A 43,411-nucleotide genomic window follows, 5' to 3' on the forward strand; every position below is an offset into this window, starting at 1 on the left:
CGCGACTCCCCCGCGCGCCGGTACGTGGGGTGAACCGGGCGTCAGCCGACACGCCGCTGGTGCATCGCGTCGCCTCGGTCCTCCTGCGCTACCCCGACGAGGCGATGCTCGCCTGCCTCGACGACGTCGCCGCGGCACTGCCCGCCATCGCCGACCCGGCGGACCGCGACCGGTTCGCCTCCGCCTGCAACCACCTGCAGAGCCTGAGCCCCACCGAGGGGTCAGGACGCCTCACGACCGGGCCCGCAGCCCCGCCGCGACCGTGGTCCGCACCGCCCGTCAGAGGGCGTCGACGCCGCAGCGCCGACATCCGCTCGGGGGCGACGAGGAGTCAGCGTCCGGCGGGTTGAGACGCGGACGCCTGGCTCGCCCGGCCCGACCAGGTCCGTTCTTCGTGGGCCGCCCTGCAGGTCCTCCGACGATCACGCGGATACGGTGTGGCGAGGCCACTACCTCGCAGAGGTCGCCGCCGATGCGCGCCGAGCCGTCGGCGCGGCCCGCGTCGACGAGCCATCCGGGTCATACCACTAGGCAACGGTGTCGGACGGAATGGCCTGCTCCGTCCAGATGATCTTGCCGGTCGTCGTGTAGCGGGTGCCCCACCGGCCGGCGAGCTGGGCCACGATCAGGAGGCCCCGCCCTCCTTCGTCGGTGGTCCGGGCATGGCGCATGCGCGGCGAGGTGCTGCTGGCGTCGGAGACCTCGCAGATCAGGCCACGGTCCCGGATCAGGCGGAGACAGATCGGTCCGTTCGCATGGCGAATGGCGTTGGTGACCAGTTCGCTGACGATGAGCTCTGTGGTGAACGTCAGATCGGACAGGCCCCACTCCGTCAGCTGCTGAGCGGCGAGGGTACGGGCGTGCGCGACGGCGGCCGGATCGCTGGGCAGGTCCCAGGAGACGACCTGGTCCTGGGCCAGGGCGCGGGTCCGGGCGAGGAGCAGGGCCGCATCGTCGGACGGCGGATTGGCCAGCAGGTCATCGATCACCGTGCGGCCGGTCTCCTCCAGTGTCGGCCGGGGCGCCGCGAGGACCTCGCCCAGTCGGGTGAGTCCCACGTCGATGTCCCGGTCGAAGGACTCGATGAGGCCGTCGGTGTAGAGCGCGATGAGGCTGCCCTGGGCCAGCTCCAGTTCGACGGCCTCGAAGGGAAGGTACCCGAGGCCGAGTGGTGGTCCGGCGGGCAGGTCCACGATGTCGGCGTCGCCGGCGGGACCGACGATCACCGGCGGGAGGTGACCGGCCCGGGCCAGCGTGCACCGTCTGCTGACCGGGTCGTAGACGGCGTACAGGCAGGTGGCGCCCATGAACGCGATGCCCGCGGCCTCGCCCTCGGCCGCCTTCGACGCGTCGCCGTCGTGCGCCCCCATGAGACCGATGACCAGGTCGTCGAGATGGGCCAGCAATTCGTCCGGGGGGAGATCGAGGTTGGCGAGCGTGCGTACGGCGATGCGCAGGCGCCCCATGGTCGCCGCCGCGTTCATGCCATGCCCTGCCACGTCTCCGACGACCAGTGCGACCCGTGCTCCGGAGAGCGGAATCACGTCGAACCAGTCACCGCCGACGCCGGTGGGGACATCCGCCGGCAGATACCACGACGCCACTTCCAGAGCGGACCCTCCCGTCAGCTCCTGCGGCAGCAGGTAACGCTGCATGGAGCGAGCTGCGGTGCGCTCGCGGGTGAAACGGCGCGCATTGTCGATACACACCGCAGCGCGGGAGACGAGTTCCTCGGCGAGCCGTACATCATCCTCCTCGAAGGGGCCGAGCCGCCGGGACCGGGCGAACGTCGCCGCGCCCAGGGTGACACCGCGCGCCCGCACCGGGACCACCATCACCGAACGGAAGTCGAAGCCGAGGAAGGAGGCACCCAGCGACTCGTCCTCCGTCAGCCACGGGCTGTTGGCGTAATCCAGTACCCGCTCCACGAGGGTCCTGCTCTCCAGCAGGCAGCGGGTCACGGGCGACGAAGAGGCCCGCCGGACCGTCTCCCCCACGGCCAGCGACGCCTCGGGACAGCCCGCACGGACCGACTGCTGCCCCGCGCGTCGGATGACGGGTGCCATGCCGACCGGCCCGGGCGCCGGCTCCTCGCCCCTCATCACCGAGTCCAGCAGGTCGACGGCGACGAAGTCGGCCACGGCCGGCACGGCGTCGTCGGCCAGTTCCTGAGCGGTCCGCGTCACGTCCAGTGTGCTGCCGATGTGCGCGGCGGCGTCGTTGAGCAGCGCCAGGCGCTCCTGGGCCTGCCAGCGCTCGGTGACATCGATGAGCATGTACCAGACCCCTACGTTACGGCCGCGGCGGTCCTTCATGGCGAAGAAGGAGGCGGAGATCGCGCGGCTGGGATCGGGGTCAGGGTGACCGTAACCGTGGAACTCGAAGTCCATCACCGGAGTGCCGGTCTTCAGGACCTCGCGCATCTTCTCCTCGAAGGCATCGGCCTCTGGTCTCGGCAGCAGTTCCGACATCCGCCGCCCCAGCCGCTGTTCCAGGGGGATCAAGTGGTCCAGTGGTTCGTTCACCCACACGTACCGCAGGTCCGTGTCGAGGACGGCGATGCCGACCGGTGCGTGGGCGAGGAAGGGCGTGAGCATCAGCTGGCTCACCCCGCCGCCCGGCATCCGCCAGAAGGCCCGTTTCGGGGGCCGGCCGACGAACCTGCCGAAGACCAGCGCGGCGACCGTGGCGACCAGGACTCCCGGGACCATCTCGTAGATGCCCGATTCCAAGGGGCCGAGCAGCGGATTGATCTTCTTCCACAGCAGCACCGTGACCGCGCCCAACACGATCCCGGCCATGGCCCCCGCCCAGGTCATGCGCGGCCAGTACAGCGAGAGCAGGACGACCGGCCCGAACGCGGCGCCGAAGCCCGCCCAGGCGTAGGCGACGATGCCCAGCAGCCCGCCGCCCCTCAACGCGATCACGAAGGCCACCAGGGTCACGACGACGACGGCGACGCGGCCGACCCACACCAGTGCCCTGTCCGAAGCACGCCGGTTGAGGAAAGCGCGGTAGAAGTCCTCCGTGAGCGCGACGGACGAGACGAGGAGCTGGCTGTCCGCGGTGGAGATGATCGCGGCCAGGACGGCGATCAGCATCACCCCGGCACCCCACGGACCGAGCAGAGTCCGGCTCAGACTGATGTACACCGTCTGCGGGTCGTGGAGCGGAGCGCCGGTCCGCGCGATCCCCACCAGGCCGACGACCGTCGCGCCGGCGAGCACGACGACGACCCACCCGGTTTCGATACGGCGGGCCGTGGGGATGGCGCCGGTGCTGCGGATGCTCATGAAGCGGGCCAGGATGTGCGGCTGACCGAAGTAGCCCAGCCCCCAGGCGAGCAGCGAGACGATCGCGACAGTGCCGAGCGACCCGCCCGCCGACCAGCGCCCGTCCGTGATGCCGACCTTGGCACCCATGTCCAGCAGGCGCGGTGTCTTGCTGTCGAGGGTGTCGCGCAGTGCCCCGAAGCCGCCCAGCGCACCGATTCCGGCGGCAGGGAGCACGAGCAGGGCGAGGAACATCAGGGTGCCCTGCAGCACGTGCGTCAGGCTCACGGCGAGGAAGCCGCCCAGGCACGAGTAGACGACGATCACCAGTGCGGTCAGGGCTACCCCGAGCCCGAACCCGAACCCGAAGATCTGTCCGAACAGAAGTCCGCCGGCCACCAGCCCACTGGCCACGTAGACGGTGAAGAACACGAGAGTGACCGCCGCCGAGACCATCCGAAGCATCCGGGTGCGGTCCTCGAACCGCTCCTCCAGATAGGCCGAGAGACTCACGGCGTTCCCGGCGCGCTCGGTGTAGGTACGCAGCCGCGGCGCGACGAACAACCAGTTGCCGTAAGTACCGAGCACCAGACCGACCGCGATCCAGCTGGCGCCGACACCGGCCGCGTACACCGCTCCGGGGAACGCCAGGAACAGCCAACCGGACATGTCGCTGGCGCCCGCGGAGAGGGCGGCGACGAACGCACTGAGGCGACGGCCCCCCAGGGCGAAGTCGGCGAAGCTGTGAGTGCGGCTGTAGGCCCAGACCCCAGTCCCGATCATGATGGCCACATACACGAGGAATGTGGCCACGATCGGCGCACTCAAGTCGAACATACGGCCCTCACCTGCGAGGTTTCTGGGCATCGGGACGACCGTCGCACGTTTGACGGCCTCGACCTCTACGGCTAAATGTACAGATTTCCGTCATTATGAGCTGAAAGTACCGCTCGCGCCGGGCCGTACACGCTTGCCGCGGGAGCCTGTCCCGTCGGACGCGGGCAGCCCGATCAGGAGCAGTGTCACGTCGTCGTCATGCGTGGCCGTGTCCGGGATGAGGGTCCCGAGCAGCCGGTCCGCGGCCTGGTCAAGGCTGTCAGGATCTGCGGGAGCACCCCTCAGCGCGCTGTGGAGCGTGCGGGCGAGGACGTCGATCTGCTCCTCGATGTCGGTACCGGGCCTTTCGACCAGTCCGTCGGTGTAGAGCGCGAGCGTGCTGCCTGGCGGCAGTGGCTGGGTCGTCTGCTGGAACGGCACGCCTGGGCCGCACGGATCGTTGACGCCGAGCGGCACTGCGACCGGCGCCCACAGTCGGCGGGCGGGCCCGTCGGGGGGCAGGACAATAACCGGAAGGTGCCCCGCCGAACACAGGGTGACGTCGTGGGCACTCTGGTCGATCACCAGGTAGACGCAGGTCACGAGCTGGTCCGCCAGGTCGCCGACGAAGGCGTCGAGCCCGGCCATGAGCCGGCTCGGCGGTATGCCCGTGCGGGCCAGGGCATGGGAGGCTGCGCGGAGCTGGCCCATGACCGCCGCCGCCTCCAGACCTCGGCCCATCACGTCGCCGACCACGATGCCGGTACGGTCCCGGTCCAGCAGAATGACATCGAACCAGTCGCCGCCGACTCCCGGGTCCTGGACGGACGCCAGGTACCGGTGGGCGGTGGGCAGGTGGGGAAGACGGGCCGGCTCACCCATGAGGCTGTGCTGCAGGGTGTGGGCGATGCGCCGGTGCTCCTCGTAGCGCTCGGCGCGTTCGGCCTCGACCTGTCTGCGTTCGGTGATGTCCCGCACGGTCAGGAAGACCAGCGTCTCCTGTTCGGCCTGCAGGCTGCTGACGCTCACCTCGACGGGGAACTCACCGCCGTCGCTGTGCAGTCCGTACAGCTCCGTGTCCAGGACGATCGGCTTCGGATCCGCCTGGCGCAGGTAGGCACGGAGGAGCCTGCCGTACCGTCGGCGCCGCGGGACGGGCACCAGATCGGTGACCTGAGTGCCGCCGAGGGTGGCAGGCGCGCGGCCGAACAATCGTTGCACCTGGGCGTTGGCCATGACGATGGCGCCGCAGGCGTCCGTGATCAGGATGGCGTCAGGCGCGGATTCCAGCAGCGCCAGAAAGCGCTGGTCGGCCCGCCGGACCTCGCGCTGGGCCGCGACCCGCTCGGTGACGTCGATGACCACGCCACAAATGGCGTAGTGCCTGCCGGACGGCAAGGTGAGCGGGAACAGACTGGTGAGGACGTCCCGCGGGCCTCGCGGCAGGACGAGACGCTCCTCCCGCTGGACGGGCGTGCCCCGTGCCAGCATGGCGAGGTCGGCGGCCCGCGCCTGACGCGCGAGGCCGGACGGCATGACATCCCGGTCCCGGCGGCCCAGTACCCGTTCGCGGGTGAGGCCGAGACTCCTCTCGAACATCGTGTTGACCGCCAGGAAGCGCCCCTCCAGGTCCTTGATGAACACTATCGCCGGCGTGTGGTCCATGAACGCCTGCAGGAGTTCGTTCTGCCGCACCTGCCATTCGGCACGGGCGTGCGCCACCTCGATACGGCGGCCGACGCCCAACGCCGCGAAGACGACCGTGGCGAACACGACCACGTTTCCGCACACCAGCAGCGCGGTACCCAGACGCGTTCCGAACAGTCCCGCGTCCTCGCCGGCCAGCACGAGCCCGCCCAGCAGCGGCGGTATCACAAGGGCGGTGACGAACAGCCGGCGTCCCAACGCGCCCGTGGTGCCCGCGTTCGTCAGCAGTCCGGCCAGACCCCGGTCCGGCCGGGCGAGGAAGGCGGCGATGCCCAGCAGCACCAGAGCCAGCCCGGTGTACAGGGCCATGCCCTTGTAGGCGCCGAACCGTTCCAGTTCGGGCACGGCGTACGCGAACCCGTACAGCCGCAGCATGCCCAGTACGATGACCGCCAGGCCCGGGAGCTGACTCGTCCAGGCGGGAAGCCGGGACGTGCTCGCGCACAGAACAGCAACGCCGCCGAGCACCAGTGCCACGGCCGTGTTCGGTGCCATCCGTCCTGGCACCGTGGTCGCCATCCGGGCCATGTTGTCCTTGAAGAGCAGTTCGTCGATGCCCAGGCCCGCGCCGGTCGCGTACTCCACGATGGTGAGCCCGCCGATCAAGGCGGCCAGGGTTGCAGCCGCACGAGCCGCGGTGGCAGCCCACGGGCCGACGCGGCTGCGGGCCACCACGAACAGGGAGACACCGAGTGCCAGCAGAGCCACGGCGGCGTTCGCGTTCATGGCCGTGTCGGCACTGCCCACGCGTCTGAGGACGTCGATGCCGAAGATCCAGCCGCACAGACCCGCCGCGCCCAGCACGGCGGCCACCAGTGCGGCACCCCGCGCCACGGCGCGAGCAGCGTCCAGGGCGGACTGCTGGTACGGCAGATCCGCTGCCTGCTTCGCTCCAGGCGCGCCGGGCAACTCGGGTGTCTGCTGCTCTTCCGTCACGGAACACTCGTGCATGTCGAGAAAAGAACAAATCGCCACTGACACCCTATGCACGTTGACGACCCTGTGCCCTGGTCAGAACCCACTGCCCCGGCGCCTCGTCAGTCGCGCCCCTTCGGCGTGCAACCTCGAAGAGCTTGTTGCCGGCCGCCCAAGCGAGGAAGTGCCAGAACCGGCCCGCCTGCGACTCCTCGAAGGTGCGGACGGTCTCGTCGAGTGCCCCGTGGCCCCTTGCGAACCACCGTTCGACGCAGCTCGGGTGCCGACGGATGTAGCCGGGCTGCGGGTCGATGACGGCGTCGACGGCGTCACGCAGCGTGCAGAGTCCGGGCTTGTTCAGCGCAGCGCCGATGAGCACGTCCCTCTCGCCCGCATGGTGCCGCATGAGTTCGGCGTCGACCTCATGCCGGTCGGAGAAGTAGTGGTAGACGGAGCGGTCGGGATGCCCGCTCGTTCGCCGATCGCCTTGAGCGTGGCAGCTTCGTACCCCTGCTCACGGAGCAATGCCTCGGCGGCATCGAGGATGGCACCTCTTCGCTCCCTCCCACGGCGCTGTACCGCAGGAGCGCGACGCGGCGCAGAAGCTGTCGGACTCTTCCCGAACACGATTCGAGACCGTAGAGGGCCGGCAGTTCGCACTGATCGCTGCCGTCCCTGTCGAGGTGGGGCCATGACCACGATGCGCGGAGCAGACCGCGATCATCACCGGAGTCGGTCTTCCGGTCGGCGAGGGCCCGCAGGATTCAGCGAAGGGGCAGCATGAGCCCCGCTGAACATGGCTAGAGATGACCACGGGCACACCGGAGCCCAGATCCGTGTTCCCTGCGCCGACCTGGGGAAACACCAGCCCAGCGGGGTGGTGACGTGAGGAGCGAGCCTTGTTCTACTACCTGCTCAAGTACGTGCTGCTGGGTCCCCTGCTCCGGCTGGTCTTCCGGCCGCGGATCGAAGGGCTGGAGAACGTACCGCAGTCGGGAGCGGCGATCGTCGCGGGCAACCATCTGTCGTTCTCCGACCACTTCCTGATGCCGGCGATCCTCAAGCGCCGCATCACCTTCCTCGCCAAGATGGAGTACTTCACCGGTCCGGGCGTCAAGGGGCGGCTCACCGCGTTCTTCTTCCGCAGCGCCGGGCAGATCCCGGTGGACCGCTCCGGCAAGGATGCGGGCCAGGCGGCGATCCGCGAGGGGCTGGGCGTGCTGGGCAGGGGCGAGTTGCTGGGCATCTACCCGGAGGGCACGCGCTCCCACGACGGCCGGTTGTACAAGGGCAAGGTCGGTGTGGCCGTGATGGCGCTGAAGGCCGGGGTTCCGGTGGTGCCCTGCGCCATGATCGGCACGTTCGAGGCACAGCCGCCCGGAAGGATCATCCCGCACGCCCTCCCCGTCACCATCCGCTTCGGCGAGCCGCTCGACTTCTCCCGCTTCGCGGGCCTGGAGCACGAAAGGGCCGTCCTGCGGGCCGTCACCGACGAGATCATGTACGCGATCCTGTCACTGTCGGGGCAGGAGTACGTCGACGAGTACGCGGCCGTCGTCAAGGCGGAAGAGGCCGAGCAGCACGGCGAGGGGCGGCCGGAGGATCCGGCCGCCCCTCGTCACCGCATGGCAGCGGTTACGGCTTGGGCGTCGCGTGCGGCGCGCAGGTCACGTCGGAGGTGTCCAGCTTCCCGTCGATCAGGTAGGCGTCCACCCGGGTGTTGATGCACGGGTTGACCAGGCCGGTCACCCCGTGGGAGCCCGCGTCCCTCTCGGTGATCAGGCGGGAGCCCTGGAACCGGTGGTGCAGTTCGACGGCGCCCTGGTACGGGGTCGCCGCGTCCCGTGTGGACTGCACGATCAGCACCGGCGGCAGGCCCCGGTGGGTCCGGACGTCCGTCGGGGTCAGCTGCTTGGTCGGCCAGGTGGCACAAGGAAGGTTCATCCAGGCGTTGGCCCAGGTCATGAACGGGTAGTCCTGGTTGAGCCGGGTGTTGTCACGGTCCCACTTGCGCCAGTCGGTGGGCCACTTGGCGTCGGCACACTCGACGGCGGTGTAGACGGCGTTGCCGTTCTCCGCGCTGATGTTGCCGGCCGTGTCCGCCATGTTGGGGGCGGCGGCGTCGACGAGCGCCTGGGTGTTCCCGGCGACGTACTTGCTGAAGACCGTCGCCACCGGCACCCACGCGGAGTCGTAGTACGGGGCGCTCTGGAAGAAGGAGATCAGCTCGGCCGGGCCGACGACCCCGCCGATGGGGTTCTTCTTCGCGGTGGCGCGCAGGTCGAGCCACTTGGCCTGGACCGCGTCACGCGTGGTGCCGAGGTGGAAGGCGGCGTCGTTCGCGGCGACCCAGTCCTCCCAGTCCTTCCAGCGGCCCTCGAAGGCGATGTCCTGCCCCAGGTTGGCCTGGTACCAGATGTTCTTCCGGGACGGGTCGACGACGCTGTCCACGACCATGCGGCGCAGGTGGCCCGGGAAGAGGGTGCCGTAGACGGCGCCGAGGTAGGTGCCGTAGGAGACGCCGAGGTAGTTGAGCTTCTGCTCGCCCAGCGCGGCGCGGATGACGTCCAGGTCGCGGGCCGTGTTCGGCGTGGTCATGTGCGGCAGCATCTCGCCACTGCGCTCGGCGCAGCCCTCGGCGTACTCGCGGGCGAGCTTACGCTGGGCGGTCTTGTCGGCCTCGGTGTCCGGCACCGGGTCGGCCTTGGGCGCCTTGACGAACTCCTGCGGGTCGACGCAGGAGATGGGCGCGGAGTGGCCGACGCCGCGCGGGTCGAAGCCCACGAAGTCGTAGGCCTTGGCGATGTTCACCCAGACCGGGGCGGAGTTGACGACCCGGCGCGGGAAGCGCAGGCCGGAGCCGCCGGGACCGCCCGGGTTGTAGACGAGGGCGCCCTGGTGCTCCTGCTCCGTCCCCGTGCTGAGGATGTGGTCGACGGCGAGCTTGATCTGCTTGCCGTACGGATGCGCGTAGTCGAGCGGCACGGTGACCCAGCCGCACTTGATCTGCGTCTCCAGCCCCCAGTCCGCGGGGCAGTCCTGCCAGTCGATGCCGGCCTTCGCGGCCCTGGCGGCGGCGATCTCGGCGCCCACGGCCTCACGGTCGCGCGCCGGGCGGCTGTCGGCGCTGGCCGCGGGCGCGGACACCGCGCCGGCTATCAGAGTCGCGGTGACGAGCGCTCCGGCGGAACCGAGCGCCAGCAGACGGCCCTTGGGCCTGTTGTCCCTCAAGTGTGGCCCTTCCCCTGTTTCTTCGAGTGGTCAGGCGGGGATCCTCGCTGTTGCGGACCGCCCGGGAACAGGGGGAGCAGACCTTCTTTACCAATCCGATAAACGGTTGTTCACGTCTCGCTGAGCGGAACAGTCGCCTCCTGCGTCAGCAGGTTCAGCGCCTCGTCCAGCAGCCGCCGCAGCCTGAGCGCATCGGGGGCCAGGGCGCTGACAAGTGCGGCGGGCCCGGCGAGCGGCACCAGCGCGGCGCCCTCCCCCAGCATCCGCGGGGCCACCGGCCGCTTTGCGAACTCGGGTCGTACGACGACCAGTTGTCCGACCGACCGGTGTCCGGCGAGCACCGCGGGGCCGTCCCAGCCACCCGGTGCCCCGGGCCCGCAGGACAGCTCCTGGTCCAGTACGGTGCGGCCCGCGACCCGCACCGTGAGCCGGCTGGTGAGCCGTCCGGGCTCCTCACCGAACCGCCCGAGCACCTGCTCCTCGCGCAGCACGAGCCGTGCGCCCGCGCCGAGTTCGGCCCGGGTGGTGACGCACAGGTCGCTGCCGCCGGCCGCGATCAGCTGCTCGGGCAGCCAGTGCAGTCCGGCGCCGTCGGCCACGTGGAGCCGGACGTCGTAGCGCGCTTCGCCCCCCGCCTGACCCGGCAGCGCGAGGGTGGCGGCGGCCGACCCCATGTGCAGCCGGGCGCCCTCCTCCACCCGCGCCTGGACGACGAAGCGGTCGCCGCCGAGCGGGCCGCTCATCGCACCGACGACCATGACGCGCGCCTCGCCGCCGCTCGCCCGGGTGCGGCGCAGCGCCAGCGGGCCCTCGCCCTCCAGTACGGGCAGGGCCGTACCGCCGCGGCCGTCGGCACGGGCGACGACACGCGCGTGCGCCCGTACTCCGCCGACCGTGGTCACGACGTCCACGCGGCGAGCCGCTCCCGCACCCAGGCCGCCACCTCCGCGACGCCGTTCTCGCCGCGCAAGGACTGGAAGACGACGGGGAGTTCGGCCCGCTGCCTGCCGGCGTCGGCGGCCATCCGGTCGAGGTCGGAGCCGACGTACGGCGCGAGGTCGGTCTTGTTGACCACGAGCAGGTCGGCGGTGGTGACGCCGGGCCCGCCCTTGCGCGGGATGTCGTCGCCGCCGGCCACGTCGATGACGAAGATCTGCGCGTCCACGAGACCCTTGGAGAAGGTCGCGGTGAGGTTGTCCCCGCCCGACTCCACGAGGATCAGGTCCAGCGGCCCGACGGCGTCCTCGAGGTCCTCGACCGCTTCCAGGTTGGCGGAGATGTCGTCGCGGATCGCGGTGTGCGGGCAGGCCCCGGTCTCCACGGCCGTGATCCGCTCGGGCGGCAGCACGGCCTCCCGCAGCAGGAACTCGGCGTCCTCGCGGGTGTAGATGTCGTTGGTGACGACGGCCACCGACAGCTCGTCGCGCAGCGCCCGGCACAGCGCGGCGACGGTGGCGGTCTTCCCGGACCCCACCGGGCCGCCGAGCCCGATCCGCAGGGCGCGGCGAGAGCCGTCGGGGCGATGCGCGTCCGCACTGACGGCGAAGGGGCCGGGGTGGGTGTGGTCGAGGTGCATGTACGGCTCCTGATGGACGAGGCCCGGTAGCGAGGGGCGAAAGCCCCCGGATGACGGGAAGGGGGACGGGGCGGCGCAGGCGCCCCTAGGACGCGAACAACCGCACGGGCCAGGCCGCGTGCCACTGCGCCCCGACCTCCAGCAGCGGACCGGACGCCGCGGGCAGTACGTCGGCGCCCTCGTCGAGCGCCCTGCGTGCCGCCTGCACCGCCAGCTCCACCACACGGTCCGCCTCCGGTGCCAGCCGGGCCAGTACACCGGTCGCGTCGAACGGGTCGAGGCTCAGCAACCGCACCGTCGCCGTCGCCGGCCCGCTCACGCTCTCGTAGGCCGCGCAGTGCGCGGCGTCCTCCGGCCGGAGTCCGGCCGACCGCGCGACGAGGCCCAGCACCACCGGCTGATGGGCACCCTTGGGGAACTCCGCCCCCAGAGCGTCGAGTTCGGGGGACGGCCAGGCCGCCCGAGCGGCCCGCAGCAGCTGCCGGCCGAGCTTGCGCGCGGCGCCCCGCAGCGCCGGGGACGGCGTACGGGCGTCGGCGGCGGCGTCCAGCTCCCTGGGGTCGACCCCGAGGACGGCGGCAGCCGCGAGCGCCCCCGCGACCAGCCCGGCGGTGTGCAACCGCCCGCGGCAGAAGTCCTCCAGGCTCGCGGCGGAGGTGATCCGGCCCGCCTTGACGGCGGCCTCGGCCCCGCCGGAGTGCGCGTGCCCCCCGGCGGGGAAGCGGCCGTCGGCCAGGACGAGAAGGGCTGCTCGTGACATCGCCACGCCGTCAGAAGAGGAAGTAACGCTGGGTCATGGGCAGTTCGGCCGCCGGTGTCGCCTCGACCAGTTCCCCGTCGATGTGCACGGCGAAGCTGTCGGGGTCGATCCGCACATCGGGCCGGGCGTCGTTCTCGCGCATGTCGGCCTTGGTGACCCGACGCGTCGACTCGACCGGCACGAACCGTTTGCCGAGCCGGAGCCGGTCCGGCAGCCCGGCCTCGATCGCGAGGGGCGCCACGAAGTTGACGGAGTTGGCGGCCGGGGCCCGGCCGATCGCCCCGTACATCGGGCGGGGCAGGATCGGCTGCGGTGTGGGGATGGAGGCGTTGGCGTCGCCCATCTGCGCGTACGCGATCTGCCCGCCCTTGATCACGAGCAGCGGCTTGACCCCGAAGAACGCGGGCTCCCACAGCACCAGGTCGGCGAGCTTGCCGGTCTCGACGGAGCCGATCTCGGCGGCGAGGCCCTGGGCGAGCGCCGGGTTGATCGTGTACTTGGCGACATAGCGGCGTACGCGGTGGTTGTCGGCGCGCCCGTCGCCCGGCAGCGCGCCCCGTCGGCCCTTCATCACATGGGCCGTCTGCCAGGTGCGCAGCACGACCTCGCCCACCCGCCCCATGGCCTGGGAGTCGGAGGAGATGATCGAGATGGCCCCGAGGTCGTGGAGGATGTCCTCCGCGCCGATGGTGGACGGCCGGATCCGGGACTCGGCGAACGCGAGGTCCTCGGGGACCGCCGGGTTGAGGTGGTGGCACACCATCAGCATGTCGAGGTGCTCCTCGACGGTGTTGACGGTGAACGGCCGGGTCGGGTTGGTGGAGCTGGGCAGCACGTGCGGCTCGCGGACCACGCTCATGATGTCCGGCGCGTGCCCGCCGCCCGCACCCTCGGTGTGGTAGGCGTGGATGCCCCGGCCGGCGATGGCGGCGAGCGTGTCACCGACGAACCCGGCCTCGTTCAGCGTGTCGGTGTGGATGGCGACCTGGACGCCGGTGCGGTCGGCGACGGTGAGCGCGGCGTCGATGACGGCCGGGGTGGAGCCCCAGTCCTCGTGCAGCTTCAGACCCGCCGCGCCGCCGCGGATCTGGGAGAGCAGCGCCTCGTGCGAGACGGTGTTGCCCTTGCCCAGGAAACCGACGTTGACCGGGTAGGCCTCCATCGCCTCGAACATCCGCGCGAGGTGCCAGGGGCCTGGCGTCACGGTGGTCGCCTTGGAGCCCTCGGCGGGTCCGGTGCCGCCGCCGACCAGCGTGGTCACGCCGGAGGCGAGCGCCTCGTCGGCGATCTGCGGGCAGATGAAGTGCACGTGCGCGTCGATGGCACCGGCGGTGAGGATCCGCCCGTTGCCCGCGATGACCTCGGTCTCCGGACCGATGACCAGGTCGGCGTGTACGCCGTCCATGGTGTCGGGGTTGCCTGCCTTGCCGATTCCGGTGATCCGGCCGTCGCGGATGCCGACGTCGGCCTTGACGACGCCCCAGTGGTCGACGATGACGACGCCGGTGATCACGGTGTCGGGGGTGCCCTCGGCCCGGGTGGCCCGGGACTGGCCCATGGACTCGCGGATGACCTTGCCGCCGCCGAAGACCGCCTCGTCCCCGGCCCGCCCGGGACCGCCGCAGCGGTCCTCCTCGATCTCGATCAGCAGGTCGGTGTCGGCGAGCCGGATGCGGTCGCCCGTGGTGGGCCCGAACAGGTCGGCATAGGCGCCGCGGGAGATCTCAGGCATCGAGGGCTCCCCCGGTCTCCGCGCGCAGCCCCGGCACGATCCGGGCGCCGGCGACGGGCACGAGTTCGACGTCCACGGGGATCCCGGGCTCGAAGCGCACGGCGGTGCCGGCAGCAATGTTCAGCCGCTTGCCGCGGGCCGCGGCGCGGTCGAACTCCAGGCCGGGGTTGGCCTCGGCGAAGTGGTAGTGGGAGCCGACCTGCACCGGGCGGTCGGCGGCGTTGAGGACGGTGAGGCGCGTGACCGCACGGCCCTCGTTGTACACGATCGGGTCGTCCGCGAAGAGGATCTCTCCGGGAATCATCGCTGCCCCCTCAGACGATCGGCTCGTGGACCGTGACGAGCTTGGTGCCGTCCGGGAAGGTGGCCTCGACCTGGACGTCGTGGATCATCTCGGGGACCCCGTCCATGACGTCGTGCCTGGCGAGCAGCTTGCGGCCGGAGGACATCAGCTCGGCGACCGTACGACCGTCACGCGCGCCCTCGAGGATGTGCGACGTGATGAGGGCGACCGCCTCCGGGTGGTTCAGCCTGAGCCCGCGGGCCCTGCGCTTCTCGGCCACGTCGGCCGCCACATGGATCAGCAGCCTCTCTTGCTCGTGCGGGGTCAGATGCACGTCCCACCTCACAGTCCTCGCTCCGGACCGTGCGGGGTCCGGCTGCCGCAGCCACCGCGACGGGGGAAGTGCCCCACACAGGCGGACGACCCGCCGTGCGCGACACAGGCGGAAGACCCCTGGTGGCGTGGAGCGGCAGGTTAGTTCGCCCGAGTTTCGGCGACGTTAACCAGATGTCGTTCCCGGCCCCCGGTGTTCGGCCGCGATACCGAACCGCTGCCGCCCTGTCCGCTGAGCGGACGCCGCCTCGCGCACCGCGGACACGGAACTGATCACCTGCTCCTCGGCCGGGTCGCCGAGGGCGTCGAGCCGCTCCAGGTCGGCGGCGGAGACCAGCGCGACCAGGGGCTTGCCGTGCCGGGTCACGACGACGCGCTCGCCGCCGTAGACCACCCGGTTGATCAGGTCGGCGAGTTCAGCCCTGGCTTGCGTCACCGGAATCTCGTAGGCCATACCCCCATCGTACGTGACGTACATCCTGTACATTTTTTACGGATACCAGCCGGACGGCGGGCCGCCAAGCCCTGCCGCGAGGAACGCGAGGAACGCGAGGAACGCGAGGAAGAGGTACGCCCATGACCCGACCGTCGGCACGTCATGTCCTGCCCGAGTTCAGCGAGCGCACAGGGACGGGCCACCGCACGCTCGACCCGTACGCCCGGCTCTTCGAGGACCGGATCGTCTTCCTCGGTACACGACTCGACGACACGACGGCCAACGACGTGACGGCTCAGTTCATGTACCTGGAACACGTGGCCCCGGAGCGGGAGATCGCGCTGTACATCAACTCGCCGGGCGGCTCGTTCGCCGCGATGGCCGCGATCTACGACACGCTGCGGTACGTCAGTTGCGAGGTGGCGACCTACTGCCTCGGGCAGGCCGCCGGGACCGCCGCGGTCCTGCTCGCGGCCGGATCCCCGGGCAGGCGGTTCGCGCTGCCGGGAGCGCGCATGGTGCTCGAGCAGCCGGCCTTCGAAGAGCCGGTGAGGGGGATGCCGAGCGACCTCGCCGTGCAGGCCGCGGAGTTGGAGCGGGTCCGCGCCCGGATGGCGGAGATGCTCGTGCGGCACACCGGCCGCACGGCGGAACAGGTCGACCGGGATCTGGAGCGCGACCTGGTCCTGGACGCCCCGGCGGCGCTGGAGTACGGGCTGGTGGACGCTGTCGTGCCGAGCCGCGGGGACACGCCGAAGGAGGGGTGAGGGCCGATGCTGCCACCGGAGCTGCCGCCACTGCCCGCGCTGACACGCGCGGAGGGCGAACTGATCGACCGTTATCTGGAGACGGTCGACCTTCTGGGCCGGATCAACCCCGCGCACCGCGGTGACACCTACCGCGGCCTGCGGGCGGCCCAGGCCCTGGTGCGCAAGGCGGCCGAACTGCGCGACGCCCTGGCCCTGATGCACCAGCGTGGTGAGACGGAGTTGCACGGGGAGACCCTGACGCGGGCGTTGCGGGTGCTCGACGGCGAACGGCGCACCGCACGGGTCGCGCTGCCGCCTGGTTGAAACGGCCCGAACGACGGACCCACGGCCGGCGTATTCGCGTGTCTTTTTGCGGTCCCGGCCGTGCTCTGCCGACTTGCGCGCGATGTCCCTTCGACGACCCCACGAAGGTGCTCCGCCCCAGGTCGGGGGATGTGCAAGGAAACTGACGACGACTCGAACGCATTACTGCCGACCCGAACGGGTGAGTGGTGAGTAACGCCACAAAGCCCTGGATGCACTGGGATTTTCGGACATCCGTGGGTGAAGATCCCTGTCCGACGACAAGCCCCCGCCACAGCGGCGGGGCGGTCCGGGCGGACGCCGAATCCTGCCGCCGCCCGGACGACCGGTCGACAGGAGTGGATCGGCAGGAGTGGAGGACCCAGGCAAGGCGGGTTGCCGGGACAGATGTTCGTCCGTGGACACGGACGGACGGAGGTCCGGGAGCCCTTGGGGTGAAGCCGCGGCAACGCGGCCGGGCAACTTCGCCAGCCCGAATCCGACAGGTCATCCTTCACAGGCGGCTGACGAAGGGTGGCGCATGTCTGCGTTCAATCGTGTCCCGTCGCTGATGGCCCGGGCCGGCACGGCCTCGGTCCTCACCCTCGCCGCCGTGGGCAGCACGATCACGGTCCCGGGGCTGTCCGCCGACGCCTCGGCCGCGACCATGGCGACCAAGGCACTGCGGATCGCGGCCTCCAAGAAGGGCGCCCCGTACCAGTGGGGCGGCACCGGGCCGCGCAGGTTCGACTGCTCCGGGCTGACGCTCTACTCGTTCAAGAAGGCGGGCAAGCGCCTGCCGCGCACGGCCGCCCAGCAGTACAACAAGACGCGCCACGTCTCGGCCCGCCACCGCAGGGCGGGCGACCTGGTGTTCTTCCACATGGGTTCGAGCATCTACCACGTCGGCATCTACGCCGGCCACGGGAAGATCTGGCACGCCCCCAAGACGGGTGACGTGGTGAAGCTCGAGAGGATCTGGTCCCGGAGCGTCTGGTACGGCCGCGTCAGGTGACCCACCCCCGCCTCGGTGGGCGGGCACCGGCAGGCGCCGGCCGCCCTCCCGCCGAAGCTACGGCTCCTGCTGTCCGGCCGCCGTGGCCGGCTCGGCCGGGACGGCCCACGGGAGTTCGATCGAGACTGTCTTGCCGCCCGCACGGGTGGGGCGGACGCGGAGTTTCCCGCCGCACTCGGCGGTGAGCCAGCGGATGATGACCAGGCCGCGGCCGTTGTCCTGCTGGACCGCGGCGGGCAGTCTCTTCGGAAGGCGCGGATGACTGTCCGTGACGCCGATGCGCAGCCGTTCGTCACGGTCCAGCGCGAGGTCGACCGTGAAGGTGGGCGACTGGCCGAAGGTGTGCTGTACGGCGTTCGTGGCGAGTTCTGAGACGATGAGCCGCACGGTGTGCGCCACGTCGCTGTCCGACGGCAGACCCCACTCGACGAGGGTGTCCACGACGTAGGAGCGGGCCGCACGGACCGAGGCCGGATCGCTCGGCAGAATGACGGATGCTTCCAGATGGTCTGCCATGGCGACGTCGCCCCTTTCCCGCGGGACCGGAGTCCGACATGGAGCGGATGGTTCGAGTACGGTCCCGGACTGGTGCTTCCTTGCCAGACTGCCATTACCAGGCCGGTCAGGGGAGCGATCCACCAAGATATGCATATATCTGTCGCTCAAAGCGGTGAACTCTGCGACGGCAGACCGTATTTGGGCGGCTCGGAAGGAGTAAGGAGGAGCCCATGCAGAACGGTCCCGCGGTGCGCCGCCGAAAACTGGGCGCCGAACTGCGCACGTTGCGCACCGAGGCTGGGCTCACGAGCGGTGAGGCCGCCCGACTGGTGGGCTGGCACCAGTCGAAGGTGAGCCGTATCGAGACCGGCGCCAGCGGCGTGAAACCGGCCGATGTGCGGTTACTCCTCGACGCGTACGCGGTGCATGACGCCCAACTACGCGAGTTACTGCTGTTGTTGGCAGGAGCCGAGGACAACACGGGCGGCGCCCGCGACCGCTGGTGGCACGCCTACCGCGGGGTGCTGCCGCCCGCCTACCGCGATTTCATCAGCCTGGAGTCGCAGGCGAGAACCATGCGCACCCTGGAGACCACGGTGGTCCCCGGCCTCCTCCAGACGCCCGAGTACGCCCGTGCGGTGACCCGGGCGGCCGTGAAGAGCCTGGACGACAAGGCCCTGGACGCGCTCGTGGAAGTGCGTCTGGCCAGGCAGGACGTGCTGCACTCGGATCCGCCGCTGCGCCTGGAGGCCGTACTGGACGAGGCGGTGCTCAGGCGCGAGGTCGGCGGCCCGGAGGTGATGGCCCGGCAACTGGAGCGGCTGTTGCAAGCGGCGCGCCTTCCCCAGGTACGGGTCCAGGTGCTGCCGTTCGGGGCCGGAGCACATGTCGGCCTCACCGGGCCTTTCGTAATCTTCTCATTTCCGAGCACATCTGATCTGGACGTGGTTGTTCTCGACCAGTTGACGAGTAGCCTCTATCTGGAGCGGAAAGAAGACCTCGTGGCTTATTCGGAGGCCTTCAACTCCCTTCGGATCAACGCCCTTTCACCCGAGGAATCGTTGGATTACATCGCCGCGATAGGTGACGGCGCATAAGGAGGCACCATGTCGGAACTGCCTCGGAACGTCCCGATCAGTACCGATCTGCATGTGCAATGGATGCGCAGCAGCTACAGCACGGGAGCGAACAACTGCGTGGAGACGGCCCGGCCGCAGGACTGTCGCCGGGCCGCACTGCTCGCCGTCCGCGACTCCAAGAACCCGGCCGGACCCGCGCTGCTCTTCTCCCCCGCAAGCTGGGCGGTCTTCGTGGCCGCGCTCCGCTGACCGGATCCGCACACCCGCGCGCGAAGCCCGGCCGTGTCACGCCGACTCATGGTCGCGTTTCGCCGATGACCCGTACAGCGCGTTCGATCTCGGACCCGGAGAGGTCCGCGCGGGCGGTCAGCCGCAGCCGCGAGATGCCGTCGGGCACGGAAGGAGGACGGAAGCAGCCCACGGCGAGACCTGCCAGGCGGCAGTCGGCCGCCCAGCGCACGGCGCTCTCCGGGGACGGGGCCCGCACCGAGACCACCGCGGCGTCCGGACGTACCGCCTCCAGACCCGCGGCGGTCAGCCGTCCGTACAGTTCCGCGGCCACCTCACGGGCCCGTGCCGCCCGCTGCGGCTCACGGCGCAGCAGGCGCAGCGCCGCCAGCGCCGCGCCTGCGGCGGCGGGGGCCAGGCCGGTGTCAAAAATGAACGTCCGGGCCGCGTTGACCAGGTGGTCGATCACCCGGGCCGGGCCCAGCACCACCCCGCCCTGGCTGCCCAGCGACTTGGACAGGGTGGCCGTGACGACCACGTCGTCGGCGCCCGCGAGCCCGGCCGCGTACGGGGCTCCCTGGCCGCCGTCCCCCAGTACGCCGAGTCCGTGGGCGTCGTCCACGACCAGCCCGGCGCCGTGCTCCCGGCACGCCTCGGCCAGTTCGGCCAGCGGGGCCGCGTCGCCGTCGACGGAGAACACGGTGTCGGAGACGGCGATCGCCGGTCCCTGGTGCGTGCTCAGTGCCTTGCTCACGGCCTCCGGGTCCGCGTGCCCCACCACCTGCGTGCCGCCCCGGGCGAGCCGGCAGCCGTCGATCAGCGAGGCGTGGTTGCCCGCGTCGGAGACGATCAGCGAGCCGTGCGGGCCCAGCGCGGTCACCGCGGCCAGATTGGCGGCGTAACCGGACGAAAAGACCAAAGCCGCTTCGAAGCCGCAGAACTCCGCCAGTTCGCGCTCCAGCCGGGTGTGGAGTTCGGTGGTGCCGGTGACGAGCCGGGAGCCGGTGGAGCCGCCGCCCCACACCCGGGCGGCCTCGGCGGCGCCCTCGGTGACCTCGGGGTGGTGGGCGAGGCCCAGGTAGTCGTTGCTCGCCAGGTCCAGCAGCGGCGAGTCGGCCGGGCGCGGGCGCAGCGTACGTACGAGTCCGGCGCGGCGGCGCGCCTCGGCCTGCTCGTCGATCCAGCCGAACGCCATGAGTCCTCCGGGGCCTTTGTAGGTATTGAACAGACCCTAACCGGGACGCCCGGCCGCCCAGGGTGTGGCAATACCCACACGCCGATCCGCCTTCGTTGTGCAAACTCACATTGGCCCGGGGCGCTCCCGTAAGACAGGATCGGACCTCATGGACCTGCTGAACACGCTGGTGGACAAGGGGCTTCGGCGCGAACTGCCGACCCGCGAGGAAGCACTCGCCGTACTGGCCACCTCCGACGACGACCTGCTCGATGTGGTGGCCGCGGCCGGCAAGGTGCGCCGGCACTGGTTCGGCCGGCGCGTGAAACTCAACTACCTGGTCAACCTCAAGTCCGGCCTGTGCCCCGAGGACTGCTCCTACTGCTCCCAGCGCCTCGGCTCCGAGGCCGGGATCCTGAAGTACACCTGGCTCAAGCCCGACGAGGCCTCGAAGGCCGCCGCCGCGGGTCTGGCCGGCGGTGCCAAGCGCGTGTGCCTGGTGGCGAGCGGACGCGGCCCGACGGACCGGGACGTGGACCGGGTCTCCGCGACGATCAAGGCGATCAAGGACCAGAACGAGAGCGTCGAGGTGTGCGCCTGCCTCGGCCTGCTCTCCGACGGTCAGGCCGAGCGGCTGCGCGAGGCCGGCGCCGACGCCTACAACCACAACCTCAACACCTCCGAGGCCACGTACGGGGACATCACCACGACCCACACGTACGCCGATCGGGTGGACACCGTCCAGAAGGCGCACGCGGCCGGCCTGTCCGCCTGCTCCGGTCTGATCGCGGGCATGGGCGAGAGCGACGAGGACCTGGTGGACGTGGTCTTCTCGCTGCGCGAGCTGGACCCGGACTCGGTGCCGGTGAACTTCCTGATCCCGTTCGAGGGCACCCCGCTGGCCAAGGAGTGGAACCTCACCCCGCAGCGCTGCCTGCGCATCCTGGCGATGGTCCGCTTCGTCTGCCCCGACGTGGAGGTGCGCATCGCGGGCGGCCGTGAGGTCCACCTGCGCACGATGCAGCCCCTCGCGCTGAACCTGGCCAACTCCATCTTCCTCGGCGACTACCTGACGAGCGAGGGCCAGGCCGGCAAGGCCGACCTGGAGATGATCGCGGACGCCGGTTTCGAGGTGGAGGGCGCCGGCGAGGTCACGCTGCCGGAGCACCGGGCGGACGTCCGGCGCGGCGGGTGCGGCTCGCACGCCGAGGCCGGATGCGGCTCGCACGAGAGCGCCGGATGCGGGTCCGTGTGCGGCTCGCACGAGGGCCAGGACGTGTCCGGTACGGCGTCCGTGCCGGCGGCGAACGAGCCGCGCACCGACCTCGTCGCCGTCCGCCGCCGGGGCGCCGGAACGGACCTCGCGCCCAATGCCTGAGCTGGGCGTGCCCGAGCTGCTGGAGCTGGACCGGCGGCACGTGTGGCATCCGTACGGCCCGATGCCCGGACGTGCCGAGCCGCTCGTCGTGGAATCGGCGAGCGGGGTCCGGCTCAGGCTCGCCGACGGCTCGGGTGAACTCGTCGACGGCATGTCGTCGTGGTGGTCGGCGATCCACGGCTACAACCACCCGGTCCTCAACGAGGCCGTGCGGCGGCAGCTGGACCGGATGAGCCATGTCATGTTCGGCGGGCTCACACACGAGCCCGCCGTGCGGCTCGCGAAGCTCCTTGTCGACATGTCGCCTGACGGTCTGGAGCATGTCTTCCTGGCCGACTCCGGCTCCGTGTCGGTGGAGGTCGCGGTGAAGATGTGCCTGCAGTACTGGCGCTCGCTCGGCCGCCCGGAGAAGCAGCGGCTGCTGACCTGGCGGGGCGGCTACCACGGCGACACCTGGCAGCCGATGTCGGTGTGCGACCCCAGGGGCGGGATGCACGAGCTGTGGGCCGGGGTGCTCCAGCGCCAGGTGTTCGCTGACCCGCCGCCGGCGGAGTACCAGGAGGCGTACGCCGGCCATCTGCGGTCGCTGATCGCCGACCACGCCCACGAACTGGCCGCGGTGATCGTGGAACCGGTGGTGCAGGGCGCGGGCGGGATGCGCTTCCACTCACCCGCCTACCTGAAGGTGCTGCGCGAGGCGTGCGACGCGCACGGTGTGCTGCTGGTGTTCGACGAGATCGCCACCGGCTTCGGACGCACCGGCGCCCTGTTCGCGGCGGAGCACGCAGGTGTCACGCCGGACGTGATGTGCGTGGGCAAGGCGCTGACCGGCGGATACCTGACGATGGCGGCGACGCTGTGCACCGCCCGGGTGGCCGACGGCATCTCGCAGGGCGAGGTGCCGGTGCTCGCGCACGGCCCGACGTTCATGGGCAACCCGCTGGCGGCGGCCGTCGCCTGCGCCTCGATCGAGCTGCTGCTCGGCCAGGACTGGCGCTCACAGGTACGGCGGATCGAGGCGGGCCTGCGTCAGGGACTCGCGCCCGCCGCCGAGCTGCCCGGAGTGAAGAACGTACGCGTCCTGGGTGCCATCGGGGTCGTCCAGCTCGACCACGAGGTGGACATGGCCGCCGCCACCCGGGCCGCCGTGCGGGAGGGCGTCTGGCTGCGTCCGTTCCGCGACATGGTCTACACGATGCCGCCTTACGTCACCTCCGACGAGGACGTGGCACGGATCGCGCGCGCGGTGTGCGCCGCGGCGCGGGAGGGTTGAGATGCCGGTTCTGTTCATCTCGGGGACAGGCACCGAGATCGGTAAGACGGTCACGACCGCCGCCGTCGCCGCGGCGGCACTCGCGGCCGGCCGGTCGGTGGCCGTGCTGAAGGCCGCGCAGACGGGCGTGGGCCCGGACGAGCGGGGGGACGCCGCCGAGGTCGCGCGGCTCGCGGGCCCGGTCATGGCCACCGAACTGGCCCGCTACCCCGAGCCGTTGGCGCCGGGTACGGCGGCCCGGCGGGCGGGGCTGGCACCGGTGCACCCGCACGAGGTGGCCGAGGCCGCGGCCAAGCTGGCCACCGAGCACGACCTGGTGCTGGTCGAGGGCGCGGGCGGGCTCCTCGTACGGTTCGACGCGGCGGGCGGCACCCTGGCGGACGCGGCCGAGTTGCTGCGCGCCCCGGTGCTGGTGGTGGCCGCAGCCGGGCTGGGCACGCTGAACACGACCGAGCTGACGGCTCGCGAACTGCGCTCACGCCGTGTCGAGCTGGCGGGCGTGGTGATCGGGAGCTGGCCGAAGTCCCCCGACCTGGCGAGCCGCTGCAACGTGGCCGACCTGGCGGAGGTCGCCGGTGCCCCGCTGCTCGGCGCGCTCCCGGCCGGCGCCGGCGACCTGCCGCCCGCCGAGTTCCGTACGGCGGCTCCCGGTTGGCTGGCGCCCCGGCTGGACGGCACCTGGGACGCGGAGGCGTTCCGGGTGCGCCAGGCGCCGTAACGCCACAGGCCCGCTCCGCGCGCGGCAGGGCTCGACCGGAGGGGCGGCCGGGAGGACACTCTTCCCAGACCGTCCTCTCCGGGAGGTTGCCCATGCGGCTGCTGTCCACCGGCTCCGGCAAGCAGGGGCGGAGCCCCGTCCACCACCCCTTGTTCGCACGCTGCTACGCCCGGTTCAGCGTGAGCGCCGAGGGCCGGCTCGGGCTGGCCGGGGTGCGCGAGCAGCTGCTCGCCGGGCTGTCCGGGCGGGTCATCGAGATCGGCGCGGGCAACGGGCTGAACTTCGCGCACTACCCGGGCACCGTCGCGGAAGTCGTCGCGATCGAACCCGAACCGCACTTGAGGAAGTTGGCGTTGGAGGCCGCCGTACGCGCCGAGGTGCCGGTCGACGTCGTGCCGGGCGCGGCGGAGGCACTGCCGGTCAAGAGCGAGGCCTTCGACGCGGCCGTGCTGTCACTGGTGCTGTGCAGTGTGCGGAACGTGCCGCGGGCGCTGGCGGAGGTACGGCGGGTGCTCAGGCCCGGCGCGGAGGTGCGGTTCTTCGAGCACGGGCGGGGCGGCGGGCGGTTGATGACGCTGACCCAGGAGGCCCTGGACCGGACGGTGTGGCCGGTGCTGAGCGGCGGCTGCCATCTGGCCCGCGATCCGGTCGCCGCGCTGCGCGAGGCCGGGTTCGAACCGGGGCCGTACCGGCGGATGACACTGCCGGAGAACGGCCCGAAGCTGCCGATGTCCTTCTGCGCGCTGGGCACGGCCCGCCGGCCGGGGCCCTGATCACCGGCTCCAGCTGCGCAGCTCCCGCGCGATGTCGTCCACGCTCGCCTCTCCGTCCTTGACCAGCCGCGCGAGGTCGCGGACCCGCTCGGGAGTGGTGGCGACCTTCAGGCCGCTGGCGACGAGGTAGCCGTAGGCGACCGCGGAGGCGAACAGCGCGTTGGAGCGCTCCAGCGCCGGTACGTGGATGAGCAGCTGGAGCAGGGCGGCGGCACGGGCGTGCGGCGAGTCGTAGACAGGCACACCGAATATGTCGGCCCGGTGGCGGGCGACCGCGGCGACCAGCGCACCCCAGTCGGTGACCTGTGGATCCCCGGGCGTGTTCTGTTCGGCGAGCATGAGCAGCCAGGCGAGGTCGATGCTGAGATCGTTCAAGGGATCAGCGGCAGCCGTCGCCGGGGGCGGTGCCGGTGCCACGCGCCTGGGTGAACTCTTCGCAGAACACGGACTCGTACTGCTTCATGAAGTCGGCGGCGGCCTCCACGAAGGTGCGGCCGGTCTCTCCCGCGTCCTGTCTGACCAGCTCTTCGATGTAGCGGTTGACGCTCATGCCGCGGGCCAGGGCGCGCTCGCGGGCCGCGCGGGCGGTGTCCTCGTCCACGCGCACGTTCAGCTGGGTCTTCGCCATGCCACGAAGCTAGCGCCGAAGCACTAGCGGCGGCAAGGACGTAACGCCCCTGGCGGGATTCCGGTTGTGCGACCGGTCACAATGGGTTCGGCTCGGACCAAGGAGTCAGGACGTCGAGGTGACCGGGAGGCAGTCTTGTCCACCACAGCTGCGGAGCATTCCCCGGACCCCGTCCCGGGCGGGATCGCGGCCCGCGCACGTGGGCTGACCAAGGCGTACGGCTCGGGCGAGACCGCGGTGCTCGCCCTGGACGCGGTGGACGTGGACATCGCGCGCGGGCGCTTCACCGCGGTGATGGGCCCCTCGGGTTCCGGCAAGTCCACGTTGATGCACTGCCTCGCCGGCCTCGACACGGTCTCGGCCGGTGAGGTGTGGCTGGGCGAGACCGAGATCACGAAGCTGAAGGAGCGGGAGCTGACCCGGCTGCGGCGGGACCGCATCGGCTTCATGTTCCAGTCGTTCAACCTCATCCCTACGCTGAACGCCGCGGAGAACATCACCCTGCCGATGGACATCGCGGGCAAGAAGCCCGACGCCGGGTGGCTGGACCAGGTCATCGACAGACTGGGCCTGCGCGGGCGCCTGACCCACCGCCCGGCGCAGCTCTCGGGCGGCCAGCAGCAGCGGGTCGCCTGCGCCCGGGCCCTGGCCTCCCGCCCGGAGTTGATCTTCGCCGACGAGCCGACCGGCAACCTGGACTCGCGGGCCGGTCTGGAGGTGCTGGGTTTCCTGCGCAGCGCGGTGGACGACCTGGGGCAGACCGTCGTCATGGTCACCCATGACCCGGGCGCCGCCGCCCACTCCGACCTCGTCCTCTTCCTCGCCGACGGGCGGATCGTGGACGAGATGGCACGGCCGACGGCCGACGCCGTACTGGAACGAATGAAACGGTTCGACGTCGTGCGTGAGCGGCTCGGCGACGACGTGACCGCCCAGGAGGGCTGAGCAGGTGCTGAAGGCGACCTTGAGGAGTTTTCTCGCGCACAAGGGGCGGCTGGCGCTGTCCGCGCTGGCGGTGATCCTTTCCGTGGCGTTCGTCGCGGGCAGTCTGATCTTCTCGGACACCGTCACCCGCACCTTCGACCGGTTGTTCGCCTCCACCGCCGCCGATGTGACGGTGCAGCCGAAGGAGGAGCTGAAGTCCCGCATCACGAGCGGCGCGGTGCAGACCGTGCCCGCCGCGCTGAGGGACCGGGTGGCCCGGGTCGACGGGGTCGCGGCGGCATACGCGGACGTGTCGGTCCAGAACGTCGTGGTGGTCGACAGCCGCAACAAGAACGTCGGCCCGACCACCGGTGCCCCGACCATCGCCAGCGCCTGGCACGTCACCCGCCGCAGCCCGGTGAAGCTGACCTCCGGCCATGCCCCGCACGGCGCCCGGGAGGCGCTGCTGGACGCGGACACCGCGGACAAGAAGCACGTGCACATCGGCGACACGCTGACCGTGCAGGCGCAGCCCGGCACGGTCCGGGTCAGGGTCGTCGGCATCGCCACGTTCACCACGACCAATCCGGGGGCGGCGCTGGTGTACTTCGACCCCGCGGTGGCGGGGCGGGAACTGCTCGGCTCCGCCGCCCGGGCGACCAGCATCTCGGTCGACGCGGCCAAGGGCGTCACCGACCCCGAACTCAAGCGCCGGATCGGCGCGGAGATCGGCACCGGCACCTACGACCTGAAAACCGCCGACGAACAGGCCAAGTCGGCCGCGGCCAGCCTCGGCGGCTTCCTGGACGTGATCAAGTACGTGATGCTGGGCTTCGCCGGTGTCGCGGTGCTGGTCGGCGTCTTCCTGATCGTCAACACCTTCTCCATGCTCATCGCCCAGCGCACCCGTGAACTGGGCCTGCTGCGGGCGCTGGGCGCGGACCGGCGGCAGGTGCGGCGCTCGGTGCTGACCGAGGCCCTGCTGCTCGGGCTCGTCGGCTCGACGCTGGGCCTCGCGGCCGGGATAGGGCTGGCGTTCGGGCTGATCCGGCTCATGAGCACCTTCGGCATGAACCTGAAGGCCACGGAGATGGTCATCGGCTGGGGAACGCCCGTCGCGGCGTACGCGGTCGGCATCGGCGTCACCTTCGTCGCCGCGTATCTGCCCGCGCGGCGCGCGGCGGCCGTCTCACCGATGGCGGCGCTCGCGGACGCGGAGATCGCCGGGGTGGGCAAGCCGCTGAAGGTACGGGCGATCGCCGGATCGGTGGTCGGGCTGGCCGGTGCGGCGGCGCTGGCCGGGTGCGCGGCTGCCACGAAGACCGCCTCGGCGGCCTCCCTGCTGGCTCTCGGTGTGGCCTTGACGCTGATCGCGACCGTGGTCGCCGGGCCCCTGCTGGTACGGCCGGTGATACGCGTCCTGGGCGCGGGCTTCCCCGCGCTGTTCGGCTCGGTGGGCCGGATGAGCCAGCGCAACGCCCTGCGCAACCCGCGTCGTACCGGCGCCACGGCCGCCGCCCTGATGGTGGGCCTCGCCCTGGTCGGCGGCATGTCGGTGGCGAGTGCCTCCCTGTCGGCTTCGTTCGACCGGCAGATCGACAAGACGCTAGGTGCCGACTTCATCGTCCAGAACACCAACTTCGCGCCGTTCACCAAGGAGATCACGGACAAGGTGGCGGCCACGCGCGGCGTCGGGCTCGTCGTGCGGCAACGGTTCACCCCGGTCGCCGTGCAGCTTCCGGACGGCAGGCGCGTGAAGACGGCCGCCGCCGGGTACGGCCCGCGGCTCGACGACGTCGTCCACCTCACCTACGCGCAGGGCGGCTCGGCGGCGGCGCTGGCGGACGGGCACCTCGCGATGGACGTCGACTTCGCGAGGGACCACCACGTCCGGGTCGGCAGCGTGCTCCCGGTGCTGTTCCCGAGCGGACGCCAGGCCCAGCTGACGGTCGGAGCGCTCACCGACCAGGGAACCGGCGGCGGCTTCGGCACTCAGGGCGGCATCTTCTTCGGGCTCGCCACGGTCGAGAAGTACGTGCCCGGCGGGCAGGACTCCGTGCTCTACGTCAACGCGTCCCCCGGTACGAAGGCGCAGGACCTGCGCACCCGCCTGGAACACGGACTCACGCCGTTCCCGCAGGTACAGGTGCGCAACCAGGCCGACTACAAGGACCTGGTGCACGACCAGATCGCCGTGCTGCTCTTCCTCGTGTACGCGCTGCTCGGCCTCGCGATCATCATCGCCGTGCTCGGTGTGGTCAACACCCTCGCCCTGTCGGTGGTGGAGCGCACCCGGGAGATCGGTCTGCTGCGCGCGATCGGGCTCGGCCGGCGGCAGTTGCGCCGGATGATCCGGCTGGAGTCGGTCGTCATCGCGGTGTTCGGCGCGGTCCTGGGGCTGGGGCTCGGCCTGGTGTGGGGCGTGTGCATGCAGCAGGTGCTGGCGCTGCGCGGCCTGACGGCGCTCGCGATCCCCTGGGGCACGATCGTCGCGGTGGTGATCGGGTCGGCGGTGGTCGGCATCGTGGCGGCCCTGCTGCCGGCGCTGCGGGCCTCGCGGATGAACGTGCTGGCGGCGATCGCACACGAGTGAGGTGGGTGAGGGGCGGCGCCGGTGGTCCGGGAGAAGGGGATCCAGGATGCATGGGGCCCCGGGATGCGGCGCCGGGAGTGACCCCACTGCCGCCGGGAAGCGGTGCCGGGAGTGTCCGACGGGCAAACACGGTGGCGGCCGTCCGGACACGGGTGATGGAATCGTGATCCATGAGCAAGTCACCGTCCGCACAGGGGGATTTCATGCCGCGTCCGTTCCGCTTCGGCGTCAACCTGCTCACGTCCGCTCCCGCCGCCGAGTGGCGTGACAAGTGCCGGCGTGCCGAGGAACTGGGGTACGACGTGATCCTGGTCCCCGACCACCTCGGCATGCCCGCGCCGTTCCCGGCGCTGGTCGCCGCGGCCGGGGCCACGGAGCGGCCCCGGCTCGGCACGTTCGTGCTCAACGCGGGCTTCTGGAACCCCGCGCTGCTGGCCCGTGAGGTGGCCACCACGGACGCGCTGACCGGCGGCCGGCTGGAACTCGGCCTCGGCACCGGGTACGTACCGGCCGAGCACGAGGCCGCCGGGCTGCCGTACGGCTCGCCGCGCGAGCGGGTCGACCATCTCCGGCGCACGGTCGGGGAACTGCACCGGCTGCTGGACTCCGGCGACCACGAGCCGCGCCCCGTCCAGTCCCGGGTGCCGCTGCTGATCGGCGCCAACGGCGACCGGATGCTGCGCCTGACCGCCGAGCACGCGGACATCGCCGCCTTCCCCGGAGCCCGGCCGGGGAGCACCCCCGGGACGCTGGAACCCCTCACCGCGGACGAGCTGGACGGGCGGGTGGCCCTGTACCGGGAGCAGGCGGCGGACCGGCCGGAACCCGCCGAGCTGAACCTGCTGCTCCAGCTCGTGGCCGTCACGGACGATCCCGAGCCCCTGCTCAAGCCGATGCTGGAGCGCCAGCCACAGCTGACCCTGGACCAGGCACTTGCCCTGCCCATCGTGCTCGCCGGGCCCCTCGACGACCTCGTCGAGCGGGTGCTGGCGCTGCGCGAGCGGTTCGGGTTCTCGTACCTGACGGTCCTGGAGCCGTCCATGGAGGCCTTCGCACCGGTCATGGAACGGCTGCGCGGGCGGTAGACCGATCCCATGATCGAACTGCACATGCGCCCCGCCGGGCCCGCCGACCTGGACACCGTGCTGGTCTTCTGGAAGACGGCCGCCGAGGGCACGAGTATCAGCGACGACCGCGAGGGGGTGGAACGGCTGGTCGCCCGCGACCCCGAGGCGCTGATCCTGGCCGAGGAGAACGGGAAGCTGGTCGGCACGGTGATCGCGGGCTTCGACGGCTGGCGGTGCCATCTGTACCGGCTCGCGGTCCATCCGCAGCGGCGTCGGCAGGGCATCGGCTCGGCGCTGCTCGCCGCCGCCGAGGAGCGGTTCGCAGGGCTGGGCGGGCGGCGCGCGGACGCCATGGTGCTGGTCCGCAACGAGAGAGCGCACCGCGCGTGGCGTGCGGCCGGGTACGGCCCGGAGGACCACTGGAGGCGCTGGGTGAAGCCGCTCGCCGACTGACACCCCGAAATGATTTTGCTCACCCTTTACCATTGAGGTAGTTCTCGTCCCTCGATGGAAGGTCGTGAGCGTTGCCCCATGGACGATCCTCCGGTCCGCGACACCGCGCGATCCGCTCCGCCGTGCCCGATCATGGGACGGGGGTGACCCGATGACCGAAGTGCTGCTTCTTCTGGTGGCGGTCCTGCTGTCGCTCGCCTGCGGCGCCTTCGTGGCTGCGGAGTTCTCGCTGACCACGGTCGAGCGCGGCGAGCTGGAGCGGGCCGCAAGGCGTGGCGAGCGCGGTGCCGCGGGCGCCCTGAAGGCCGTACGGAACCTGACCTTCCAGCTCTCCGGCGCCCAGCTCGGCATCACCGTGACCAACCTGGTGGTCGGCATGCTCGCCGAGCCGTCCATCGCCAAGCTGCTCGCCGGACCGTTCCGCACGCTGGGCCTGTCGGAGGCCACGGCGGGTTCGGTGGCGCTGGTGCTGGGCACGGCCCTGTCGACGGTTTTCCTGATGGTCGTCGGCGAGCTGGTGCCCAAGAACTGGGCGATCTCCTCGCCGCTGGCCATGGCGAAGCGGGTCGGCAATGCCCAGCGCTGGTTCAGCGCCGCCTTCCGGCCCTTCATCACGCACCTCAACAACTCCGCCAACCGTGTCGTGCGAGTGCTCGGCATCGAGCCCGCCGAGGAACTGGCCTCCGCGCGCGGACCGCAGGAGCTGGCGGCCCTCGCCCGGCACTCCGCCCGGGAGGGCGCCCTGGAGCCGGACACCGCCGAGCTGTTCGTACGGACGCTGAACCTGGCCGACCTGACCGCGGAGAACGTCATGACACCGCGCGTCCAGGTCATCGCCCTCGACACCTTGGCGACCTGCGAGGACGTGGCCAACGCGACGCGCGCCACCGGCCTGTCCCGGTTCCCGGTCTACCGCGGCAGCCTGGACTCGGTCGTCGGCATCGCCCACATCAAGGACGTCCTGGCCCTGCACGCCGAGGACCGGCCCCGCCGCTCCGTCGCCCAGGTGATGCGCGAACCCCTGCTGGTGCCCGAGTCCCTCACGGTCGACCGGCTGCTGGACCGGCTCTCCGGCAGGCGCACCATGGCCGTGGTCATCGACGAGTACGGCGGCACGGCGGGTGTCGCCACCCTGGAGGACATCGTCGAGGAGGTCGTCGGCGAGGTGCGCGACGAGCACGACCCGCACGAGACGCCCGACCTCGCCCCCGCCGGCGCCGACGGAGAGGGCCGCGCCCTGTACTCGGCGGACGGCGCCGCCCGCACCGACCAGCTCGGCCGGGTGGGACTGCGCGTGCCGGAGGGACCGTACGAGACGCTGGCCGGCTTCGTCGCCACCGAGCTGGGCCGGATACCCCAGGCGGGGGACACGCTGGAGGTCGCCGGCTGGCGGCTGGACGTGGTGGAGGCCTCGGGGCACCGGGCGGCCCGGGTGCTGCTGCACGCACCGCTGGACGACGCCCTGGGCGGCGAACGGGGCGACGAGTGGACGAAGGGGGCGCGATGACCGCCGTACAACTGCTGATCGGTCTTGCGACGCTCGTTTTCAACGCCTTCTTCGTGGGCGCCGAGTTCGCGCTCATCTCGGTGCGCCGCTCGCAGATCGAGCCGCACGCCGAGACGGGCGAACGGCGCGCGAGGAGCGTGCTGTGGGGCCTGGAGCACGTCTCCGCGCTGCTGGCCGCCGCCCAGCTCGGCATCACCCTGTGCACGCTGGTCCTGGGCGTGGTCGCCGAGCCGGCGATCGCCCACCTGTTGGAACCGGTGTTCCACACGCTCGGCGTGTCCGAGAGCGCGGGCCACGCGGTGTCGTTCGTGATCGCGCTGGCCCTGGCGACGTATCTGCACATGCTGCTGGGCGAGATGGTGCCCAAGAACATCGCGCTGGCCGAACCGGTGCGCAGCGCGCTGCTGCTGGGCCCTCCCCTGGTGGCCCTCGCCCGTGCGCTGCGCCCGGTGATCTTCACGGTCAACGCCTTCGCGAACGGACTGCTGAAGCTGCTCCGGGTGGAGGCCCGGGGCGAGGTCGCGGCGACCTTCACGGACGCCCAGCTCGCCGAGATCGTCAAGGACGCCAGTGAGGCGGGCCTGATCGACAACCGGGCGCAGGAGCGGCTCCACGACGCCCTGGAACTGGGCAGCAGACCCGTACGGGACGTGCTGGTCCCGCTGCAACGGGTGGTGTACGCACGCGTGGGCGTCACCCCGGAGCAGTTGGAGCGGCTGTCGGCGGCGTCGGGCTTCTCCCGGTTCCCGGTGGTCGACGAGGGCCGCCGGATCGTGGGCTACCTCCATGTGAAGGACGCGCTGGACGCCTCCCCCCGCAACGTGCCCTTCCGGCTGCGCGACATGCGCCCCATCGCGCGCGTACGGGAGGCGACCCTGCTGGACGACGTGCTCACCGCGATGCGCAGCAGCCGTACCCATCTGGCGGCCGTACTCGGGGACGACGGACGCCTGGCCGGCCTGGTCACGATGGAGGACGTCCTGCGCGAGCTGTTCGGCCAGCCCGCCTGAGCCGGGCCCGGAACGCCCGCCCCGGCCCGAGCCGCCCTGCTCCGTCGGGCAGGTGACCCGGCCCGTGGGTCCGACGGGCGTGGTCACCGCGTCCGACGGTCACGTCCGCCCGCCCCGCAGGCCGAGACTCCCGGCGCGGGGCCGGGGCCGCCGCGAGACGGGGCCACGTCCGCCCGGCACGAAGGCCCAGCCCGCCCGACACGAGCAACGAGCCCGCCCGACGGGGCCGAGACACCCGACGCACAGGGCGGAGACACCCGAGGCACAGGGCCGAGCCGGCCCGGTCCAGGACGCCGAGTCAGCTGACGCGGGGACCCGAGGCGCCCGGCGTGGAGGCGAGCCCGTTGCGGGCGCCGGGTGTGTCTGACGCTGGGACCGAGGCCGACCGACCGGCGGGTATGGGGGCGGGATACGATCGCTCACGCCATGCAGACGAATCCCACAACTCCCACGCACACCAGCCTCGTCGCGGTCGGCGACTCGTTCACCGAGGGCATGTCGGACATGCTGCCCGACGGCTCGTACCGAGGCTGGGCCGACCTGCTGGCCGCGCGGATGGCGGCCGGCACGCCCGGGTTCCGGTACGCCAACCTCGCCGTGCGCGGGAAGCTGATCGGGCAGATCGTGACCGAGCAGGTGGGCGTGGCGGCGGCCATGAACGCCGACGTGGTCACGCTGGTCGGCGGCCTGAACGACGCCCTGCGCCCCAACTGCGACATGGGACGGGTCCGGGGGCTGCTGACCGAGGCGGTGGAGCGGCTGGCCCCCTCCTGCAAGCAACTGGTCCTGATGCGCAGCCCCGGTCGGCAGGGCCCGGTGCTGGAGCGGTTCCGGCCGCGCATGGAGGAGCTGTTCGCCTGCGTGGACGAGCTGGCCGAGCGGCACGGCGCGCTGGTGGTCGACCTGTACGCGGCGCCCTCGCTCGGCGACCCCCGGCTGTGGGACGTCGACCGGCTGCATCTGACGGCCGAGGGGCACCGCCGGGTCGCCGAGGCGGTGTGGCAGACGCTCGGCTACCAGCCCGAGGACACCGAGTGGCACACCCCGATGCCGCCGACGCCACCGCCGAACTGGGTGGCGCGGCGGGTCGCGGACGCGCGGTTCACCCGGCAGCACCTGCTGCCCTGGATAGGCCGCCGTCTGACCGGTCGCTCCTCCGGTGACGGCCGGACAGGCGCCCAGTTCAGCGCTGAGCTGGGCAAAGCCTTCTGGGTCACCCCTGCGGACCACACAAACCCCGGCCCTGTGACGGACTGGCGACGGGTGGGGTCCTGACCCGAGCCCCGCCCGGCTGCGAGCGAGACCCCGACCGCAGAGAACCGCAGCAGGACCGCCGACCGCGAGGCCTGCACCAGCCGGAGAGGCTGCCAGGCATGGTCTTCCACCACGCCTGGCAGCCCGCTTTCACTGCGCTGCGCAGGCTTTGATCGGCATCATCATCGCCACAGCGCCGGTGTCGCCGGTGAGGGCACGGCGCCACACATGCGTTCCGGATTCGTCACTTCGAAGACTTCCCCTCCCTCCTTCTCAGCGAACGGTACGCCCGGTACGCCAGCCAGCATGCATACCCGATCACCGCCCCAAGGGCCGCAGGCGCCCACACGGGGAGTCCACGCCCAAAAAGGACTCCGATAATCGTCATGGATGCAATGAAGCAAACCATTCCGATATAGCTTTCGGATTTACTTTCCCTCGAATTCATCCGGCCAGACCTCTCCAGCTCCAGCGGCAGGCTGTCATGCCGGAGCCGCAATCTACGCGTCACGCGGCCACCACGGACGGTCGGCGTGGGTCACCGTTGCCAGCGGCGCTGTGCCATGCCGAAGCCGCACCCCAGGCCGAACCCCCACCACGATCGGCGGCCGGCCTTGGTCGCCCATGAGATCAATCCACCCGAGCCGCCACCGAAGAAGCAGGCTTGGACATACGGGTTGCGGTATACCCGCCTTACCCAGCGGTTCCTGCCTATGCGGTGTCGGATGCGATGGTAGTAGTGCCGGGCACGCGCATAGCCGGGCACATGCCAGCTGTAGCGGAAGGGCGACCAGTGGTCGCGGTGCCACGGCGCGTGCCAGTGCCAGCCCCATCTGCCGTCGAGGTCGTAGCCGGTGAGCGGGTCGGCGGTCACGTAGTCGTAGGCGTTGGCGTTACCGCCGGCGACCGGATCGGTCTGGAGGAAGCGGCCCGCAGTGGGATCGTAGAGGCGGACACCCATGAGGGCCGCGCCCGTGACGGTTTCACTGGAGCGCTGTTTCCCGCCGAGCCAGCCGTAGCGGGTGGCGGGACTGTTCCCTTCCGGATTGCCGTACTCGTCGTAGGCGAATGCGGCGGGTGCTTGGCTGGTGTCCAGCGGCAGCTGGACGGTGACGTCGCCGTGGATGTCGGTCAGCTGCAGAACGGTGTCGCCCGTGGCGTCTGTGGTGGCGTCCAGGTCGCCGCTGCTGCCCTGGACGTTGCGGGTGATGGTGCCTGCGGCGTCCTCCGTGATCCAGTCGGGGCTGTCGCCGTCGCCGCCGTAGTGGTCGACCTTGGCGCCGGTCTGGGTCCAGGTGCCGGCGTTGTCGGCCTCCGTCGTCCAGGCTGCGAGGCGCTGAGCGGGGTCCAGGGTCCAGGTCTGCCGGCTGGCGCCGGAAGTCTGCTGGTGGACCAGGTCGTTGGCGTAGTAGACGACGGTCGCGCCGGACGACTGGGTGGTGGTGCGGCCGAAGGCGTCGTAGACGATGCCCGCGTTCACGAGCCGGTCGGCGCTGTCGTAGGTGTTGGTGGTGCTGGTCGCACCCGTCGAGTCGCACGGGGTGCCGGCGGCGCTGATACTGGCGGCGAAGCCGGTGCGGTTGGTGTTGTTGTCGAAGGTGTAGCCGCGGCGGGTGCAGGTCCCGTCCGGGCCGGTGTCGTCGGCCTGGGTCAGGCGGTCCGCGTTGTCGTAGGTGTAGGTACGGGCATAGGTCTGGCCTGCGGTGTTGGCGTCGTTGACCATCTGGCCCTGGACGGAGTGGTCGGCAGTGTCGGAGGCGACGACGGTGCCGTCACTGTCCTTGGTGTAGACCCGAGAGGTCTCCGTGCCGGTCTCGTCCTGGGTCGTGGTGAGGGTGTAGCCGCCGGGCAGCTGCTCGGTGGCCAGGGCGCCGTCCGCGTCGTAGGCGGCGTTGAAGGTGCCCGCGACGGAGTCGGTGCGGGAGGTCTCCACACCGCGCGGGTCCTTGGTGGTGTCATAGGTGTAGGTGGTGGTCGACGGGGCGGAGTCGGTCACCTTGGTGACACGGCCCAGCGCGTCGTACTGGGAGGCCGCGGTGTTGCCGCTGCCGTCGTTGTAGGAGATCTCCCGGCCCAGCATGTCGGTGACATGGGTGATGGTCTGGCCGCCCGCCGTGACGGTGGCGACGTCGCCGCTGTCCGGGTCGTACGTGGTGGTGGTGTCCGGCACCGCGGTGCCCACTGCGCCGGTCACCGACACCAGGGTCGGGCGCCCGGCGGCGTCGGCAGTGGTCGTGGTGGTGCGGGTGACGCCGTTGGCGGCCTCGATCAGCTTGGCCGTGTTGCCCCACCGGTCGTACTCGCTGGTCTTGGTGGGCAGTTGGGTCGGGTTGCTGCCGCCGCCGGTGATGTCACCGGCCGGTCCCACCGAGCAGACCAGGTCCGCCCATTCCGGACGCCCGTTGCAAGCACCCGTGCCCGTCGCCGAGTAATAGGTGGTCACCGTAGCGCCGGCGTCGGCGCCGTTCGACTTCGGCAGGGTCGTCTTGATGGGCCGGCCCTGGGCGTCGTACGCCGTCGTCCTGACGAGGTTCAGACCGCCCGGGTCCTCCGTCGTGGAGGTGGCCAGGCCCTTCACCCAGTCGTACGCCGTCTTCTTGGTGCGGGTGTCGCCGTCGGACGGGTAACCGTCGACATGGGCGCCGACGGTGACGGTGGTCGGCTGGTTGGACACCGTGGCCGTGCCGTCGGCCGGGCGGCCCTCGTCGTACGCCGTGACGGTGTGCTGGCGCGCCGCCACCTCGCTGCCCGCGGGCAGATCGGTGCCACCTGTGTTGGCATGCAGCACGCCGGTCAACGTGGCCAGGTGCAGCGGGCCGAAGCTCTCCAGCTCGCGCTGGCCGTCGCTGGAGTACACGTGCGAGGTGGACAGCTGCTCCGCGCGGCCCGCCGTCGACATGCCGCTGATCCCGAGCAGGGTCTGCTCGGACTGTCCCGCACCGCTGGTGGCGAGCGCCAACTCACGGTTTTTTGCGGACAGTTCACGGACAGTGTTGCCGAAGTGGTCGTACTCGGTGGTGGTCAGATGGCCACCCGGCGTTGCGCTGTTGACCTCACGACCGGACGCGTCCGCGTACGAGAGCGAAGCGCGGCCGTAACTCGTCGGTGCCAGGGTCGAGCCGTCGTGCGAGGCGGGCACGGCATCGGCCGGGAAGACCGCGGTCGCGTCGGACGGGATGTCCGTCTGACCCCAGGCCGCGACGTCGGAGGCGCCCATCAAGTACGGGGCATGGGTGCCGGTCAGCGGGACGTCGTAGACCATGCTGGTCGTGGCCGTACCGCCGTCGGTCTGCGTCTTCGAACCCGCCACCAGGGTGGGACGGGCGGCGGAGAGCAGCATGCCGGGGCCTGCGGTGGCCGCGTTGCCGGCCGTGCCGTAGGTGAAGGTCCACGGCAGCTCACCGGGAGGCGTCAGGGTCGCGACCCGGCCCGAACCGTCATAGGTGTAGGCGGTCTTCAGCGCGGGGCTGACCCGTGGGTCCCAGGTCTCGCGCAGACGGCCGGAGTCGTCGTAGGCGTACTGGGCGATCACGGTCGCGGTCGCGGAGGCCGCGCCCGGGTCGGTAGCCCACAGCTTGATCTGCGAAACCTGGCCCGTGTAGTCACCGAACACCGAGGACGTGGCAGTCGTGGAGGCGGCGTACACATACTGCAGGACGCGGCAGCCCTTGGTGGACGGCGTCGTCTCACAGGTCGAGGACGACACCGCCGAGGTCGGGGCGATGACGTACTTCGGCCGGGCCAGCGTCAGCGAGCCGTTGACGACCTTCTCCGAGACCACCTTGGTGGTGGAGTTGTCGGTCGGCAGGTAGGTGCTGGAGACCTGCCAGGTGGTGGCCGCCGGGTCCACCTTCGCGAACGTGGTGGTCGTGCCGTCCTCGTCCTTCAGCGTGAACGAGCCGGTCAGTGAGCCGGTCAGGCTCAGGTCCTCCGAGCCGGGCTCGGGCTTCCAACCGCCGGCGGTGGTGGCGGTGAACCCGGTCGCGTCGCCGTCCACGTCCACGACCGCGACCGAGGTGGAGGAGGTCTTGCGGATGTAGGCGTAGTCGGAGTCGGTGATCTCGGCCGTGGTGCCGGACGTCCATTGGGGGCCGAAGATCGCTACCTGGCCTTCGGCGTCCGTACCCGCGGTCGGCTTCCGGGACGACGCCGTGCGCGACACGCTCATGTCGAACGCGGACGCGTCCGTCGCCGGCAGGGTGTAGTCACCGGTCAGGTCGTTGACAGAGCCCGGACCGACCTGATCCGACGGCGCGGTGCCCGCGTTGCGGTCGACGGTGACCGTCGACGCCGGCGAGTAGCCCGTCGTCGTGCCGTCGGTGAAGGCGGCGCGAATGTCGACCGGGCCGTCCTCGGTCAGCGACGTGGTGATGTTCCAGGTCAGCGCGGGCGGCGCCCCGTTGGGGGCGGCCAGCGGCCAGGCCGTCACGGGCGAGCCGTCGCTGTTCTTGGTGACGTCCGCGAGCGGCACGTTGTGCCAGCTGTCGGTCTCACCGCGGCGGTACTGGTACGTGACACCGGTGTAGGTGGACTTGCCGGTGGCGGCCAGGGCCACGCGCCGGGCGGGCCGGTCACCGTTACCGGGGCTCAGCAGCGCGGCACCGTCGGCGCCGACACCGAAGGAGTACTTCGTGTTCGTCGAGGACAGGTTGCCGCCCGAGTCGATGGTCTGGGCGTACAGCGTGTGCCAGCCGTCGGCGGGGTTGACGGAGATGTTCAGCGGGTCGCCGCCGTTGCCGTCCGCGGTGTCGTACACGCTCTGCGCCATCGCCGGGTCGTCCAGGCCCCACTTGAAACCCTGTCCGTCCGTCGAGGTCGTGTCCAGGGTGCAGGTCACCGCTCCCGGAGCCTTGGCCGACCAGGTGTCCTGCGGATAGGAAGAACAGCTGATGGTCGGGGCCGCGGGCAGCGAGGTGTTCATGACGAACGTGGTGTACCCGCTCCAGGTCCCGTAGTCGGTGGAGTCGTACCCGCGCACCCGCATCCGCAGGTGCGCGCCCGCCGGGAAGGCGTTGGCCGACGGCACGGCCAGAGAGGCCGTGGAACCGGACGCCACGCCCGCGCTGGTCGCGGTGTACGTGTAGGTGGTGTCGTTGTACGCCGGGTCGGGCGTGACCTCGAACTGGGCCTTGACCGTGCCGCCGTCCGCGTCCGTCACCTTCGCCGACAGGGTCGGCGTCGCCGAGGTCACGTACCGCTTGCCGTTGTAGGCGTTCACGGCCGAGGGCGACACCGCGGCTGCTGTCGGGACGGCCGGGTAGGAGTTGTAGGTCACCACCAGCTTCGGCGCGTACCCGGCGGTGGTGTAGTCCGCCGAACGGAAGCGACGCCAGGTGGTGGAGTCGCTCTCGCTGGCAGCGGCCACCTGCAGACCGTAGTTGGTCGAGCCGTTGGCCCAGTCCTGCACCATCGCCTGGAGGTTCCAGCTCGACCAGTTGGCGGGGCAGGAGGAGTCGTACCCCCAGTGCCCGGTGTTCGACGCCTTGCTGGTGGTCGTGGTCGTGGGCTGGACGCCCCAGGTGATCGTCGACGAGGACCACGACGAGGTGATCCGCTTGGCATCCGTCGCCGCACCCGACGTCCCGCAGGTCGCCGAGTAGTAGTTGTACAGCGACAACGACGCGGACTGGATGTGCTTGCCCGTGAACGGCGACACGTCGAACTTCAGGTACGACCGCGCGGTGTCCGCCCCGCCGTCGTACGTACCCGACTTCAGCTCCTGGGAGCCCTGCTGCGAGCTGGTGTAGTCGGGGTTCTGCACCCACGTGTCCGTCGTGACCGCCAGCGTGGTCGTCGGGTCCACCGTCACCGGGTAGGTGAGGACGGGGTCCGACAGGAACGTCCGGTCCGGGGTCAGGACGAGGGTCTGCGACCCGTCCTTCGCGGTCTCGATCTTCGTGGCGACCCGCGCCCGGTGCGCGGACTCACCCGAACGCCGGTCCCGGGAGGAGTCCCACATCATGGGCGCCGGCGCCGCGGCCACCAGCTTGCCCGCCGCGTCCTTCAGCAGCAGGTTCCCGGAGGCCGCCCGCGACAGCTTCAGCCCGTCGAGCTTCACCGGAATCCGGTACGTCACCGGGCCGTTGGGCCTGCCCGCCAGCACCACGCTCTCGGAGAAGCCCTGCTTGAGCGCGGTGACCTTCAGTGCCTGACCGGACCCCAGGTCGTACGAGGCCGTAGCCCCCGAGACCTTCGGCGCGGGCAGCTTGCCCTGCCAGCCCATCGCGAACCGGGTCCTGCCCCGGGCGACCGAGGCCAGCCGGCTGTCACCGCCGTCGGAGACGGTGACGTCCGCGACCGCCGCCTTCGGCTTCAGGTCGGCGCCGGTGTCCGCCAGCGAGGTGTCGATGTCCTGCCACTTGCCGTTCCGCTTGACCCGCACCGGGCCGGCGAAGGACTCGGTCCGCATCGACCCGGACGGCAGCGCCCAGGTCGTCGAGTCCGCGGTCCGCTCCGACAGCACCTCGATCCTGCGGCCCTGCAGACGGGCCATCAGCACCGCCGACGCCGCGTCCTGCGCCCCCGCCGGACCTGCCGGCCGCTTCGCGGCCTTGCTCATGTCAGCGGCAGCCGCTTGGGGCTTGCCGACCGCGACGGCCTCGCCGGTGGCATCCAGCGCTAACGCCATCTCAGCCAGCAGAGCCAGCGATAGCACGACGGCGATTCTTCTGGTATGCCGAGATGACCGTGGTATACGGGCCCTCGCCATTTTCGGCCACGCTCTCAGGCGTGCGCGATTCATCCGCAACTCCTCAGCTGCATAAGGATCGTTGAGGCAGGGGGGTGACCGCCCCATGATCCGCTCGCGCCCGACCCGGCCGTTTTACCCAAACAAAGGTCATTCCAAGCAACAATAAAAACCTTGCGTTCGAGTTTCAAAAACTCGCCGGTTTGAGATCCGCGACCTCGGGGCACCGTCACCACCCGACGTCACCCGTCGGCGGCCTGCTCACATAACGCCCCGCAAAATTCACCCAGCGTAATTCCACACCCCTCGCACAAAGCGCACAGCTTTACTAATTCTTTAGTGAAGATGTACTCAACTCCGGGCAACCGAGCGCAATTCGGCCAGCGGTTCGCCATCCGTTCACCGGTCCCGGCGCCGTGGCAGCCGACGGCGAGGATGTCGGGGGCCCAGACCACGGTGACACCGGGCGACAGGCCCCTCGGCGACTGCGGACCAAGTCCACCCGGAATGCCTCGCGCGTTCAGGTCACCAGAGATCGTCCGCGCAGATTCGCCAGCGCTCACCCGCCGGAAGATCTCCTGCAGGATGTCGGCTGGCCAGGGGCAGGCACGAGTGCCGGCGCTTACCGATGATCTCTACGCGTAACCGTACGGGGGCTGAGCCGTAATCCACTGCCCGTCTACCTGCTGCTGCTGCTTGGTGTCCCTCGTACCAGCGAAAAGCTGATCGCGGTATTCCTTGGCGTCCATCGCCCGGTTCAAGATCCAGCGCTTGTCCCGCTCGTCCACGGAGTCAAGGTTGTCGTGCTCGAAGACCAGGCGGCCGGGCCCGGTGCCGTCTGCCGGGTCGCTCACGTCGAGGACAGCACGGGGCACCCCGGCGAGAGAACCGGTCAACCATGCCAGCACCACAGCGCCGCGGTCTCACGGTTCCGTATCGCGGCTAGCCCCTTGTCGAAGTCGGGACGCCTGGCGTCCGCCTTGTAGCCGGACGCCAGGTCTCCCCACACATGAGGGACGGTGTAGCCGCTGCGATCGACCCAGCGGCGCCCAGAGGCCTCCTGCGTGTCGGTGGACTGCTCTCGGCGGTGGTCGCCCTCCCGCGAGTTCTCGCTCTTGGGCAGATAGAGGTCTATGAGTAGCTTGACAGCCATCGGGGAGTGTGCTCCTTGGTGCTCGGATTGCACCGCTCCCCGTGCCGCACGCGCCCTCTACCCTACGTGCAGGGCAACCTGGACGGGTGTCACACCGTCCGGTGACGGCCGCGCGCCGAAGCGGCCGGAGCTGCTGCCCTACAAGGGTCCGGCGGCGTAGCGCGAGCACCGGGCGGCGGTCACAGGGCTTGCGTTTGTAGCTTCCGCCGAACCACCCCATGGCGTCGACCTGCACAAACCGCCAGTAGAATCTGGACACGTGACTTCAGCGCCCGCCAAGCCCCGCATCCCGAACGTCCTCGCCGGACGCTACGCCTCCGCCCAGCTCGCCACGCTCTGGTCGCCCGAGCAGAAGGTGAAGCTGGAGCGGCAGCTCTGGCTCGCCGTGCTGCGGGCCCAGAAGGACCTCGGCATCGAGGTGCCGGACGAGGCGATCGCCGACTACGAGCGTGTCCTCGACACCGTCGACCTGGCCTCGATCGCCGAGCGCGAGAAGGTCACCCGGCACGACGTCAAGGCGCGGATCGAGGAGTTCAACGACCTCGCCGGTCACGAGCACGTGCACAAGGGCATGACCTCGCGCGACCTGACGGAGAACGTCGAGCAGCTGCAGATCCGCCTCTCCCTGGAGCTGATGCGCGACCGTACGGTGGCCGTGCTCGCGCGTCTGGGCAAGCTCGCCGCGGAGTACGGGGAGCTGGTCATGGCCGGCCGCTCGCACAACGTCGCCGCGCAGGCCACGACGCTGGGCAAGCGCTTCGCGACGGCCGCCGACGAGCTGCTCGTCGCGTACGGCCGCGTCGAGGAGCTGCTCGGCCGCTACCCGCTGCGCGGCATCAAGGGCCCGGTGGGCACCGCGCAGGACATGCTGGACCTGCTCGGCGGCGACGCGGCGAAGCTCGCGGAGCTGGAGGGCCGGATCGCCCGGCACCTGGGCTTCTCCCAGGCGTTCACGTCGGTCGGCCAGGTCTACCCGCGCTCGCTGGACTACGAGGTCGTCACCGCGCTGGTGCAGCTGGCCGCCGCCCCGTCCTCGCTGGCCAAGACGATCCGGCTGATGGCCGGGCACGAGTTGGTCACCGAGGGCTTCAAACCGGGCCAGGTCGGCTCCTCGGCGATGCCGCACAAGATGAACACCCGCTCCTGCGAGCGCGTCAACGGCCTCATGGTCATCCTGCGCGGCTACGCCTCGATGACCGGTGAGCTGGCGGGCGACCAGTGGAACGAGGGTGACGTGTCCTGCTCGGTGGTGCGCCGGGTCGCGCTGCCGGACGCGTTCTTCGCGCTGGACGGCCTGCTGGAGACCTTCCTGACGGTCCTCGACGAGTTCGGCGCCTTCCCTGCCGTCGTCGCCCGCGAGCTGGACCGCTACCTTCCCTTCCTCGCCACCACGAAGGTGCTCATGGGCGCCGTCCGGGCCGGGGTCGGCCGCGAGGTCGCGCACGAGGCGATCAAGGAGAACGCCGTCGCCACGGCGCTCGCGATGCGTGAGCAGGGCGCCGAGCGCAACGACCTGCTGGACAAGCTCGCCGACGACGAGCGCCTCCCGCTCGACCGCGAGCAGCTCGCGGCCCTGATGGCCGACAAGCTGTCCTTCACCGGCGCGGCGGCCGACCAGGTCGGCATCGTCGTCGGTCGCATCGAGGAGATCGTCAAGCAGCACCCCGAGGCCGCCGGCTACACCCCCGGAGCGATCCTCTGACCCGTTTCACCCAGGCGGAACTGGAGGCCGCCCGCGACCGTCTCGTCCCGGACGTGGTCGCGGACGGCCTCCAGGTGCTTTTCTGCGGCATCAACCCGGGTCTGATGACGGCGGCGACGGGCCACCACTTCGCCCGGCCCGGCAACCGTTTCTGGCCCGTGCTGCACCTGTCCGGCTTCACGC

The 43,411-nt window shown here is 71.0% G+C and carries 40 protein-coding genes and 1 riboswitch (1 of these 41 cut by a window edge); of the genes, 21 read left to right on the plus strand and 19 right to left on the minus strand.

Annotated elements, in window-relative coordinates; translation table 11 throughout:
• Both K7G59_RS29230 and K7G59_RS29235 read left to right on the plus strand, forming a co-directional pair.
• A protein-coding gene (locus K7G59_RS29230; protein ID WP_225839467.1) for a glycosyltransferase family 2 protein crosses the window boundary here: on the plus strand, window positions 1-33 show its 3' end. The gene continues 882 nt to the left of window position 1, outside the view; only the last 33 of its 915 coding nucleotides appear in the window; the start codon falls outside the window, past its left edge; it ends in the stop codon at window positions 31-33.
• 26 nt (window positions 34-59) lie between these two features.
• Window positions 60-350 carry a hypothetical protein gene (locus K7G59_RS29235; RefSeq protein WP_225839469.1) on the plus strand — a complete coding sequence of 97 codons (291 nt, stop codon included), beginning with the start codon at window positions 60-62 and terminating at the stop codon, window positions 348-350.
• A 177-nt stretch (window positions 351-527) separates the two neighbouring features.
• On the opposite strand, the gene putP is transcribed toward K7G59_RS29235, so the two are convergent.
• The 4 genes from putP to K7G59_RS35445 all read right to left on the minus strand — a co-directional run bounded on the left by putP (window position 528) and on the right by K7G59_RS35445 (window position 7,403).
• Window positions 528-4,109, minus strand: a complete 3,582-nt coding sequence (gene putP / locus K7G59_RS29240) for a sodium/proline symporter PutP (RefSeq protein ID WP_225839472.1) — start codon at window positions 4,107-4,109, stop codon at window positions 528-530.
• A gap of 93 nt (window positions 4,110-4,202) precedes the next feature.
• On the minus strand, window positions 4,203-6,731 hold the full coding sequence (locus K7G59_RS29245) for a PP2C family protein-serine/threonine phosphatase (protein WP_225839473.1): 2,529 nt from the start codon (window positions 6,729-6,731) through the stop codon (window positions 4,203-4,205).
• Window positions 6,732-6,777: 46 nt separating this feature from the next.
• Window positions 6,778-7,116, minus strand: a complete 339-nt coding sequence (locus tag K7G59_RS29250; protein ID WP_225839533.1) for a hypothetical protein — start codon at window positions 7,114-7,116, stop codon at window positions 6,778-6,780.
• The gene (locus tag K7G59_RS35445; RefSeq protein ID WP_225839474.1) at window positions 7,068-7,403 is read right to left on the minus strand and encodes a helix-turn-helix domain-containing protein; all 336 of its coding nucleotides are present in this window, start codon (window positions 7,401-7,403) and stop codon (window positions 7,068-7,070) included. Before K7G59_RS35445 ends, K7G59_RS29250 begins: the two co-directional genes overlap by 49 nt.
• A 206-nt stretch (window positions 7,404-7,609) precedes the next feature.
• On the opposite strand from K7G59_RS35445, the gene K7G59_RS29260 reads away from it, so the two are divergent.
• Window positions 7,610-8,434: a 1-acyl-sn-glycerol-3-phosphate acyltransferase gene (locus K7G59_RS29260; RefSeq protein WP_225839475.1), complete on the plus strand. Its 825-nt coding sequence runs from the start codon at window positions 7,610-7,612 to the stop codon at window positions 8,432-8,434.
• Here K7G59_RS29260 and K7G59_RS29265 read toward each other — a convergent pair.
• The 8 genes from K7G59_RS29265 to K7G59_RS29300 all read right to left on the minus strand — a co-directional run bounded on the left by K7G59_RS29265 (window position 8,346) and on the right by K7G59_RS29300 (window position 15,079).
• Entirely contained in the window at window positions 8,346-9,941 is a 1,596-nt protein-coding gene (locus K7G59_RS29265; RefSeq protein ID WP_225839476.1) for an alpha/beta hydrolase, read from the minus strand. The genes K7G59_RS29260 and K7G59_RS29265 overlap by 89 nt on opposite strands.
• Before the next feature lie 110 nt (window positions 9,942-10,051).
• Entirely contained in the window at window positions 10,052-10,852 is an 801-nt protein-coding gene (locus tag K7G59_RS29270) for an urease accessory protein UreD (RefSeq protein ID WP_225839477.1), read from the minus strand.
• Complete coding sequence (ureG, locus tag K7G59_RS29275; protein WP_225839478.1) at window positions 10,840-11,517, minus strand: urease accessory protein UreG; 678 nt, start codon at window positions 11,515-11,517, stop codon at window positions 10,840-10,842. The genes K7G59_RS29270 and ureG overlap by 13 nt, the downstream gene beginning before the upstream one ends.
• Before the next feature lie 85 nt (window positions 11,518-11,602).
• Window positions 11,603-12,277 (minus strand): urease accessory protein UreF, encoded by a 675-nt coding sequence (locus K7G59_RS29280; protein WP_225839479.1) that lies wholly within the window; start codon window positions 12,275-12,277, stop codon window positions 11,603-11,605.
• Between the two features lie 10 nt (window positions 12,278-12,287).
• A complete protein-coding gene (locus K7G59_RS29285) occupies window positions 12,288-14,009 on the minus strand; it encodes an urease subunit alpha (RefSeq protein ID WP_225839481.1) in 1,722 nt (573 codons plus the stop codon).
• Window positions 14,002-14,313 (minus strand): urease subunit beta, encoded by a 312-nt coding sequence (locus K7G59_RS29290; protein ID WP_225839483.1) that lies wholly within the window; start codon window positions 14,311-14,313, stop codon window positions 14,002-14,004. Before K7G59_RS29290 ends, K7G59_RS29285 begins: the two co-directional genes overlap by 8 nt.
• Window positions 14,314-14,323: 10 nt before the next feature.
• Entirely contained in the window at window positions 14,324-14,626 is a 303-nt protein-coding gene (locus K7G59_RS29295; protein ID WP_225839485.1) for an urease subunit gamma, read from the minus strand.
• Between the two features lie 165 nt (window positions 14,627-14,791).
• Window positions 14,792-15,079, minus strand: a complete 288-nt coding sequence (locus K7G59_RS29300) for a type II toxin-antitoxin system Phd/YefM family antitoxin (protein ID WP_225839486.1) — start codon at window positions 15,077-15,079, stop codon at window positions 14,792-14,794.
• Window positions 15,080-15,201: 122 nt separating this feature from the next.
• Between K7G59_RS29300 and K7G59_RS29305 the strand changes: the two genes are divergently transcribed.
• The 3 genes from K7G59_RS29305 to K7G59_RS29315 all read left to right on the plus strand — a co-directional run bounded on the left by K7G59_RS29305 (window position 15,202) and on the right by K7G59_RS29315 (window position 17,128).
• A complete protein-coding gene (locus K7G59_RS29305; RefSeq protein WP_225839487.1) occupies window positions 15,202-15,828 on the plus strand; it encodes an ATP-dependent Clp protease proteolytic subunit in 627 nt (208 codons plus the stop codon).
• Between the two features lie 6 nt (window positions 15,829-15,834).
• Complete coding sequence (locus K7G59_RS29310) at window positions 15,835-16,134, plus strand: hypothetical protein (RefSeq protein WP_225839488.1); 300 nt, start codon at window positions 15,835-15,837, stop codon at window positions 16,132-16,134.
• A 288-nt stretch (window positions 16,135-16,422) separates the two neighbouring features.
• Window positions 16,423-16,651: riboswitch (cyclic di-AMP (ydaO/yuaA leader) on the plus strand.
• A gap of 3 nt (window positions 16,652-16,654) precedes the next feature.
• Window positions 16,655-17,128 (plus strand): C40 family peptidase, encoded by a 474-nt coding sequence (locus K7G59_RS29315; protein ID WP_225839489.1) that lies wholly within the window; start codon window positions 16,655-16,657, stop codon window positions 17,126-17,128.
• Window positions 17,129-17,185: 57 nt separating this feature from the next.
• On the opposite strand, the gene K7G59_RS29320 is transcribed toward K7G59_RS29315, so the two are convergent.
• The gene (locus K7G59_RS29320; RefSeq protein WP_225839490.1) at window positions 17,186-17,644 is read right to left on the minus strand and encodes an ATP-binding protein; all 459 of its coding nucleotides are present in this window, start codon (window positions 17,642-17,644) and stop codon (window positions 17,186-17,188) included.
• A gap of 212 nt (window positions 17,645-17,856) precedes the next feature.
• On the opposite strand from K7G59_RS29320, the gene K7G59_RS29325 reads away from it, so the two are divergent.
• Both K7G59_RS29325 and K7G59_RS29330 read left to right on the plus strand, forming a co-directional pair.
• Window positions 17,857-18,723 (plus strand): helix-turn-helix transcriptional regulator, encoded by an 867-nt coding sequence (locus tag K7G59_RS29325; protein ID WP_225839491.1) that lies wholly within the window; start codon window positions 17,857-17,859, stop codon window positions 18,721-18,723.
• A gap of 9 nt (window positions 18,724-18,732) precedes the next feature.
• Window positions 18,733-18,954 carry a DUF397 domain-containing protein gene (locus tag K7G59_RS29330; RefSeq protein ID WP_225839492.1) on the plus strand — a complete coding sequence of 74 codons (222 nt, stop codon included), beginning with the start codon at window positions 18,733-18,735 and terminating at the stop codon, window positions 18,952-18,954.
• A 46-nt stretch (window positions 18,955-19,000) separates the two neighbouring features.
• Here K7G59_RS29330 and K7G59_RS29335 read toward each other — a convergent pair whose 3' ends face one another.
• On the minus strand, window positions 19,001-20,128 hold the full coding sequence (locus K7G59_RS29335; RefSeq protein WP_225839493.1) for an 8-amino-7-oxononanoate synthase: 1,128 nt from the start codon (window positions 20,126-20,128) through the stop codon (window positions 19,001-19,003).
• A gap of 148 nt (window positions 20,129-20,276) precedes the next feature.
• Here K7G59_RS29335 and bioB point away from each other — a divergent pair, with 148 nt between their 5' ends.
• The 4 genes from bioB to K7G59_RS29355 all read left to right on the plus strand — a co-directional run bounded on the left by bioB (window position 20,277) and on the right by K7G59_RS29355 (window position 24,249).
• Complete coding sequence (gene bioB / locus K7G59_RS29340; RefSeq protein ID WP_225839494.1) at window positions 20,277-21,485, plus strand: biotin synthase BioB; 1,209 nt, start codon at window positions 20,277-20,279, stop codon at window positions 21,483-21,485.
• Window positions 21,478-22,758, plus strand: a complete 1,281-nt coding sequence (locus K7G59_RS29345) for an adenosylmethionine--8-amino-7-oxononanoate transaminase (RefSeq protein ID WP_225839495.1) — start codon at window positions 21,478-21,480, stop codon at window positions 22,756-22,758. The genes bioB and K7G59_RS29345 overlap by 8 nt, the downstream gene beginning before the upstream one ends.
• Window position 22,759: 1 nt before the next feature.
• The gene (gene bioD, locus K7G59_RS29350) at window positions 22,760-23,476 is read left to right on the plus strand and encodes a dethiobiotin synthase (protein ID WP_225839497.1); all 717 of its coding nucleotides are present in this window, start codon (window positions 22,760-22,762) and stop codon (window positions 23,474-23,476) included.
• A gap of 92 nt (window positions 23,477-23,568) precedes the next feature.
• Window positions 23,569-24,249 (plus strand): class I SAM-dependent methyltransferase, encoded by a 681-nt coding sequence (locus tag K7G59_RS29355; protein ID WP_225839498.1) that lies wholly within the window; start codon window positions 23,569-23,571, stop codon window positions 24,247-24,249.
• Here K7G59_RS29355 and K7G59_RS29360 read toward each other — a convergent pair whose 3' ends face one another.
• Both K7G59_RS29360 and K7G59_RS29365 read right to left on the minus strand, forming a co-directional pair.
• Entirely contained in the window at window positions 24,250-24,624 is a 375-nt protein-coding gene (locus K7G59_RS29360; protein WP_225839500.1) for a fic family toxin-antitoxin system, toxin component, read from the minus strand.
• A gap of 4 nt (window positions 24,625-24,628) precedes the next feature.
• Window positions 24,629-24,877, minus strand: coding sequence for a toxin-antitoxin system HicB family antitoxin (locus K7G59_RS29365; RefSeq protein WP_225839501.1), 249 nt, complete (start codon window positions 24,875-24,877; stop codon window positions 24,629-24,631).
• A gap of 135 nt (window positions 24,878-25,012) precedes the next feature.
• Between K7G59_RS29365 and K7G59_RS29370 the strand changes: the two genes are divergently transcribed.
• The 7 genes from K7G59_RS29370 to K7G59_RS29400 all read left to right on the plus strand — a co-directional run bounded on the left by K7G59_RS29370 (window position 25,013) and on the right by K7G59_RS29400 (window position 33,706).
• Window positions 25,013-25,822 carry an ABC transporter ATP-binding protein gene (locus tag K7G59_RS29370; RefSeq protein WP_225839503.1) on the plus strand — a complete coding sequence of 270 codons (810 nt, stop codon included), beginning with the start codon at window positions 25,013-25,015 and terminating at the stop codon, window positions 25,820-25,822.
• 4 nt (window positions 25,823-25,826) lie between these two features.
• Window positions 25,827-28,394, plus strand: a complete 2,568-nt coding sequence (locus tag K7G59_RS29375; RefSeq protein ID WP_225839504.1) for an ABC transporter permease — start codon at window positions 25,827-25,829, stop codon at window positions 28,392-28,394.
• Window positions 28,395-28,597: 203 nt separating this feature from the next.
• On the plus strand, window positions 28,598-29,479 hold the full coding sequence (locus tag K7G59_RS29380; RefSeq protein WP_225839527.1) for an LLM class F420-dependent oxidoreductase: 882 nt from the start codon (window positions 28,598-28,600) through the stop codon (window positions 29,477-29,479).
• Window positions 29,480-29,488: 9 nt separating this feature from the next.
• Window positions 29,489-29,914 carry a GNAT family N-acetyltransferase gene (locus K7G59_RS29385; RefSeq protein ID WP_225839506.1) on the plus strand — a complete coding sequence of 142 codons (426 nt, stop codon included), beginning with the start codon at window positions 29,489-29,491 and terminating at the stop codon, window positions 29,912-29,914.
• Window positions 29,915-30,065: 151 nt separating this feature from the next.
• Window positions 30,066-31,421, plus strand: coding sequence for a hemolysin family protein (locus K7G59_RS29390; RefSeq protein WP_225839509.1), 1,356 nt, complete (start codon window positions 30,066-30,068; stop codon window positions 31,419-31,421).
• Window positions 31,418-32,431, plus strand: a complete 1,014-nt coding sequence (locus K7G59_RS29395) for a hemolysin family protein (protein ID WP_225839510.1) — start codon at window positions 31,418-31,420, stop codon at window positions 32,429-32,431. The genes K7G59_RS29390 and K7G59_RS29395 overlap by 4 nt, the downstream gene beginning before the upstream one ends.
• Before the next feature lie 426 nt (window positions 32,432-32,857).
• Window positions 32,858-33,706 carry an SGNH/GDSL hydrolase family protein gene (locus K7G59_RS29400; RefSeq protein WP_225839512.1) on the plus strand — a complete coding sequence of 283 codons (849 nt, stop codon included), beginning with the start codon at window positions 32,858-32,860 and terminating at the stop codon, window positions 33,704-33,706.
• Between the two features lie 517 nt (window positions 33,707-34,223).
• Here K7G59_RS29400 and K7G59_RS29405 read toward each other — a convergent pair.
• The 3 genes from K7G59_RS29405 to K7G59_RS29415 form a co-directional block, all read right to left on the minus strand.
• A complete protein-coding gene (locus K7G59_RS29405) occupies window positions 34,224-40,313 on the minus strand; it encodes a DNRLRE domain-containing protein (RefSeq protein WP_225839514.1) in 6,090 nt (2,029 codons plus the stop codon).
• Between the two features lie 695 nt (window positions 40,314-41,008).
• On the minus strand, window positions 41,009-41,227 hold the full coding sequence (locus tag K7G59_RS29410; RefSeq protein WP_225839516.1) for a hypothetical protein: 219 nt from the start codon (window positions 41,225-41,227) through the stop codon (window positions 41,009-41,011).
• 38 nt (window positions 41,228-41,265) lie between these two features.
• Window positions 41,266-41,526, minus strand: coding sequence for a recombinase family protein (locus K7G59_RS29415; RefSeq protein ID WP_225839520.1), 261 nt, complete (start codon window positions 41,524-41,526; stop codon window positions 41,266-41,268).
• 259 nt (window positions 41,527-41,785) lie between these two features.
• Between K7G59_RS29415 and purB the strand changes: the two genes are divergently transcribed.
• A complete protein-coding gene (purB, locus tag K7G59_RS29420) occupies window positions 41,786-43,228 on the plus strand; it encodes an adenylosuccinate lyase (RefSeq protein WP_225839522.1) in 1,443 nt (480 codons plus the stop codon).
• A partial coding sequence (locus K7G59_RS29425; RefSeq protein ID WP_308295104.1) for a uracil-DNA glycosylase family protein occupies window positions 43,225-43,411 on the plus strand: 187 nt, incomplete at its 3' end. The genes purB and K7G59_RS29425, both read left to right, overlap by 4 nt.

Source organism: Streptomyces sp. NK08204 (assembly GCF_020400585.1).
GTDB lineage: Bacteria > Actinomycetota > Actinomycetes > Streptomycetales > Streptomycetaceae > Streptomyces.

Excerpts from the sequence above, each read along its gene's own strand:
- K7G59_RS29310 (WP_225839488.1), top strand. The coding sequence starts at position 15,835 with ATGCTGCCACCGGAGCTGCCGCCACTGCCCGCGCTGACACGCGCGGAG.
- K7G59_RS29325 (WP_225839491.1), top strand. The coding sequence starts at position 17,857 with ATGCAGAACGGTCCCGCGGTGCGCCGCCGAAAACTGGGCGCCGAACTG.
- putP (WP_225839472.1), bottom strand. The coding sequence starts at position 4,109 with ATGTTCGACTTGAGTGCGCCGATCGTGGCCACATTCCTCGTGTATGTG.
- K7G59_RS29285 (WP_225839481.1), bottom strand. The coding sequence starts at position 14,009 with ATGCCTGAGATCTCCCGCGGCGCCTATGCCGACCTGTTCGGGCCCACC.
- ureG (WP_225839478.1), bottom strand. The coding sequence starts at position 11,517 with ATGCACCTCGACCACACCCACCCCGGCCCCTTCGCCGTCAGTGCGGAC.
- K7G59_RS29365 (WP_225839501.1), bottom strand. The coding sequence starts at position 24,877 with ATGGCGAAGACCCAGCTGAACGTGCGCGTGGACGAGGACACCGCCCGC.
- K7G59_RS29355 (WP_225839498.1), top strand. The coding sequence starts at position 23,569 with ATGCGGCTGCTGTCCACCGGCTCCGGCAAGCAGGGGCGGAGCCCCGTC.
- K7G59_RS29315 (WP_225839489.1), top strand. The coding sequence starts at position 16,655 with ATGTCTGCGTTCAATCGTGTCCCGTCGCTGATGGCCCGGGCCGGCACG.
- K7G59_RS29385 (WP_225839506.1), top strand. The coding sequence starts at position 29,489 with ATGATCGAACTGCACATGCGCCCCGCCGGGCCCGCCGACCTGGACACC.
- K7G59_RS29280 (WP_225839479.1), bottom strand. The coding sequence starts at position 12,277 with ATGTCACGAGCAGCCCTTCTCGTCCTGGCCGACGGCCGCTTCCCCGCC.
- K7G59_RS29305 (WP_225839487.1), top strand. The coding sequence starts at position 15,202 with ATGACCCGACCGTCGGCACGTCATGTCCTGCCCGAGTTCAGCGAGCGC.
- K7G59_RS29405 (WP_225839514.1), bottom strand. The coding sequence starts at position 40,313 with ATGGCGTTAGCGCTGGATGCCACCGGCGAGGCCGTCGCGGTCGGCAAG.
- K7G59_RS35445 (WP_225839474.1), bottom strand. The coding sequence starts at position 7,403 with ATGGCCCCACCTCGACAGGGACGGCAGCGATCAGTGCGAACTGCCGGC.
- K7G59_RS29400 (WP_225839512.1), top strand. The coding sequence starts at position 32,858 with ATGCAGACGAATCCCACAACTCCCACGCACACCAGCCTCGTCGCGGTC.
- K7G59_RS29320 (WP_225839490.1), bottom strand. The coding sequence starts at position 17,644 with ATGGCAGACCATCTGGAAGCATCCGTCATTCTGCCGAGCGATCCGGCC.
- K7G59_RS29345 (WP_225839495.1), top strand. The coding sequence starts at position 21,478 with ATGCCTGAGCTGGGCGTGCCCGAGCTGCTGGAGCTGGACCGGCGGCAC.
- K7G59_RS29390 (WP_225839509.1), top strand. The coding sequence starts at position 30,066 with ATGACCGAAGTGCTGCTTCTTCTGGTGGCGGTCCTGCTGTCGCTCGCC.
- K7G59_RS29395 (WP_225839510.1), top strand. The coding sequence starts at position 31,418 with ATGACCGCCGTACAACTGCTGATCGGTCTTGCGACGCTCGTTTTCAAC.
- K7G59_RS29290 (WP_225839483.1), bottom strand. The coding sequence starts at position 14,313 with ATGATTCCCGGAGAGATCCTCTTCGCGGACGACCCGATCGTGTACAAC.
- K7G59_RS29300 (WP_225839486.1), bottom strand. The coding sequence starts at position 15,079 with ATGGCCTACGAGATTCCGGTGACGCAAGCCAGGGCTGAACTCGCCGAC.
- K7G59_RS29380 (WP_225839527.1), top strand. The coding sequence starts at position 28,598 with ATGCCGCGTCCGTTCCGCTTCGGCGTCAACCTGCTCACGTCCGCTCCC.
- bioD (WP_225839497.1), top strand. The coding sequence starts at position 22,760 with ATGCCGGTTCTGTTCATCTCGGGGACAGGCACCGAGATCGGTAAGACG.
- K7G59_RS29415 (WP_225839520.1), bottom strand. The coding sequence starts at position 41,526 with ATGGCTGTCAAGCTACTCATAGACCTCTATCTGCCCAAGAGCGAGAAC.
- K7G59_RS29250 (WP_225839533.1), bottom strand. The coding sequence starts at position 7,116 with ATGCGGCACCATGCGGGCGAGAGGGACGTGCTCATCGGCGCTGCGCTG.
- K7G59_RS29330 (WP_225839492.1), top strand. The coding sequence starts at position 18,733 with ATGTCGGAACTGCCTCGGAACGTCCCGATCAGTACCGATCTGCATGTG.
- bioB (WP_225839494.1), top strand. The coding sequence starts at position 20,277 with ATGGACCTGCTGAACACGCTGGTGGACAAGGGGCTTCGGCGCGAACTG.
- K7G59_RS29335 (WP_225839493.1), bottom strand. The coding sequence starts at position 20,128 with ATGGCGTTCGGCTGGATCGACGAGCAGGCCGAGGCGCGCCGCCGCGCC.